The organism is Chitinophaga filiformis (assembly GCF_021646545.1).
In the GTDB taxonomy this organism is placed as follows: domain Bacteria; phylum Bacteroidota; class Bacteroidia; order Chitinophagales; family Chitinophagaceae; genus Chitinophaga; species Chitinophaga filiformis_A.
Window position 1 is genome coordinate 288,356 of the sequence record NZ_JAKIRP010000007.1, and the last position, 57,671, is coordinate 346,026.

The 57,671-nt window shown below is 47.9% G+C and carries 35 protein-coding genes (2 of these 35 running past the window's edge); 19 read left to right on the forward strand and 16 right to left on the reverse strand.

Annotation, left to right across the window (positions count from 1 at the left end):
* The 7 genes from L3C95_RS19115 to L3C95_RS19145 form a co-directional block, all read right to left on the reverse strand.
* Positions 1-1,258 carry the 5' portion of a GH92 family glycosyl hydrolase gene (locus L3C95_RS19115; protein WP_236390068.1) on the reverse strand. 1,958 nt of this gene lie to the left of the window's left edge, so the window shows 1,258 of its 3,216 coding nt (coding positions 1-1,258); its start codon is at positions 1,256-1,258; its stop codon lies beyond the left edge, outside the window.
* 66 nt (positions 1,259-1,324) lie between these two features.
* The gene (locus tag L3C95_RS19120; RefSeq protein ID WP_236390069.1) at positions 1,325-3,280 is read right to left on the reverse strand and encodes a hypothetical protein; all 1,956 of its coding nucleotides are present in this window, start codon (positions 3,278-3,280) and stop codon (positions 1,325-1,327) included.
* Positions 3,281-3,302: 22 nt separating this feature from the next.
* Positions 3,303-5,579 carry an FAD-dependent oxidoreductase gene (locus tag L3C95_RS19125; protein ID WP_236390071.1) on the reverse strand — a complete coding sequence of 759 codons (2,277 nt, stop codon included), beginning with the start codon at positions 5,577-5,579 and terminating at the stop codon, positions 3,303-3,305.
* 22 nt (positions 5,580-5,601) lie between these two features.
* Positions 5,602-7,347 (reverse strand): sodium:solute symporter family protein, encoded by a 1,746-nt coding sequence (locus L3C95_RS19130; protein ID WP_236390073.1) that lies wholly within the window; start codon positions 7,345-7,347, stop codon positions 5,602-5,604.
* Positions 7,344-9,911, reverse strand: a complete 2,568-nt coding sequence (locus L3C95_RS19135) for a glycerophosphoryl diester phosphodiesterase (protein ID WP_236390075.1) — start codon at positions 9,909-9,911, stop codon at positions 7,344-7,346. Before L3C95_RS19135 ends, L3C95_RS19130 begins: the two co-directional genes overlap by 4 nt.
* 12 nt (positions 9,912-9,923) lie before the next feature.
* The gene (locus tag L3C95_RS19140) at positions 9,924-11,423 is read right to left on the reverse strand and encodes a RagB/SusD family nutrient uptake outer membrane protein (RefSeq protein WP_236390077.1); all 1,500 of its coding nucleotides are present in this window, start codon (positions 11,421-11,423) and stop codon (positions 9,924-9,926) included.
* A gap of 26 nt (positions 11,424-11,449) precedes the next feature.
* Positions 11,450-14,470 (reverse strand): SusC/RagA family TonB-linked outer membrane protein, encoded by a 3,021-nt coding sequence (locus L3C95_RS19145; RefSeq protein WP_236390079.1) that lies wholly within the window; start codon positions 14,468-14,470, stop codon positions 11,450-11,452.
* A gap of 223 nt (positions 14,471-14,693) precedes the next feature.
* Here L3C95_RS19145 and L3C95_RS19150 point away from each other — a divergent pair, with 223 nt between their 5' ends.
* Entirely contained in the window at positions 14,694-15,731 is a 1,038-nt protein-coding gene (locus tag L3C95_RS19150) for a LacI family DNA-binding transcriptional regulator (protein WP_236390080.1), read from the forward strand.
* Here L3C95_RS19150 and L3C95_RS19155 read toward each other — a convergent pair.
* On the reverse strand, positions 15,703-16,356 hold the full coding sequence (locus L3C95_RS19155; RefSeq protein ID WP_236390082.1) for a hypothetical protein: 654 nt from the start codon (positions 16,354-16,356) through the stop codon (positions 15,703-15,705). The genes L3C95_RS19150 and L3C95_RS19155 overlap by 29 nt on opposite strands.
* Before the next feature lie 17 nt (positions 16,357-16,373).
* Positions 16,374-17,012 carry a hypothetical protein gene (locus L3C95_RS19160; protein WP_236390084.1) on the reverse strand — a complete coding sequence of 213 codons (639 nt, stop codon included), beginning with the start codon at positions 17,010-17,012 and terminating at the stop codon, positions 16,374-16,376.
* Positions 17,013-17,202: 190 nt separating this feature from the next.
* Between L3C95_RS19160 and L3C95_RS19165 the strand changes: the two genes are divergently transcribed.
* The 7 genes from L3C95_RS19165 to L3C95_RS19195 all read left to right on the forward strand — a co-directional run bounded on the left by L3C95_RS19165 (position 17,203) and on the right by L3C95_RS19195 (position 29,699).
* A complete protein-coding gene (locus L3C95_RS19165) occupies positions 17,203-17,880 on the forward strand; it encodes a hypothetical protein (RefSeq protein WP_236390086.1) in 678 nt (225 codons plus the stop codon).
* 3 nt (positions 17,881-17,883) lie between these two features.
* The gene (locus L3C95_RS19170; RefSeq protein WP_236390087.1) at positions 17,884-19,821 is read left to right on the forward strand and encodes a hypothetical protein; all 1,938 of its coding nucleotides are present in this window, start codon (positions 17,884-17,886) and stop codon (positions 19,819-19,821) included.
* A gap of 394 nt (positions 19,822-20,215) precedes the next feature.
* Positions 20,216-20,800 (forward strand): RNA polymerase sigma factor, encoded by a 585-nt coding sequence (locus tag L3C95_RS19175; RefSeq protein WP_236390088.1) that lies wholly within the window; start codon positions 20,216-20,218, stop codon positions 20,798-20,800.
* Positions 20,801-20,938: 138 nt separating this feature from the next.
* A complete protein-coding gene (locus tag L3C95_RS19180) occupies positions 20,939-22,117 on the forward strand; it encodes a FecR family protein (protein ID WP_236390089.1) in 1,179 nt (392 codons plus the stop codon).
* 257 nt (positions 22,118-22,374) lie between these two features.
* The gene (locus L3C95_RS19185) at positions 22,375-25,647 is read left to right on the forward strand and encodes a TonB-dependent receptor (protein ID WP_236390090.1); all 3,273 of its coding nucleotides are present in this window, start codon (positions 22,375-22,377) and stop codon (positions 25,645-25,647) included.
* Between the two features lie 45 nt (positions 25,648-25,692).
* Positions 25,693-27,156 (forward strand): RagB/SusD family nutrient uptake outer membrane protein, encoded by a 1,464-nt coding sequence (locus L3C95_RS19190; protein WP_236390091.1) that lies wholly within the window; start codon positions 25,693-25,695, stop codon positions 27,154-27,156.
* A 29-nt stretch (positions 27,157-27,185) separates the two neighbouring features.
* The gene (locus L3C95_RS19195; protein WP_236390092.1) at positions 27,186-29,699 is read left to right on the forward strand and encodes a family 16 glycosylhydrolase; all 2,514 of its coding nucleotides are present in this window, start codon (positions 27,186-27,188) and stop codon (positions 29,697-29,699) included.
* A gap of 1,159 nt (positions 29,700-30,858) precedes the next feature.
* Here the strand turns inward: L3C95_RS19195 and L3C95_RS19200 are convergent.
* The 4 genes from L3C95_RS19200 to L3C95_RS19215 form a co-directional block, all read right to left on the reverse strand.
* The gene (locus L3C95_RS19200) at positions 30,859-32,109 is read right to left on the reverse strand and encodes a PQQ-dependent sugar dehydrogenase (RefSeq protein ID WP_236390094.1); all 1,251 of its coding nucleotides are present in this window, start codon (positions 32,107-32,109) and stop codon (positions 30,859-30,861) included.
* Between the two features lie 79 nt (positions 32,110-32,188).
* The gene (locus L3C95_RS19205; protein WP_236390097.1) at positions 32,189-34,366 is read right to left on the reverse strand and encodes a PAS domain-containing sensor histidine kinase; all 2,178 of its coding nucleotides are present in this window, start codon (positions 34,364-34,366) and stop codon (positions 32,189-32,191) included.
* 47 nt (positions 34,367-34,413) lie between these two features.
* Complete coding sequence (locus L3C95_RS19210) at positions 34,414-34,821, reverse strand: response regulator (RefSeq protein WP_236390099.1); 408 nt, start codon at positions 34,819-34,821, stop codon at positions 34,414-34,416.
* Between the two features lie 11 nt (positions 34,822-34,832).
* Positions 34,833-37,013, reverse strand: a complete 2,181-nt coding sequence (locus L3C95_RS19215) for a PAS domain-containing protein (protein WP_236390102.1) — start codon at positions 37,011-37,013, stop codon at positions 34,833-34,835.
* Positions 37,014-37,309: 296 nt separating this feature from the next.
* On the opposite strand from L3C95_RS19215, the gene zwf reads away from it, so the two are divergent.
* On the forward strand, positions 37,310-38,845 hold the full coding sequence (zwf, locus tag L3C95_RS19220; RefSeq protein WP_236390103.1) for a glucose-6-phosphate dehydrogenase: 1,536 nt from the start codon (positions 37,310-37,312) through the stop codon (positions 38,843-38,845).
* Between the two features lie 17 nt (positions 38,846-38,862).
* On the opposite strand, the gene L3C95_RS19225 is transcribed toward zwf, so the two are convergent.
* Complete coding sequence (locus tag L3C95_RS19225) at positions 38,863-40,056, reverse strand: acyltransferase family protein (RefSeq protein WP_236390104.1); 1,194 nt, start codon at positions 40,054-40,056, stop codon at positions 38,863-38,865.
* 620 nt (positions 40,057-40,676) lie between these two features.
* Between L3C95_RS19225 and L3C95_RS19230 the strand changes: the two genes are divergently transcribed.
* From L3C95_RS19230 to L3C95_RS19265, 8 genes are all read left to right on the forward strand, one after another.
* Entirely contained in the window at positions 40,677-41,249 is a 573-nt protein-coding gene (locus tag L3C95_RS19230; protein ID WP_236390105.1) for an RNA polymerase sigma-70 factor, read from the forward strand.
* A 127-nt stretch (positions 41,250-41,376) separates the two neighbouring features.
* Positions 41,377-42,342 carry a FecR family protein gene (locus tag L3C95_RS19235; RefSeq protein WP_236390106.1) on the forward strand — a complete coding sequence of 322 codons (966 nt, stop codon included), beginning with the start codon at positions 41,377-41,379 and terminating at the stop codon, positions 42,340-42,342.
* Between the two features lie 234 nt (positions 42,343-42,576).
* A complete protein-coding gene (locus L3C95_RS19240) occupies positions 42,577-45,879 on the forward strand; it encodes a TonB-dependent receptor (RefSeq protein WP_236390110.1) in 3,303 nt (1,100 codons plus the stop codon).
* A gap of 31 nt (positions 45,880-45,910) precedes the next feature.
* Positions 45,911-47,272, forward strand: coding sequence for a RagB/SusD family nutrient uptake outer membrane protein (locus L3C95_RS19245; RefSeq protein ID WP_236390112.1), 1,362 nt, complete (start codon positions 45,911-45,913; stop codon positions 47,270-47,272).
* Between the two features lie 27 nt (positions 47,273-47,299).
* On the forward strand, positions 47,300-48,646 hold the full coding sequence (locus L3C95_RS19250; protein ID WP_236390113.1) for a redoxin domain-containing protein: 1,347 nt from the start codon (positions 47,300-47,302) through the stop codon (positions 48,644-48,646).
* Positions 48,647-48,795: 149 nt separating this feature from the next.
* Complete coding sequence (locus L3C95_RS19255) at positions 48,796-49,683, forward strand: alpha/beta fold hydrolase (protein ID WP_236390114.1); 888 nt, start codon at positions 48,796-48,798, stop codon at positions 49,681-49,683.
* A gap of 111 nt (positions 49,684-49,794) precedes the next feature.
* A complete protein-coding gene (locus L3C95_RS19260; protein WP_236390116.1) occupies positions 49,795-50,613 on the forward strand; it encodes a helix-turn-helix domain-containing protein in 819 nt (272 codons plus the stop codon).
* Between the two features lie 66 nt (positions 50,614-50,679).
* Positions 50,680-51,135, forward strand: a complete 456-nt coding sequence (locus L3C95_RS19265; RefSeq protein ID WP_236390118.1) for a VOC family protein — start codon at positions 50,680-50,682, stop codon at positions 51,133-51,135.
* A gap of 87 nt (positions 51,136-51,222) precedes the next feature.
* Here the strand turns inward: L3C95_RS19265 and L3C95_RS19270 are convergent, their stop codons facing one another.
* Positions 51,223-52,320, reverse strand: coding sequence for an acyltransferase family protein (locus L3C95_RS19270; protein WP_236390119.1), 1,098 nt, complete (start codon positions 52,318-52,320; stop codon positions 51,223-51,225).
* A 258-nt stretch (positions 52,321-52,578) separates the two neighbouring features.
* Between L3C95_RS19270 and L3C95_RS19275 the strand changes: the two genes are divergently transcribed.
* Positions 52,579-53,253 carry a dihydrofolate reductase family protein gene (locus tag L3C95_RS19275; RefSeq protein WP_236390120.1) on the forward strand — a complete coding sequence of 225 codons (675 nt, stop codon included), beginning with the start codon at positions 52,579-52,581 and terminating at the stop codon, positions 53,251-53,253.
* Between the two features lie 23 nt (positions 53,254-53,276).
* On the opposite strand, the gene L3C95_RS19280 is transcribed toward L3C95_RS19275, so the two are convergent.
* Complete coding sequence (locus L3C95_RS19280) at positions 53,277-54,197, reverse strand: exopolyphosphatase (RefSeq protein WP_236390121.1); 921 nt, start codon at positions 54,195-54,197, stop codon at positions 53,277-53,279.
* 455 nt (positions 54,198-54,652) lie between these two features.
* Here L3C95_RS19280 and L3C95_RS19285 point away from each other — a divergent pair, with 455 nt between their 5' ends.
* A protein-coding gene (locus tag L3C95_RS19285; RefSeq protein ID WP_236390123.1) for a hypothetical protein crosses the window boundary here: on the forward strand, positions 54,653-57,671 show its 5' portion. The gene runs 2,768 nt beyond the window's last position; the window shows 3,019 of its 5,787 coding nt (coding positions 1-3,019); it begins with the start codon at positions 54,653-54,655; its stop codon lies off the right edge, out of view.

Sequence of the window (57,671 nt, forward strand, 5' to 3'; positions counted from 1 at the left end):
ATTCAGGATAAGAGAAAGGGATATATCCTTTTTGCTGGAATACCGACAGATCGTCTTGTAGAAATGGTGTATCCACAATGCTCTTTTTCATAGCGGTATATGCCACTGCACTGTCAATACCCGGTACTCCCTTAAGATATGAATCCACGATAATAGGCACAGAATGATTACCTGTCATACTCTCGATTGGCAGATGGCCTGTCTGTTGATAAATATCCAGCATAGACAACACCATATCCCGCTGCCTCTCCGGATACAATAGACTCAACAAAGGATGCAGGGAACGGAAGGTATCCCATGGAGAGAAACCACCATATGCAGCGCGGCCGCTCACCCTGTGCACCTTTCTATCCCGTCCGCGGTAATTACCGTCTACATCAGAGATGATCCAGGGCATTAACATCGCGTGATATAAAGCTGTGTAAAAGATGGTCTTATTGGCTTCGTTCTTATCAGATATATCAACCACTGACAGCACCTTTGCCCACTGCTGCCGGGTGTCCTGCCTTAGTTTATCAAAACCCACCGCTCCTTCAACAGCAAGGTTCCTTTCAGCACTTTCTTTACTTACGTCTGAAACACTTATGCTCAGGATAATTTGCTTAGGCCTCTCCCCCGCTGCAAATTTCACCAGGTATCCGCCCTTTACAGGCTGCTTCTCTGTAACAGATTCACTAAAATGGATGGCTGTATTGAATGGCTCACTATTACCTATGAATATCTGTGGTACACTATGTGCAGGAAACGTAAAACGGAACATACCTACGCGCTCACTGGCCGTAGCTTCCACAAGTGTATTATTATCTCTGAACAGCACACTGTAATATCCCGGAGAAGCTTTTTCATCAGCATGCGAAAATGCCCGTTGATAGTCCATCGGATTGAATGCATTACCACTCGCCACCGGCATCACCTGCAGCGCTCCGGTAGACCCGCTGGGGAAACCACTGTTATGCAGTATGCAGGTGAAAAAGCCAATCGTCTTTTTACTGTAATCGTATCCCCTCACATTTCCACTTCCCATTTCCGGCGTGAGTTGCATAAATCCCCAGGGCGCTACAGCACCGGGATAGGTTCCCCCCTCACTTCCCCATTTGGTGAACACACTGCTTTTGGCAGTGCCGATAAAAGGATCTACATAATCAACAGGCCCCTTTTTCTGCGCTGACAGCTGACTGCCTGCAAAAAAGCACGATACGATTGTCCACCCGATAAATACACTGATACGCCTGACGTTGGCAGAGAAGATTACATTCACAGTTATATGACTTGCTTCTCTTAAAAGTAGACATATTTTCTTGTTAAAGAAATATATTTATCCCTGTCACCACTTCAGTGCCAGCTGCCGTTCCAGGAAACCATAGCCATAACCAACCGTAATGCGGTCATTTTTGCTGACAGGCACGGCGCCGCTATCCAGTACTAATCCCTCACCATTCGTTCGCAGTTTCGCTTTGAAGGTCATACTGTTTTTTTCCGCTACCGCGGATGCTATGCCTTTCTTTACACCATTCACATAGACGGTAAGCGGCAAGGTATTACTGTTCGTCACCGGCGCCTGCCAGCTGACATACAAGCCGTCATTTTTCTTCTCCAGGGCCTGCGGACGGTTGTCATACCAACTCAATACGGCAAGACTCATATTCCAGGCCGTATTATGATTCACCCATCCTTCCAGGTGCCTGTCTTTTCCCAGCGGATTGAAAGGATACATTTCCGTTCCCGGCAGGCAGCTGATGGAACCACGGGATAGTTCCAGCCTGGCACATACATCCTCCTGGTAGCCTTTCGGATACCCTTTGGATATGCCGTTGAAGCCCCTTTCCGGGTGATGGGCCGCATGTACGTTCAGCGGATTGCGGCCATACAGGTTATCGAAATGCGCGAAGCCGATCTGTTCCAGCCGCTGTTTCTTTGGGGCATCTTTTATAACGGATGCAGCCAGCAATGCGGATGCAGGAAAACCGGCCACATTGCCCACCTCATTGAACTCTGGCACCGTCCAGTTATTGCCCATGTCATATCTCCTGAAATCCCAGGCATTATCAGATCTGCTGATCACAATGTCCGTCCATTCAGCAATTTTCTTCTTCAGTCCAGCAGGCGCCTGATCGCCGTACTGTAACTGGTACATGGCCATTCCTGTCATCAGCATATGCTCACTCATCCGCTGACCCTTTGTTACCATCGGGTCTGCCATTGAAAGAGAATCGATCATCCAGGTAACCTGTTTGCTGGCAGCCTTCATATAATCAGCCGCTTCCGGCCATTGTTCCCGTTTTGCTACCTCGTACATCAGCAGATTAGGCAACACAGAGAAACCCGGTGCATGCCGTCCCTTGGAAGTGCCTATCTCCCGCTGAATATCCAGCAGTCCCACCTTTGCCCAATGCTGCCGTGTAAACTGTAACACGTTCTCATAAAAGTTATGGGAGAACCATTTATCGAGATAAGGGTAGGCATACAGGAAGAAAGCCAGCTGCGCCAGCGTTTGCGGATGTAACTGCCGTGGCAGCGGATCCTTACTGGGATCCCTTGTTTCAGGATTCACCATGTAATAACCCACTCCCCAGTGCAGGTCCATGATCACATCTGGTATGCGATTGCCAACAGGTTTTTCAATAGTGGTAAAATACTTCCTGGCCGCCTCCATGGCTGTTTCATCGTTGGGCGATTTCACCAGTTTATAGTCAGGACTTAACACGATTGCCTTCAGGCTATCATAGGAAATGGTGGCAGGCATCGCGTCATATACTGCCGGATTGGAGAGATACATCCAGATCAGGGAAGGGATCTCATAAGAATAATAAGTACCATCCCTCCACGGACAACCACCATACGCGGAATGATGTGTTCCCGTCACACTCCGGGTATCGTTCATAAACCATACGGAGGGATTCAATCCCTCTTTCTCTATCAGGTAAGGCGCTACCCGGAAAGGATAGGATACTCCTTCCGGCAACGTTCCGCCTTTTACATGCACTACATATAACTGTTGATTGGCGGCCGGCCTGAAAGCGCTAAAATCGCCCACTCCCCTCACGGTTTTCCCCTTGTACACCGGCGTGCTGCTACCTGCGGCGGTGATGTAAAAATCAGCCGTTCCTTCCATAGCTGTTGGCGCCGTAAATCTTTTAGGGGCATCACTGTTGTAGCCGGTCTGGCTCACACATACCCAATGCTTATCAGGATGAAAAGTAGTATCCTGTGAATAGACAACTGTTGCTGTCAGCAGCTGTATGCTCATTATTCCAAAAACTGATCTGAGTTGCTGTAACATAAATATTGGTTAACATGATTCGTTAATAACATCTTATTGCAAACATACCCGGCGGCGTACCACCATGCGTGCTTTTTAAATGCACCGTCAGACTATCCGTTTCCAGCGGCGCTTTCAATACAATACGCTGTAATGACTGATGATTGTCCGTCACTTTTATCACCGGCTCCTTCTTATCATTACAGACCACAAAGGTGTCCACACAAAAGGGCATCGCCCTTTCAGGATGATGATAGATGACGTTCTCCATGGGATGATCAAAGTCGGTATCAAACACCAGTTCTATCTCACGGATCGTCTTCTTTTCAGGCCAGCTGAGGGTTAGCTTAGGATCGGCATCTGCTTTGTCCGCCAGCCAGATATTCGGCTGATGCGTAGGGCGGTTCACACCGTTCCTGACATGTTCAGCGCCAAACAAAGCAATACCTGCAGGAATATCCATCGCCAGGTTCTTACCTGCAGGACGCCGTTCGGGGCACCAGAATTCAAATGCTTCCACACCGATATCTTCAGTAGGGGTCTGTGCGCCGTAGTTGGATACCGCAGGATTGGTTTTATTAAACACGGCGATAATACCACTGATCCGCTCACTGCTGCTACGCAGGCTTACCACCTCATTCTTCATAAAGCAGAGGAAGATATAATTGTCATCCGGTAATACTGCATCAAAAGACAATGTCACTGCCTGTGCCCCTTTCTTCAGCTGGATCACCAGTTCCTGGAGGATGACATCCGGTGTATGATGCACCTGCCTGCTGCTGGTGCGGAGAGACACCTCCAATGCCGTATCTTCTTTCGCATCCGCATACACCGTCACAGATGGTATACTACCCGCCTTTAAAGGCAGCATCTGCCCCATGGCGGCATTCAGGTGAATGCTGCTGCCATCAGAAGGCAGCTCACGTAATACATATTCACTGCTGGCTGTTATAACAGCGTCCCTTACCAGATCACGCTTGTCAGTGGGAGCTACCAGCGGGATATGTTGTCCTGCCCTGATCAGTCTTGACTGCAGTTCAAGCAGCCATTCTTCCTTCAACAGCTGCCGCGGATGTACATCATATTGCCGGCACAACACCGCGGCCATTCCCACCGCCTGTGCGCCGCAGGCGCCTGTACCCATTACCCGGCTGGACCCAAAGGCCACATGTGAAGCGCTGATGATACGTCCGGCCAGGAACAGGTTGCTGATATTATGACTATAAAAACAGCGGTAAGGTATCTGGTAGATACCTTTGCTGTGCCACTGATTACAGGAAGGTTTTTCACTGAACACGCCATCCGCAGGATGCAGGTCTATAGACCAGCCCCCATAGGCCACGGCGTCATGATGCGTACGCTGTTCGATGATGTCCTGCTGCCGCAGCATATAATCACCTTCAAAACGGCGGCTTTCCCGCTTGCCCGGTATCTGCCCTACCCATTCCAGCGTCATGGTCTCCGCTTCCGGAAAATGCCCGGAGTTCTTGATATAATTCCAGATGCCATACACTACCTTCCACAGCTCCCATTTGATGGTCTCCGTTTCATGCACCGTATCCAGTCTTCCGCCATATTCTATCCACCACAACTGACAACCATGGTCCTGGCTGTTGATGCGTTTGTACCTGGGAATGGCGGTAATATCTTTCAATGCATAGGCGGGTGGAACAAAGACGGTAGGACGTCCGGTATCTTTTGTATAAAAATACAGGGAATGCCCCAGCAGCTCTCCATATTCAGCAGTAGGCGCGAATTTCTCTCCAAACTCCTTCTCACTTTCTGCGCCCATTCTGAAGGCTGCTCCCGCCAGAAAACCGATAATACCATCGCCGGAAGCATCACAGAAGAGCGGCGCTTTCAGCTCATATAATGTGCTGTTCTGACTACAGAATGCTTTTACATGATCGATGATATCAGCATTCTTTTTCGTCACTTCAAATACGGCTGTATTCAGCAATAACCTGATATTGGGTTCACTGCTTACTTTCTCCAGCAGGATGGTATCGTAGATCAGCGGATTGCCATCAGGGTTCCGCCACATATTCTCCGTCATGATCTCGTCTGCCACACCACCTTCTCTGGCCCAGCGGTTATTGTTGCCCATATGTGAAGTAGCGCCCAATACCCACAGTCTTACTTCGCTGGAAGAGTTGCCTCCCAGCACAGGCCTGTCCTGTACCAGCACTACTCGAATGCCTTCCCTGGCGGCGGTAATAGCACAGCATACACCGGCCAGTCCGCCCCCTGTGACTATCAGATCTGCATCATACTGATATGTCCTTAAATGCCTGCCTTCGCTGGCTTGTTCTTTCATCATACATTTCTTTTTTGACTCCCGGTTAACAGGATGACGCCACATCATTATTTTCTATCGCGTGCGTCCTTTTGAGGATATGTTTTTCTCGGTTATTGAGCCTTCGTATAGCAATTAGCGGGACCACAGCCGTGATCAATACCACAGTTGCAATGCTTCCCACCAGCATTTTCCCGCTTGCCGCCAGTATACACAGGATGTACAACAGTAAAGCTGTAAATGCCAGCGCAAAAGCGATCACCCGCAATCCAAATAAGTTCTGCCTGCGGATAGCGCCTGCTTCCTCCGCCGACTGTTCTGCTGCTTCTTTCCGCTGCTGCTGGCGGAATAAGCGGTACTGTAAATAATCATTAGCAGGCGCTTTCCCAACACTCAGTATAAATTCATGCACCACCAGCATAACAACAGGCAGCACAACACCCAGCAGCATTTCCTGCGAGCGGCTTAGCTTCAGTGTTGTTATAAACGGTACTACAAACTTGAAGAGCAGGTTCACTGCCAGACAAATGCCGGAGATGATAAATGCTGCCTTCCCTGTCAGTTTTTTAGACATCAAAGCCCACAGTGTCGGCAGTAATGTTGGTCCGCCAGTAATCGCAGCAATACTCAGCACTACTTCTATCATGCCGCCCACCGCAGGCACCAGCAATGCAATGCCAATCATGCCAAGGCCCAGCAGCAGGCCTGACATACGTGCCATCCTGATCAGCTGCTTATCAGAAGCATGCGGATTGATCACGCCCTTATAGATGTCATTGGTGATGACGGCAGAGGTAACATTCAATGTTGTATTCGCAGTAGCGGAAGTAGAAAAATACATTCCTGTCAGCATTAGTCCCATCAGTCCCGGGGGTAATACCAACCGGCATACTTCCAGGTAGGCATTCTCTGTATTCAGGCCACTTAGCGCCGGGTTAATGCTTTTGTAGATCATGGGCGGCAGCATCCATATCACAGGACTCACCAGGTAAAGCGCAGCGAACAGGAATGCCACCTTCTTCGCAGCCGTAGGCGATTCCACGCTGGTATACCGTTGTACAAACGTCCAGTTCCCGCCGATATAGCTGATATGATACAATGCAAAAGCTGCAATGAACCCAATGGTATATTCACCGTTGATGATGGAGAAGAAATCAGCCGGTACATTCTGCGTAAACCGCTCCCAGCCGCCTGCCGCATCCAGCGATAAAGGCAATACGATCAGCACAGCGGCGGTCAGTATCACAAACTGCAGGATGTCTGTCACCATTACCGCCCATAATCCGCCAATAGCAGTATAGGCAATCATCATCAGCCCCAGTACAATTGTGCAGGCAGTTAAAGGAAAGCCCAGCGATACACTCACCAGCTTTGCCACCGGGTACAACACAGCTCCCTTATTGACCAGCGATACGATCAGGAAAGTATACACATAGAATTTCTGCACCGGCGCACCTAATCGCTGGCGGATAAACTCGGCAGCAGTCAGCGCCCCTGTCCTTTTCCACCGCGGCGCCAGCAGGAAAGCCGTGATAATTCCTCCCAGGCACATCGTCCACTGGATGGTAACAGACACAAACCCGTATTTATAAGCAATGCTTCCCCATGCCACAAAGGTGCCGGCAGAAAAGAAACTCATAAAGAGGGACAGTCCCCCGATGAACCAGGGCACTGCTTCCCCTCCTGCAAAGAAGGATTTCATGTTCCTTCCCGTACGGGCAAACAACAATCCGATGAACAGCACAAAGGCCGAAAAAACGAATATGACAGTAGTATCTATGGTCGACTTCATAATAAACTGATCTCAAGTATTTTCAAGCCAAATGCAGGAAGCTGCACCTGCCATTCCGGGCCGGTAAGCTCCGTTCCTTCTTTCTCACCTGCTTCATCCAGGATGCTGGCAGTAAGGCCTTGCCCCCTCTTCACTTTAGCAGCGTCAAACTGTACCGACGTTTGCTGCGCCTCATCATCATCATTCAGCAGCAGAATATATATTTTGTCATTTGTTGTACTCATTGTAGTGATATAGTCTACCTGCGGATTATTCACCTTGAGCATACCGTCCGGCATATACAGGCGGACGCCTTTACCGAATATCTTTCCCGGCGCAAATCCGTAACAGGTATGCGGCCCTACTTTGGGTGTAATAAAACCCCTGGGAAAACTGATAGCACCTTTACTGCGGAGGTTTATCTCCGATACCAGGTAATCCGTCAGCAATCCTACCTGCCACCAGGCATGATGGGGATAAGGACCAGCGCCTGCATTCATGGTCTTCCAGTAATAAGATGCCACACTGGTTTTCTTATCTATAAAAGCATCGCGCCCCCAGATGGCCGCGCGGGCCATGTTGATGAACAGGGAATCTTGCGTGAGGGCAAAAAGACGTACAAACATACCTGCATGACTCGCCAGCATAATGGGCCCGTGCAAATTAGCTGACCCCAGACTGCCACCATGTTCAAAACTCAGACCCGCCTGGCTGATCTGCCAGTCTTCCCATTGCTGTCCCCTAACTATCTTTTTAGCTGTTGAAGGGATAGGGTGCGTGTACACAGACGCAGTATATATCCGCGCAGCGGCAATAGCGGCATTTTTATACCGTTCTTCGCCGCAAAGGTCATAGAGATCGAGAAGAGCTTGTACGGTCTGTCCGGTGGCAAAATCGGCCACAAAACGGGCATCTCCGCATACTCCGAGGAAGGCTCCCTTGTCAACGCCGGCACGTACCAGCCAGTCTGCACCTTTACGCGCTGCTGCCAGGTACTTTTCATCCTTCAATATCCGATAGGCCACCAGCAGCCCATAGAACGTCGGCCTCAGATCGGGAATATCCGTAAACACAGCCTTTGTCGTAGCGCCATCATACCCTACTTCCCAATGACCATCCTCATGCTGCCATTGCAGCAACTTATCCGCCCCCAGGCGCAGCCGTTCCCGCAACAACTTATTGTCAGGCTCAAACAGCAGTATATTGCCCATGTCCAGCATAGTATAGTAGGTCAGGGCGATAGGCTCTACATAAGTGCCCCATTCTTCCGTAAAACGCTGTCTCTTCCACAGGTAGTACTGCCCCACAGCAGCCCCCTGGAAAAAGCCAGGTTCTGCCTGTTGCTGCGCCAGTTTAAAATTCAGGGCTGCCGGCAAACGCTTTTGCAGCAGCACACTGTCGCCCGTGATAGTTGCCAGCATCCACATAGCGCCATAGTCGGAATTCTTCATAGCATCCCCGCCGGAACCAACTACACCGCCGAGATAAGCCTGAGCGCCGATCTCCAGCCCTTTATAGTTGAAAGTATGCCACATAGAAGTACTGTCATTGTCCAGGTAATGCAGCATAGCCATGATCCTGTCAGATACAGACTGCTTCGTTGTTTTTAGCTTCAGCTGATCCGGGAAACGGTATACATCATTCACAGCATGATTGTACACTGTGTACCAGTCTGCCGGCTGTATGGTATACCTGAAAGAGAAAGTACGTTGCTCTCCCGCGTTCATGTATGAACCGGTTTGTCCCAGCACAGGATGATAAGCCACCGGCGTATACTCGCCCGCCCTGTTCATCACCGACAGGCCAAGCTTCCAGAGATTGTGTGTATTCTCCTCTTTCTCCCAGGGGTCGCGCCCTGTTCCCGGATCAGGTATGACAGCCATCGTGATACCGTCTTTCGTCACCAGCGGACTTAAAGTACTGGCGGTACGTTCCCGGAAAATGACCGGTTTATCAGGAATCCCCTGTCCATAACCATAACTCAGCACGAGATCAGTTTGTACCGTATTACTTTGAAAATACCCTGGTATCATGGCAAAATCAGGCCGCTTGTCTTTCACCGTTGCCAGTGTAGGCGTTGCGATCGAATAGTAGCCCGAACGCTTTGCTGTAAGCGTGATATCGACCAGTATATCATGATGAAATTGCTTATCCAGCTGCCATTGGGCGCTCAGCTCCCAGTCTTTGGAGCTGGTAGAAAATACCAACCCATCTGCCCTCTTCTCAACTTTATCCGGATAAAAACGGATAGGTGTACCAGCGGTGTTCATAGCCACCGGTCTTAAATTACTCTCCCAGTTACGCACCAGGTAATTGTATTCCTTCAGGGAAAAACCACCGGGATGGGTATCTGCATAACGCAGGTCAGGTGTACTGTCGGGCTTACCCGCACTGTATAACAACAGGTATTCGCCCGACAGATTGGTAAGCCCCCTGCCTTCTATGTTAAGACCATTCAGCCGGTATCCGTTTTTTGTATGTATCCATTCCAGCGATAGCTTATCGTTCTGCAGCCGTTGTTGTGCGTAAATACGCTGTCCGCCGCAGACGATGATCGCACTATAAAACATTACTATCCATCTCATGCCTGTTTCATTTTATTGCCATGCGGGATTCTGTTCCAGCAGATTGTTAGCATTTACTTCCGTTTGAGGAATAGGAAAATATTGGTTCCTCGTCTGCGGATTTCTTACACGATATACATCATTGACAGCAGTGGGAATAAGCTGCCGGAAGGTATTGGTCCGCGAAAGATCATACCAGCGGTCGCCTTCTGCAAACAGCTCCCAGCTGCGCTCCTGCAATACCGCGGCGACGAACGCATCACGGTCCAGTCCTTCCGTCAGTCCATCCAGTCCTGCACGGGCTCTTACCCTGTTGATATACTGGTAGGCATTGGCATTAACGCCATTCTGCCTTGCCTCCGCTTCCGCAGCAATGAGATATACATCCGCCACTCTTAAGATGGGGATGTTGGTGCTATGCAGACCACCAACAGAATTGCGGTCAGCATATTTCTTCACCAGCACACCATGTGTTGTAATAGGTGTAATGTTCGCCTGACGCACTGTCACTCCCTGTTTGTTGACATAGTTGGTATCCAGCAGCCCTCTCCGTTTATCTCTGGGATCAAATGAATCGAAGAAAGCCTGGTAAGCAAACGCCGATCCGTAAGAAGTAGCGCCATACGCCGGACCGGCACTTCCCGGCGGACCATACAAACTCATGATCTGTGAGCTGCGGCCATTGGTAACAGACTCCGCCTCGAATGCCCACAGGTTTTCCTTCCGCGCGGCATCTTCACGGGTAGCGTCATATACATCCATCACATTATCCATCAACCCTATGCCTGTAGTACTATTCAATACCTTCTGTGCTTCACGCAGTGACAACGCCCAGTCCTCAGCATAAAGCGCCGCCTTGGCATATAAAGCCGCAGCGGCTTCCTTACAGGGACGGCCTTTTATCAGCGATCCACTATATTCAGGCAGATTCGCTTCAGCAGAATCAAGGTCCTGGAAGATCTGTTTGTATACATCTGCCTTAGGACTTTTAGCAACATAAGCATCATCTATTGACTGACTGGCCTTGATACGGATCACAACGTCGCCAAAGTTCTTAGCCAGAAACCAATGGAAGAACGCCCGCAAAAAGTAAGCCTCTCCCAATATGGCTTTCTTGCGCGCTTCATTGCTCATCTTAGTATTAGGCACTTTAAGTAATACCCAGTTGGCATTTTCAATACCTGTATAACAGTTGTTCCATATATCAATAGGCGATTCGTTGGCTCGGCTGTAGCTCACGACCGCACTATACTGCGGATCAAAACTGAAAAGCGTGTAAGTATCCCTGCCCACCACCGGACGCGGATATACCTGGTCTGCACTGAAATCGGGAACAAGCAACGCCGAAGGACCAGCATACAGATCGGCCAGTTCATTATATACTGCTGCCAGCGCCGCTTCTGCATCTTCTGCCGTCTGATAAAAATTCTCTGTATAAATCGATGAATAAGGTGTCTCTTCCAACTTGCTGCAGGAAAAACAAGAGAAGGAGAATAGAGAGACCACGCTATATCGTAAAAGTATATTTCGCATGTTGAAGCTTTTTAAAGAATGAAATATCAGAAACCCACCTGTAGTCCCAGCAGGAAAGACCGCGCAGTAGGATATACCAGGTTGTCCACGCCTATCTGTTTATTCGAGTTGCCGAATGTGTTCACCTCCGGATCAAAGCCGGTATAATCAGTAATAGTGAACAGGTTGTTGGCACTTACATATACCCTTGCTGAACTGATATTTTTGATCTTCGGTAAACGGTACCCTAAGGTGATGTTCTTGCAACGCAGGAAGGAACCATCTTCCATGAAACGGTCTGTCAGCGGGATACGCCCACCCTGGAAGCCACTTACATATTCATTACTGGGATTAGTGGGCGACCAGCGGTTCACGAGTGCCTTATACATGTTCCTGCTGCCTAGCGGGTTTTCGAAGGAATAACGTATAAGATTGTACACCTTATTTCCCTGTGTACCGGCAAAGAAAGCACTGAAATCAAAACGTTTAAAACTCAGGTTAGTAGAGAATCCATAGATGAAAGAAGGATTGGCATTGCCTACAATCTCCTGATCGCTGGCGCTGATCACCTTATCGTTGTTGAGATCTCTTACCTTCACTCCGCCAATACGGCTACCAGAGCCTTCCAGCACAGTTTCATTCTGCTGATAGATGCCATCAAATACATAAGTCTTGAACAGGCCCAAAGGTTCTCCTACTCTCATTACCTGGTAATTGCTTACCGCATATTCTGTTAGTCCGCCGTCAAGTCCCGTCAGTTTATTCCTGTTCAGGGAAATGTTACCCGCCACAGACCATCTTACCGTTTTATCAAGAATGATAGCGTCCATTGACAGCTCTATGCCCCTGTTTTCCAGGCTTGCAAAATTGCCCGTCACTTCGCTGTACCCTGAAGAACCTGGTAATGTCTTCACAAAAAGCAGGTCGTCAGTTTTCTTATGATAGATATCTGCAGTAACGTTTACACGGTCATTCCATAATCCCAGGTCAAAACCGAAATCAGCCTGCAGAGAACGTTCCCATTTCAGGTCTTCATTGGCAATACCAGTGGGTCTGATACCGGTTATCGGCGAGTGATTAAAGTAATACATACCGGTAGTGCCCTGTAGGGAGAGCGATTTATACGCTTCAATAGCACCGGCATTTCCTGTAAGACCATAACTAAACCTGAATTTCAGATTGCTGATGGTATTGCTGCCCTTCATAAAAGGCTCTTCTGAAGCGCGCCATGCAATGGCAGCTGCAGGAAAGAAACCGTATTTATTGTTCTTACCAAACTTTGTAGAACCATCTATACGGGCGATCAGGTCCAGCAGGTATTTATCGCGGAAACCATAGTTGATACGTCCCATATAAGAGTCCAGCCTGTCCCTTGAACGGCTGCTGCTCACAGTCCTTTCAGTGGCCAGCTGCAGGGCTTCATTGACGGTGGCATCATTGGGAAATTTACTGGCATTGATGGTATTGGTATTGCTGCTGTTAGCCTGTGTGGCAAACAGACCTGTCACTTTCAGTGAATGATCTTTTGCAATACGCGTTTCATATGTAATGATGCTTTCATGCAATAAAACAATCGTGTTTGCATTTGTCTTCGCCGCAGAACCGCCACCCGCAGCCAGATCACTGCTGTTCATAATGGCACGTGGAGAATAAAAATCGTTCAGCGACCCTGACAACACCGGGTTAAAGTTAGCACGGTAGGTCAAGCCCTTCAAAGGACTGATCTCTGCATAGATATTTCCCAGTGTCCTGTTGATCTTATCCCTGTTGAGGATCATGGACGAGCCGATGGGATTTGCGACTTCCCGGTAACGGCCATTCTCCTGATCACCGAAAGGCCATATTCTGCCGTCTTCCCGGTAGGGCTTTAATGTAGGCGGAGCACCCATGGCCGCACCCAGAATGCTCTGGGTAACGGCTCCTGCATCGATACTGGTAGCCCCCGTAGGGATGACGTTATTCACAACATAACTGGTCAGGATACTGGCGCCCACCCTCAGCAGGTCATTCACCCTGTGATCAAAATTCAGGCGGAAAGAATAACGGGTAAAGTCGGAATTGATCACGACACCATCCTGCTTGAAATAGTTGCCTGACAAGGCAAACTGTGTTTTCTCAGAACCGCCTGCCACTGTCACCTGGTGGTTCTGCATAGGCGCCTCACGGAAAATGAGGTCCTGCCAGTCTATGCCCTCTCCCAGTGCAGCGGGATTATCGTAGATATTTGTTTTGAACACTTCATTTTCCAACGCAGCAAATTCGGCGGCGTTCATCATCTTCATCTTCCGCGTGGTCTTCTGCACCCCGTAATACCCATCGTAGGTCACCGATGTCTTACCTGCCTTACCACGTTTAGTCGTGATCAATACCACACCGTTCGCCGCTCTCGCGCCATAAATAGCGGTAGCCGAAGCATCTTTCAGCACTGCGACAGATTCTATATCATTGGGGTTGATGATAGACAGGGAACTGATATCGTTCACACCACCGGAATTGGACAGCTGTACACCATCCACTACATACAAGGGCTCAGAAGTACCATTGATAGAATTCACGCCCCTGATGCGCATACTGATGTTGCCCCCCGGCGCGGCGGAGTTCTGGGTGATCTGCACGCCCGATACACGGCCCTGTAAGCCCTGTACCACATTGGAGATAGGCGTTTGCTTCAGATCAGCTGTTTTGACAGAAGCGATCGCACCTGCCACATTTGCCTTCTGCTGCGTACCATAGCCTACTACCACTACTTCATCCAGGTCCTTTTTACTGGCCTGCAGCACAACATCCAGCTGACTATTGCCGGCAACAGGTATTTCCTGCGTGACGTATCCTGTAAATGTGAAGACCAGTGAAACATCCGATTGTTTAAGCGGCAGCGAATAAGCGCCATCAGGACCGGAAAGTGTGCCGGTGCTTGTCCCCTTTACCCTGACAGTAACCCCTGGCAGGGCCTCCCCGTTTTCTGCGGCCGTTACCCTCCCTTTCACAGTCAACTGCTGCGAAAAGGCAATTATTGGGAGCAGTAAGATTGGGAAAATTCCCATGAAGTGAATAACATGTTTTTTCATAACTGTGGTTCTAGGTGTTAAGCCGGCATGAAATGAATAGTACCAGAATGCTGTATTTTACCGGCATTGCTACGTAACATGGAATTAATTAGTTCAAATTTTCACAAACAATTTGATGGATCAAAATATTTTCAGCAGTTTTTTCTATGGGAACGGTTCCATTTTTTTGGGATAGTTCCCAAAGTCTTATTTTTATGTCCCCATTCATTAAAATCGTCCACGTATGAAGTCGAAGTACACGACCATAATAGACATTGCACGCCAGTTGAACATCTCCAAATCCACCGTTTCCCGTGCGCTTACGGGTCATCCGAACGTAAAGGAGCATACCCGCAAGGCGGTGCTTGAACTGGCCAACTCTATGGAATACCAGCGTAACTCACTGGCCCTTGGCTTCAGCAAACACACGACTAATACCATCGGCATCATGGTGCCGGAGTTTATGTCTACATATTTCCCGTCTGTAATTGTGGGCGTACAGGATGTAATGCAGGCAGCAGGTTACAATGTGGTGATCTGTCAGCAGAATGAATCGTATGAGTCAGAAGTGTCCAATATGAAGCTCTTGCTATCTTATCGTGTGGATGGCATCATCGTGTCCCATACCAAGGAAACCCGAAATTTTGATCACTTTACATTAGCGCAGCGGAGGGGTGTACCACTGGTTTTCTTCAACCGTGTACCGGACGATATGAATGTTCCGAATGTGGTGGTCAACGACTATGAAGCGGCCTTCCAGGCAGTAGAACACCTCATTGCCATCGGGCGTAAGCGTATTGCACATCTCGCAGGACCAGAATCGCTGGTGAACACACGCCTGCGCAGACAAGGTTATCTTGATGCATTGAAGAAACATGACATCCCTTATAATCCTGATCTTGTGCTGTCGTACGACCTGACCACAGAAAAGGTCAAGATCTATATGAAACACTTCCTCGACCTGGAAACACCACCGGATGCGCTGTTTGCCATCAACGATCCTACCGCCATTGCGGCTATGGAAGTGGTAAAAGCAAAAGGACTAAGGATTCCTGAAGATATTGCCATTGTGGGTTTCAGTAATGACTTCTCTGCACAGCTGGTATATCCCGGCCTTACAACAGTAGCACAACCCACCGCCGACATCGGCCGTACTGCGGCCGAGATGTTGCTGCAGGAATTAAAAGCGAAAGTTAAAAATGATTATACTATCAAGAAGGCCCCTACGGTGCAATTACCAACGAAGCTGATCATCAGGGAGTCGACTCAATGCCGTATTTAATTCCTACTTTTTTGAATAGCGCTTTCAGCATATCCAGCTTCCATTGGCAGTGCTCGCCTAAAGAAATATTTTCGCTGCTTAACCTTGTATTCCGGCATTCAAAACATATTTCAATGAACGCTATTACTTTGCCATTGTTGTCACGAAATAATATTGCATTCCGGGGTATGTAACAACCTGTTTTACTTATGACCTGGATATCTCCCGCATATCCGTAATTGTATAAAATATCCGTTAAAGTATCTATCTGGGCAAGCGTCATTGTCCTGATCTCCCTCATTCCCACAGGGATAGGGATAGGCTTAATCGTATCATTGTCATCCGATAACAGGCCACCATCGCCGATCTGCTCCGGGTTCAGGCGGAAGGTAAATTCACCATCGTCGGTAATCTTCACTAACCCATCGAAGGATATAAGCTGGACCTGAGCAGACAGGTTAAAAGGATAATGCTTTATTCTTGATGCAAATGAAAAATGGGTTTTCTTCGCGCAACCCTCTATATAGACCTTCCTGGGAGGGAGAGGCAGGAGTTTTTTTTGCGCAGAGAGCGATTGTGCGATAAAAAGGAACGCAACGAATAGCCGCATTTTTAATACGCTTAAACGGGGTCTTATACTACTCATGGCTTTTATTTTGATGGTTAACTGTTATCTGTTTCGGGCTCAGTCTCTGCTCTGGGGGCTCTAACTGTTCCATACTCAATCCCCACCTGCCTGAACAGTGCTTTCAGCAAGTCGAACTTCTGTTCGCATAGCTCACCTAATGATATCTTGTTACTGCTTTCTCTTGAATTCTGGCATTCGAAACATAGCTCAATGAATGCGATTACCTTGCCATTGGTATCCCGGAATAATATTGCATTCCTTGGCGAGTAACATTGCGTTACACGCGACACCTTAGGCTTTCCTGCAAAACCGTAGTTGTATAATATATCCGTCAGGCTATCAATCTGTTTAAGTGTCAGCGTCCTGATTTCCTTTATTCCTGTAGAAAAGGTGGTGGTGTCGTCGGTTAACACCGGATCAAGACTAAAGAAGCTGAACTCCCCATCACCGGATAGCTTCACCAGCCCGTCGAAGGAAATAAACTGCACCTGCGCAGACAGGTTAAAAGGATAATGCTTTATTCTTGAAGCAAATGAAAAATGGGTTTTCTTCACACAAGGCACCGTATAAACGCCTGAAGTACTGCCCTCCTCGGGGCCAAAAGGTGATATAGGTTGCTGCGCAAACAAAGATTGTGCGACGAAAAGAAAAAAAAATAAAGCAGGTACTTTCATATATCAGGGACAAATTAGGCCGGAACCTTCCGATTATTAACGCGATATTCAAATATAATCAATAAAACGCAGTAAGTTCCTTGAGAAGCCATGTGTTTGTAGCGTGGGTGAAACCCCGGGACTGCAAAAAACGTAAAAAATACCCAAATACCAGTATATTAATTCTCCCGGCATTAGTTAACTTTGCCATATGTTTAAGAACGTGCGTTTTATTATCCCCTTGTTTATTATCTCCGTTTTATTGTCATCATGTTTCGAGATCGTTGAAGATGTAACAGTGAAAAAAGACGGTAGTGGCAGTATGAAGTTGACCCTGAATTTAAGTCAAAGCAAAACAAAGATCGGGGCAATTATGCTGATGGACAGCATTAACGGTTATAAGGTTCCCAGCCGCAATGAAATAGAGGACCAGTTAGAGCAGGCGGCTGCAAGGCTAAAGACCATCAGGGGCATCTCTAACGTAAACCATACTGTCGACTTCACGAATTTCATTGCCAGCATCAACTTTTCTTTTAAAAATGTAGCAGATGTGAACAATCTTGTAAAAGAACTCCTGGCTGAAGCGGACGTAAAGACCAAAATTCCCGTTTCTTACCGGTACGACCGGGAAGAGGCCCGGTTTTCGAAGGAGTATACTTACTCTCCTGATGTCAAAGAACAGTTTAACAGCCTCAAGGAACGGGACAAAGAGGTTTTCCGGACAGCCTCCTATATCAGCATCTTACGTTTCGAAAACACCATCAGCAGCTTTAGTAATCAGGGGGCAAAGATGTCTAAAAATCAGCAGGCTATTATGCAACGACTTCCGGTATCAGACCTGGTGAGTGGCAAAGCCAATATATCTAATCAAATCCAATTATCACGATAGAACATGAAACGATTATTACAATTGGTAACCCTGGTAACCTGTGCCAGTTATACCGCCACAGCACAGGATCTTGCCTATAAGATCCCTGAAAAAGCATTCAGTGTATTTTCTGTAAAAAGCGATCAGCTGTTTAAACTCTACCCCACCGCCGAATTCAATAACAGTACGCTGGGAAAGAAGCTGCTGACCCAATTATCGAAAACCACCGATAAAGATTATAAAAGCATAGAGGACCTCGGCATGAACCTGTCAGCCAACGTCTACTATTATTACCAGTTCACAGACAGTATCAAATATCACGGTGTACTTATACCCCTTGCAGACAGCAAAAAGATAGACGTACTGTTCGCCAAGCAGGCTGACAGCATCCAGAAAGTAAATGGTGTGAATATCCTGCCTCGTCCCAAAGACAAAACAGTGATTGCATGGAATGAGCAGTTCCTGTACCTGACGTATGGCTCTGCAGCCAATTACTTCCTTGCTGATTCTGCCAACGCCGCCAGGTATGGTATACCTGTGTTGTCAGGCGATGACTACTACTATTACGACGAAAGGGACGATGAACACGCTGACGCAGTTACCGCACCGGCAATAGATACTGTTGCTGTGGAAGATGTTCCGGTTGCAGCAGATACAATGACCTACCCGGATAGTGGTGTAATAGAAGTGCCTGCCCCTGCCCCCGTTGAAAGCGTGCCTGCTATACCAGAAGTATCTTCAGAAGAAACATCCGCAGAAGAAGCAGGTGCTGAAGATATGCAACCATACCGGGAGAGGAGGAGAATGATGGACAGCGTTGCTACCATCTGGCTCACCGCCTCCACACAGCAGATATTCGAAAAACGCAATACAGATCCTTCCATTCTGAATAATCCTGGTTATCTGCGCAGCGCGGACAATAACGCCGTTGCTACATTCTGGATGGCTGATCTGCAAGACATTTATTCTTCATTCCTCCCTTACAAGCTGTTGAAATATGGCAACATCATGCGTGGTTACGGTAACGTCAACGCCCGGCTGTATATGGGAAAAGAGAATATTCACCTCACCAGCGAACTGGGACTGGATGCAGAGAAATCAGCCATTTATCAACAGATATGCGATCGTAAGATCAACAAGAACTTCCTGAAATATATCAAGAGCGACAGCCTGATCGGATTCATGAGCTATTCTTTCAATACAGAAGCTTACATGAACGAAATGCCGAAACTGCTCCTGCAGTCTTATGGTAGTAACAGGTATTCAGAGGAAATGGCGTTCGCGGCCGATTTGGTGTCTGTCATGCTGGATGAAAAAGCGATCGCCCAGGTAGTAAAAGGGGATGCTTTGTTCCTGCTGACGAACCTCAGCCGGAAACAGGTTACCTACCAGACCTATAACTACAATGAGGAAACGTTTGAATACAAGGATACTGTCATGACCAAAACAGAAACGCTACCCGATTTCCTGTTTATGTTCTCTTCCGATGATACCCGCCTGGTGGAAAAGCTGCTGAACTATGGTATCAAAAAGGAGAAGATTCAGCTCAATAACGGCATCTATTCCATCGCCCAGATGAGAAAGAATCCGTTTACTATGCATGTGCTCATCAAAGACGGTATCGTATTCCTTGGCACCTCCCTGCAGGACCTTACCCAGATCCACGACGGCTCTTTCAAAGGCAACCTTGACAAACAGCACAAAGAGCTGCTGACAAAGAACAACATCGCCCTGTTCTTTAGTCCAAAGAGTCTCGGCGCCAAAATACCTGCTAAGGAACTCGACGAAACAAATGAAAAGATCAGTAAACTGCTGGCCGGCGCCGGAAATGTGTACCTCACTTCCGCAGGATTAAAAGATGGCTATATCTCCGGAGATCTGACCGTCGATGTGCCGAAAGGAGAGGAAAATGCACTGAAATACTTCCTTAACCTCATTGAGGAAATGGATAAGATCAAATAGTGCAACTTCGGGATTAAAGTGACCTGACCCGCCTTATTTGAATTGAGGGTCTATAAATGATAAAATTCACTCCTGAATGCCTTTGGGAAAAAGACTTTCCCAAAGGCATTTTTCTTTCTGTTCCTCCTGGACAGGACAATGTCAACTCACCTTTCATCCTGCCATTTGTAAGAAGAAATAGTACACCGTTGGTACCGAATTACATACTATAGGCTTCACCGGTCGATGGAATAACAAACGGGTTTAATCGCTGTGAATCTATAACAACCATCAGTATGAAAAAGATGATGCTATAGGGGACGCTATTTGTAAGGACCATCACATGCCGGTATCTTCTTCTCCTCAATTAAATCCAAAACTTTTGTATTTTCCCGATCCAGGGGAACTACTTAGCATGCACGCCCATTCATACAACGATAAAGAATTATTCCAGTTAATCTCGGAAGGCGACGAAAATGCCTTCCGCCAGCTATTCCATCAATACGTTCCCGAGCTGCAGCCGCTGGCCCGGCATATCACCAAAACAGATGCTGTCGCAGACGACATTATCCAGGAAACATTCCTCCGGTTATGGATCAGCCGGGATAAACTGCCCACGATAGAAAATCCCCGCTCCTGGTTACTGAAGATCGTTTTCCATCAGTCGTTCAGCTACCTCCGGCGGCAGGCAGTGCATGACAAGGCAATGAACAAACTGGAAGAAGAACAGGAACTATTCACCCCGGAAACCAATCTCGCCTACACGACCATGGTGAAGCTGATAGGGGAAGCAGTGACGCAGTTACCACCGCAGGCAAAACGAATCTACCTCCTGAGCCGCGAAAAAGGCATGAAAATTCCCGAGATCGCGGCAGCGCTGTCACTATCCCCCAATACGGTGAAAAATTCCCTTGTAAGGTCCCTGCAAACCATCAGAAAACACCTCGAACAGGCAGGGCACCTCCTCCCTTTTCTCTTGCTGTGGTTGCTGGAACTTTGACCGGTAAACTTTTTTTTACAATCGATAGGTCCTTTTTCACCACTTACGCGTCTGTTGATACGAAGGCCAGTTGTTCCGGGGGGAACATACGACCACGTTCATGAGAAAGAACCACGTTAAAAAACTGATATTCAGTACATGACCGACCGTTTAACATACCTGGTTACACAGGTGTTACAGCATGCTGCTACGGCAGATGAGCTGCAGGAGCTTTCCGATCTGCTGGAAGCTGATGGAGATGGTGTCATTTCCCGGCAAATAGAGGCATTATTAAGGCAGGATATTGGAACGGGTAATATACCATATGATCATGATCACTGGGACGATATAGCCAGCAGCATTTTGGCGGCCGACAAGCCCGCACCTGCGCCGTTAGTGCCCATCCGCGGCAATGGCAGATGGCGTTGGGGCGTGGCTGCCTGCGTGGCTTTATTATTAGCGACCGGCGGTGTCTGGTACCTCTTACAACATAAGATTGTCAGGCATATTGCCAATGTAGAGCAACAGCAACGCCACTCAGATATTCCACCCGGTGCTGACAGAGCCACCCTTACACTGGCCGATGGTACTGAAATTCCTTTGGATAGTGGCACACAACATACATTGGCAAGACAAGGCAATACTATCATCAGCAAACCCGGCAACGGCCGGCTGTCCTATCAGTCAGGGTCTGTCCTATCCCGCGAAATCCCTCCCTACAATACCCTGCGCACGCCAGCAGGAGGCCAGTTCCAGCTGCAACTACCAGATGGCAGTAAGGTATGGCTGAACGCCGCCAGCAGCCTGCGCTACCCTGTTGCTTTTACCGGCAATGCCAGAACGGTGGAACTCAACGGGGAAGCCTATTTTGAGATCGCCGCCAATGCAAAGCAGCCTTTCATTGTAAAAGCAGCCAATACCGACGTGCAAGTGCTCGGTACGCAGTTCAATGTGATGGCCTATGAAGATGAAACCAGCGTTAAAACCACCCTGCTCACCGGCGCTGTGAAAGTGAACGATAAACGGCTGCACCCCGGCCAGGGCGCAAGTATCGACAGGCGGAGCGGCGCTTTGTCTGTGCAGGAGCATGTAAATACGGAAGCAGTCATTGCGTGGAAAAATGGCCTTATACAACTTGAAGGAGAAGACATCCATGCCGTTATGCGGCTCATTGCCCGCTGGTATGATGTCCGCGTAACATACAATGCACCTGTGAATGCCCACTTCAGAGGTATCATTCCCAGGAATGTACCCTTATCGCAGGTGTTAAAAATGCTCGAAATGACAGGAGAAGTACACTTTACAGTAGCAGATAAACAGATTATTGTTTCACCATAAAATTCCACCTTATAAACAGCCTATAAATAGCATGAACACCTGATATCCTTTTACCATTGTCTGAAAACAAGGAACCGGAAGCGTCTGGATCACCTCCGGTTTGTCTGGGTTTTTAAGCACAATTATTTACAGCAATTATTCTTTACTTACCCAAACCATACAAAAGTATGCAATTGATGCCTTTCTCCGAAAGCAATATGTATTGTTTTGCCCGGAGGCGAACAATTCCACGATTACCAGTAAAACTATCACCGGCTATGAAACTAAAGCTGCTTTGCGTCATCATGATATTGTTGCACATACCGGCATGGGCCTATGCACAAACGGTCAGCCTCTCGCTACGCAATACCCCCTTGAATAAGGTTTTCGACGAAATACGAAAACAAACAGGATATACTTTTCTGTATACAGATGAGCAGTTGTTCCGGGGACGCGAAGTGACGATTAACGTGAAAAATATGCCGCTGCAACAGGCGCTGGACGCATCGTTTAAAAATCAGCCACTCTCCTATACGATCTCCGACAAGACGATCATTGTGAAGAGAAAAGCAGTACAGTCCGCGCCCGCGCCTCCCGCTCCCGACAAGGAAGTAAAAGGTACTGTCACGAATGACAAAGGAGAACAACTGCCGGGCGCTACCGTCCAGGTGAAAGGCACCGGCAAGGGAGTGATCACCAATGAACGGGGAGAGTTCAGCATCAGTATACCAGACGATAACGCCATACTGGTCATCTCCTCACTGGGTTACAACAAAATGGAAATACCCGTACAGGGGAGAACGCAATTGCCCGTTAAGCTTACTACATCCGCTTCAAGTATCAATGAGCTCGTAGTAGTAGGTTACGGCGAACAAAGAAGAGCCACACTCACGCATTCTATCACGACAGTATCAGCCGCCGCATTCCAGGACCAGCCGGTGAACAGATTAGACCAGGTATTGCAGGGAAGAGCAGCAGGCGTACAGGTAACCAACGCTGCCGGCTCTCCGGGAGGTGCAGTGAGGATACGTATCAGGGGAGCCAACTCCATCAACGGCGACAACGGTCCGCTGTATGTAGTAGACGGTTTTGTAGGTGCAGAATTCTTCGCCATCAATCCAGATGATATTGAATCTGTACAGGTATTGAAAGACGCCTCTGCAACGGCTATATTTGGTAGCAGAGGTGCTAACGGTGTCATCATCATCACCACTAAAAAGGGAAATAAAGGCGGATTGAAAGTCAATTTCACTTCCCGTTTATCTACCGCTACTGTCATCAAAAAAATGGACCTCCTGAACGCGGCCGACTTTGCAGAAACCGCCAATGCACATGCGCAGGCAGTAGGTACTGCACAGCCATTCACCGCTCAGCAGATCAGTGATTTCCGGGCCAAAGGAGGCACCGACTGGCAGGATGAAATATTCAGAAGCGCACCCGCACAGGAGTACCTGCTGAGTCTTGCAGGCGGAAGCGATAAGACCAGCTATTTCATATCGGGTAACTATCTCAACCAGGATGGTGTGATCAACAATTCATATTACAAACGCTATACCTTGCGTTCCAACATCAGCTCAACACTATCCTCCAAAGTCACTGCCTTTCTCAATATTACAGGCTCCTACAGCGAAGCGCAGAATGTAGATATTCCTGCCGATGGTCCAAGCAGTCCGCTGGCACAGGCTATCACCTGGTCGCCTACAGTACCGGTGAGGAAAGCCGATGGTAGCTTCACCATTACAGATCCCGTTGGTTCTGTTTTCTTCAACCCGCTTGCGCTCACGGTAGACAGGCTGGCAGTAACAGACAGAATGCTGGCGAATGCGATAGGCGGTTTCAAATTTGACATCCTGCGTGGACTGACCTTCAATACACAATACGGCGTCAACTATCTCGAATATGAGAACAAGAGCTTCGCAGGCAAAGCCACCAATTCCGGCAGCGCCACCAGCAGTCTTCGCTCCAACAAGGAAATAAGATTACAGAGTACCAATACGCTGAATTACCACCGCGTATTCAACAATACACACAACCTCGATATCACTGCAGTATCAGAATACCAGCAATCCACCTACAACTACCTTTCTGCCGGCGCGTCCAACCTGACATATGAATCGTTCATGTGGAATAATCTCGCTTTAGGTACACCGGGCAGTCCTGCTTCGGGATATGCAAAGTCTGCATTGTTCTCACTGGTAGGTCGTGTGAATTATGGCTATAAAGATAAATACCTCATCTCGGCAGCGCTGAGAAGGGATGGCGCATCTAAATTCCTGGGCAATAATAAGTACAGTTATTTTCCTTCTGTATCTGTCGGATGGGTGATCACCAATGAGCCCTTTATGCAGCAGGCACGTTTCATCAGTAACCTGAAATTGCGTGGCAGCTGGGGTTCTACCGGTAGTCAGAGCGTTAACGCCTATAGCACCTTTTCTTCTTATTCCAGGATGATCGCATCGTTTACCAATTCCACTTTCCTCAACGGAATTGTATTAGGTAATATCGGCAACCCTGATCTGAAATGGGAAACTACTGAACAAAAGAACATCGGTATAGATGCCGGCATCCTGAACGACAGGGTCAATATTACTGCTGATTATTTTGTAAAAGATACCCGCGACCTGCTGTTGAACGAAAGCCTGCCTATGTATCTTGGCGGCAATACCATTACCAGGAATGTGGGCGCTGTACAGAATAAAGGCTTCGAATTTTCAATAGAAGGAGCAGTCATCACCAAAGGTCCCCTCACCTGGAATACCAGCCTGAATGCATCCTTCATCAAAAACAGGATACAGACGCTCGGTGCAGGCAAAAAACTGATCTTCGACCCGACCGACAGGAAGATCGGGGGCGGTATGTCTCCTCAGTCGGAATTTGTCATCATGCCAGGACAACCGCTGGGCGCTATCTGGGGTTTGACCTACCTGGGCACCTGGAAACCCGGCGATAGTAAAGCGCAGGAATTTGGCGCGGTGCCCGGCGATGCCAGATACCTGGACAAGGATAACAACAATGTGATAGATGCCAACGATTATGGTGTGATCGGTACAGGTATTCCACGCATATCCGCCGGATGGAACAATACCATCACTTACAGATCATTCACCTTAAACCTGTTCTGGCAGGGCCTCTTCGGATTCGATAAGCTGAATTACAACAAAGCGGCCGCCATGTACTACGGTGGCGATGCAAGGGAAGCTACCTCTGTCGATATTAAAAACCGCTACATACCTGGTGTAAACGAGACCTCAGACATTCCCGGCTTCAGCAGCACCAACAGGAACTTTACGCAAAGCACCCGCTTCCTGGAAAAAGCAGACTTCGTGCGACTGAAGAACGTCAGCCTCTCTTATGACATCAAAAAACAGCAACTAAAGAACATGGTGGCGGTAAAGCTGTTCCTGAGCGCCACCAATCTTTTCACCATTACCAGTTACAGCGGTATAGATCCCGAAGCCAATTCCTCTGCCGGCGATATCCGGCAGGGTATTGATTTCGGCTCCTATCCTAACGCAAAGACGATCACCGGAGGTGTTACACTGAGCTTTTAAAGACTATCACCGAAGGTATGACACTAAGCCTTTAAAGATTTGTTTATGAAAAGAATCATCCACATGAAAAATATATACATTATCCTTTGCCTGCTGTTAACAGCGGGATGCGGCAAACAGCTGACAGAAGATCCCAGGGGACTCGTAGGTGGATCTGCTGCTTTAAGCAGCGTAGCGGGGCTGGAATCGGCGCTTACAGGTGCTTATGGCAGCCTGATGGTACCCTGGAACAGTGGCTTCACTACCGTGTCACAGATCGCGATGACGATGGGTGCAGATGACCTGACCACGCATCCTGGCTCCAACAAGGAAGAATTCAGGGAATTTGACCGCTTCAATGTATCCTCGCTCAACAGCAGGATGAATCCTATCTGGCTGGGATGTTACAAGACCATCCAATCCACCACCAATATCATCAACAACTATCAGCAGGTACAGGATGGCACCACCGCTACCGTAAATGCCATTGTCGGTGAAGCCAGTTTCCTGCGGGCTTTGTGTTATTACTGGCTGACAAGACTCTGGGGAGAAGTACCTGTTATTCCCACAGAACAATATTCGCCCGATCTGTTGCACCTGACTAAAAGCACGCCTGCTGTTATTTATAAGCTGATAGAGGAAGATCTGGCCCGTGCAGAGGAAATGGTGCCTGAAAAAAAACGCGACCCGGGAAGGCCCAATAAAGGCGCCGTAAAGGCATTGCTGGCGGATGTATACCTGACAGAAGCAGGCTGGCCCCTGAAGGACCAGTCAAAATATGCACTGGCAGCTGCAAAAGCGAAGGAAGTGATAGATAACAAAGCGGTGTACAATTTTGACCTGTTCCAGGATGGTTATCTGAAGATCTTTGCAGGCGGTACTACGGAAGATGTTTTCACTTTATTCACCCGCGGACAATGGTCTACTTACAACTCCTTCTATGGCTTGTCCACCATGCCTGAAAACGAAGGCGGCTGGAGTGACTTCTTCCCCGAGCTGAAATTCTTCCGGGAGTTCCCTGCCGGCAGCAGGAAAGACGCCACCTTCTCCACTGAGTTCGTTGTAAGCGGCGATACAATTCCCTGGCAGGAAACCACCACCAAACATCCTTATTACAAAAAGTTCACGATACAATCAGGCGCTAAAAATGTATACATGTCCAACAACCCTGTGATCATGATCCGTTATGCCCATTTACTGTTGATCTATGCTGAAGCACAGGCCCGCGCTACCGGTAGTCCTGATGCACAAGCCTATGCCGCGGTGAACGCCGTACGGCAGAGGGCCGGCCTTTCTCCATTGCCCGAAGGTTTGACCGGATCTGATTTTGCAGCTGCTGTAGTACAGGAACGCGCCTGGGAATTTGCCGGCGAATGGAACCGCTGGTTTGACCTCGTAAGACTGGAACAGGTTGCAGCCGCTAATGCTGATAAAGACCCTGGCGACCTGGCGCCTGCGGGAACAATCACCCAGCAACAATACTGGATGCCTGTACCAGGTGCAGACGCCATCATTAATCCGAATTTATAGATATATAACCCACACTTAAAATTTCCGTTATGAAAAACATCTCAACACTTCTCGTGTTGCTGGGGCTACTGCTATGCCATAAGCTCAGCGCACAATTTATGTTACTCGACGACATGGAGGGTAATGGTCCATGCTCCGGACGATGGACCTACTACGCCGGCAACACTACCACCGGAAAGGTGCAGTTCGGCGTACCTAATCCAGCGCCCTCCACCCTCAATCCCAGTCCCCTGGTGGCAAAATTCATCAAAGACACCAGCTGCTTTGAGTACATGACCGCCGGTGTATCGCTCACCGATTCCTTTGATCTCAGCACCAACAGCGTGTTTAAAATGCTGGTATACGCCAACACCAAAGACGAGATCATGTTCAAACTGCAACCCGGCAGTAACTACGGAAAAGCAGTGTATTTCACGTACAAAGTGAGTCAGATCAATCACTGGGAAGAAGCCACCTTCAACTTCCAGAGCGTGAAGAACAGAACAGACCTGAACCGCGTGGAAGTACATTTCATCGATGGTAAAAAAGCGAATGGCATTCTGTATTTCGACCTTGTACAGGCACCCAACCCGACGAATATCACGATCTCGGGCCCCAACATACCCATGGGCCAGGAAGATGGTAAAGTGATCAACGCAAAACTGAACGGCACCACTTTCAAACCTGCACTGACGCTCAGCAACTGGACCTCTTCCAATCTGCCGGCCGGTGTATCCATTGGTAGTGTACAACGCCTCAGCGACTCCACCGCTGCTATTACACTGAGTGGTAATTCGCCCGACAACTATTCCACCAAAACCTTAAAGCTGACCGTCTCAGGACAGGAACTCACTACCGCCAATGCTGCCACCTATCCCGCGAAAGGCAATGTCATATTTGACGGTAATCCCAACTGGACCATGATCTATGGCGATGAATTCAATGTGCCCGGTAAACCCGATCGCACTAAATGGACAGTGGACCCAAAGCCTAAAGGATGGATCAACGGAGAACAACAGGTGTATACCGATACCACACGCGACAATGCGAAGGTCAGAAACGGAGAACTTACCATCACCGCAAAAAGAGACTATCCTACCGGCGACAGTACAGCACCCTGGTCTTCTGCACGCCTGATCACACAAAACAAATTGGACTTCAAATATGGTAAAGTGGAAGTAAGGGCTAAACTCCCACGTGCCCGTGGCTCCTGGCCTGCCATATGGCTCATGCCGACCAGCAGCGCCTATGGTGCATGGCCTAGAAGCGGTGAGCTGGACATCATGGAGCACGTAGGAAATAATTTCGGTACTGTCCTCTCAACAGTACATACGCAGAACAACAACTGGACTAACGGCGGTCACCTTTCTGCTACGAAAAAGATCATGGATGCAGATACCGTATTCCATGTCTATGCCATGGAATGGACGCCCGACTCAATACGCTTTACCTACGACGACGTCAAGTGTTATACGTATGTCAATCCGCATACTGACTGGAAAGACTGGCCCTTCGATCAGAAGTTTCACATCATACTCAACGTCGCCGTTGGCGGCGGCATGGGTGGCGCCATCACAGCCACCGACTTTCCGGACAGCATGACAGTAGATTATGTACGCGTCTACCAGAAAGGGCTTGGCACCCCTATACTGGATACCATCATGCTCAGTCCTGCCGACATAAGATTCATTGCCGGTAAACAACAACTGTACGTCGCAAAAGCCTACGATCAGAACGGGCAGCCAATGACCATCACTCCTACCTGGAGCATCACTGGCAATGGCAACACCATTACTTCCGGAGGCTTAGCCACACTGGATACTTCGGGTATCGTTACAGTGGCGGCAACGGTCAATGGTGTTACCAAATCGACCAGCACCTATGCTAATCTTCGTATACCGAACTACAAACCCATCCCTGTAAAAATAGAAGCAGAGCGCTTTGACAACTCCAACTCCTGCTGTACCGAGCCTACCTCCGACACCGGCGGCGGCCAGAATATCAGCTTCATTGGCGCGGGCACATGGTTTGAATATGACATTGCAGTACCGGCAGACACCGTTGACTACAAAATACAATTCAGAGTAGCGGTCAGCACTGCATGCAGTCTGAAGATACAGATCAACGACAGCACCCTCCAAACAGTCAACCTGCCTGTCAGCGGTGGCTGGCAGAACTGGAGTACTGTTACTTCCGCGCCAATCACGCTCACTCCCGGTAATCAGACCATCCGTATTTATTCCAATGCTTCCGGCTGGAACTTTAACTGGCTGAACATAGTACGGGACAGTTCTGCAGCGCGTATCGCGTACGCGGCTCCTGTTATTCTCCAGGATGAAAGGCTGCGCGTCTATCCGAATCCTACTCCTGGTCAGCTGACAATAGATTTGCAGGGTAAGGCTTATAAAACTCTCACGCTGCTGGATATACAGGGTAACGTGATCAGGCAATGGGGCATAAGAGCAGGTGAAAAACAGATCACCCGTGATCTTGGCTTCCTGCCGGCAGGTACTTACTTCCTTCGCTTCGATAGGCAGAAGGCGTTTAAGTTCCTGAAGCTTTGATGAGTTGCGGTTTTCAGGTTGGAATCACTGGCTGCGTTCTAAGGCGCCAGTGATTCTCCATTTGAAACCGTTATACTTAACTTTCGCTTGTATTTGAGAGCGCCGCAGACTTTGGCTGGAGGTGATACCGCGGTTTTCAGGCTGGGATCACTGGCTGTGTTCTTTGAAGCTGCGTGCTATTGAGCATTTGGAATCGTGTAGGCTTTTGGATAGGTATTAAACCCCTGTCAATCGTACGGACCGCTTCAAACAACATAGGCCAGGATTCCCACCTGAAACCGCTTTGCTTAGTGACTTTCGCTTGTATTTGAGAGCGCCGCAGACTTTGGCTGGAGGTGATACCGCGGTCTTCAGGCTGGGATCACTGGCTGTGTTCTTTGAAGCTGCGTGCTATTAAGCATTTGGAATCGTGTAAGCTTGGGCATGGTTATTAAACCCCTGTCAATCGTGTGAGCTGCTTCAAACAACATAGGCCAGTGATTCCCACCTGAAACCGCTTTGCTTTTTGACTTTCGCTTGTATTTGAGAGCGCCGCAGACTTTGGCTGGGGGTGATACCGCGGTCTTCAGGCTGGGATCACTGGCTGCGTTCTTTGAAGCTGCGTGCTATTAGGCATTTGGAATCGTGTAGGCTTTTGGATAGGTATTAAACCCCTGTCAATCGTACGGACCGCTTCAAACAACATAGGCCAGTGATTCCCACCTGAAACCGCTTTACTTATGGACCTGCGCTTATAGATTGAGGCCAGTGTACGCATCATTGTCCTGATAAGTAGTACCCTGTATATTATCATAGGGAGAGCGAAAGTAGCACCCGGTTTCAGATGGGAATGTCGGGCCTTCGGCTCTCTGGGGTACGACTGATGCAGTTAAATCGATTCCCATCGCCCACCCGATTGACAAAGCCAAATAGTACTCCGCTGCCAGAGAGGCGCCGACCGACATCCCATACTGGAACCGGAGCTACTTAGCGTGAATAATAAAGATATCCCCACCGATTGACAAAGTTTAATAGCTCTCCACTGCCAGAGAGGCGCCGACCGACATCCCATACTGGAACCGGAGCTACTTAGCGTGAATAATAAGAGACCATTCGCATAACAAAACAGGGTGTGTCAGAACTAACCGACACACCCTGTCTTATAAAAAAGAATGGCGTACTACTTCTTATGAATACTATACAACCTGCCGTTATCAGTAACAGCATACAAAGCACCATCATTCCCTTCAGTGATATCCCTGAACCGCTGCTCTTCTTTTTCCAGCAGCCTTTCCTCACCCACTACTTTGTTATTCTCAATCACCAGGCGCGCTATATGAATACTGCTCAAACCACCGATGAACAGATTGTTCTTCCATTCAGGAATACCCTTACCGGAGTAGAATGTGATACCACTCGGAGATAATACAGGATCCCAGTAATAAACAGGCTGTTCAAGCCCTTCTTTCTGCTGGATGCCGTCACCTACTTTAACGCCTTTATACTCGATGCCGTAAGTGATGGTCGGCCATCCATAGTTCTTACCAGGTTGGATGCGGTTCAACTCATCACCACCTCTTGGTCCGAACTCAGTTTCCCAGAGGTCACCAGTTTCAGGATGGAATGCCAGACCCTGTACATTGCGGTGACCATAGCTGTAAATTTCAGGACGTTTATCAGCCTGTCCTTCAAACGGATTGCCGGCAGCTGGTTTACCGTCTTTTGTAATGCGTATTACCTTGCCGAGGCCAGAATTCAGTTGTTGCGCCTGAGGCCTGGTTTCGAGGTCAGAACGTTCACCTGTGCTGATGACGAGATTACCTTCCTTATCGAAGATGATCCTTCCGCCATAATGCAATGTTCCTTTATATGCAGGCGTAGCGCGGTAAATAACCGTTGCGCCTTCTATTTTTTTCTCATCTGCGGATAGTTTCCCTTTCGCTACAGCAGTTACATTACCTTCACGAAGTGGTTCGGAGAAAAGCCAGTACACGATCCTGTTACTGCTGAAGTCAGGATCTACACGTAAGCCCAGCAAACCACCCTGTCCATCAGGATTCACTTTCGGAAGCCCTGTAATAGGTTCACTCACTTGACCGGTGGTGGTGGCGATACGCATCACACCCCTCTTCTCTGTAATGAGCAGCCTTCCGTCAGGGAGATTGGTAACACCCCAGGGACTTTCCAGTTTATCAGTCAATACAGTAGCCTCATAGGGTGTTTTTGTCTTCACACCTGCAATACGTGTTTGTCCCGGGAATGCCGGTTTGTAGCTCGTGTTGGGCGCTTTTGTCTCCACCGGAGCACTTGAACTGTCGGGAGCCGCTGCTGTAGAATCTGTTCCATTGTCCTTTGGTTGACCGGATGGCGCACCACAGGACGCGAGGGCTAATGTAGCCCCTGTGATAATAGCCTGAATGTATGTTCTCATACGTTCAATTTAAGGCAAAAAATTGATTTGTCTGTCAGTGATATGTTGGATGGTCCCTACAGGGAATTGACGGCAGCTATCAGGGATTGGGGAGGTATATCTTGAACTCTGTTCCCACTCCCGGCGTGGACGTGAACTGTATGTCCCCGTTCAGTTTTTCTACCGTCTCTTTCACCAGGTAAAGACCTAAGCCGGAGCCTTTGGATTTTTCTGATACCCTGTAAAACATATTGAAAATATACGGGTGATAGTCTTTGTGAATACCGATGCCGTTATCTTTAACACCTATCAATGCGACATCGGCCCTCGCTACAACTGTCACTTCCACATAGGGAGACGTTTTAGCGGGATCGTAGTAACGCACAGCATTAGATATAAGATTATTGAGGATAATGGATATCCGGCTTCTGTCAGAACAGAAAGTACCGTCTTCGTCTATATTGATCCTGATCTCCACGTTGGAGTTGCCGGTACTGATAAATTTCAGGCTGTTCCTGATATCAATCAGCAGGCCGGAAAAATCAATGGGCGTTCTTTTTACTTCCAGCCTTGCATTCCTGGAGTAGTCGAGAATATCAAGGATAAAAACATCCAGCTTTTTGATACTTTCTTCCATCATGGACAAGTTCTGCTTTATGTCCTCCTCGTTCGTCTCTGAAGCGGTATATTCTATGAGTCCAAGTATAGAAGCCAGCGGCGCCCTGAGGTCGTGGGATACGCTGTAAACAAACCTGTCAAGTTCAGTATTCGTTCTTTTCAGCTTATCGTTGGCATCTTCCAGTTCCCTGCGATACCTGATCTCCTCGGTTACGTCCCTGAAATTGACGATATATCCCCTTATTACCTCCTCTCTTATATGATTGGTAGCCACGCCTTCCAGCCATACCCAATGCCCGTCTTTCGCGCGGAAGCGCACTTCAAAGGGGAGCGGCTCTTCCGGTTTTGTGTTGAGCGATAACAGCGAATGGGCAATAAAGCCCTGGTCTTCCTCGTGGATGTAATCGAGCATGGAAGTGCCTATAAATTCCGCTGTGGAGTATCCTATGATACGCCCGATAGATTCTGTGGCAAAAGTATAGTCAAGGCGTTCGTTGATGATAACGATGGCATCGTTGGAGTTCTCGAGCAGGGTACGCAATTTCAATTCACTGTTCGCCAGCGCCAGTTCAGCTTCTTTTCTTTCCGTGATATCAGAACTGATACCGTCAATACGGATAAGCTTACCTGCTACATTCAATGTTGGCCGCATGCGGGTTAGCAGCCATTTGATCTGGCCATTCTTATGACGGACCCTGTACTCTACCTGGCTGTTCGCTCCCTGGCTAAGACGCAGGTTACTTTCATGTACACTTTTTTTGTCTTCATCGACAATTAAACTGAACCAGAGGAAGGGATCTTTCATAAAAGCTTCAGGAGCATAACCGTATAAGCGCGTACATGCCGGCGATATCTGCAGCAGCTTGTCCTGTTCCACATTGACAGAAAAGAACACCTCATTCATGGTGTTGAATAAAGTACGCAATTCTGTGTTGGCATCGACAATAGCCCGCTCCGCCAGCTTGATCTCGGTAATATCCATCGTGACGCCCATCAGGCTTACCGGTTCCCCGGTAAGTTCATCTTTGATCACCTCAGCTATCTCCCGCACTATCCGTGGATTATTCGGGTCTCCACCGGGCAGGATGCGATACTCTGTATCATATCGTCCGGTCTCCATATAGGCCCTGTTCACCTCTTCCAGCATAAATCCCCTGTCGTCAGGATGTACCAGGCTGAGATAATGTTCATACGTTATTTTCGTCGCAGATGGATCTATTCCCAGCAGATGGAACAATTCATCAGACCAGTAATTTTGTACAGTCGAAAGATCGCGCGATACCGGTATATCCCAGCTGCCCGCCTTGGCCACACTCTGTATTGTTTTCAGGTGTACCGTTTCCCTGAGTGTATGCTGCTCATTCTGAACAATATTCTTACACTCAGTATGTAACATGTCGGCCGCATGTAAGATGGATGGCATAGTTTCGCCATCGCTGATCACCGGAGATGTTTCGGCGCCAAGTAAATTCAGGGTCTCCCATAAAATATGATAGAGTTCTTCCAGCGCTCCTGTTTCCTGACTATGCTTGCTTGTCTCTGGCTGCGCTGCTGATGCTCCGTTCAGTAAGATGTCCAGCTCATGCACCAGATCAGGATTGAGAGGAACATCGCCGCCGGCAAAATGTTTATGTAACAGCTCTTCTAGTATAACATTCATATGACGCAGTTGTACCGGGTAGAAATATGTTGTTCCGGGGATGCCTGTCAGGGGTTACCAACGTCCTTCAGCTTGTCTCCTGTCAACGGTTTGTTGAGGAACTGGCACACATAAGGATTGTTCATTGCCAGCTCCCTGTCTTCCGGAAGCAGGGATGATGAAAGCATCACGATGATACACTTCTTTTTTACCGCTTCCGGCAGTTTTTTATATTCCTCCAGGAAATCAAAACCATTCATCTTTGGCATATTGATGTCCAGAAATATCAGGTCAGGCAGTGCATCCTTGTTCTCCTGGTTCTCTTCCAGGTAACTGAGCGCGTCCGTTGCCGAGTCGAGCGGCAGTACCTCCCTGGCAAAGGCATGTTTAGTGAGCACCTTTTTTGCAAGAAAACGGTCTATCTCCGCATCATCTACCACCATCACCTTCTCGAAATTAAAGTTGTTACTATCCATTAGCATACGATTTAAAATAAGCTGGGTAAAAATATGTTGAATGTCGTCCCCTCGCCGGGCGCTGACTGAAGGCGAATCTGGCCTTTCAGTTTATCTACGGTCTCTTTCACAAGGTACAAGCCCAGACCGGAGCCGGTTGATTTTTCGGATACCCGGAAGAACATGTCGAATATCCGTTCATGATATTCCTTCGCAATGCCGATCCCGTTGTCGCGGACGATGATATTTGCCCCTTCGGGGCCAGCTACGATCTTCACCTCTACAAAAGGGACTGCCTTCTCCGCATCAGCATACCGTATAGCGTTTGATACCAGGTTATTCAGCAGGATAGAGATCCTGCTGACATCCGATCCGAATGTGCCATTCTCCTGTACATTTATGTCAAAGCGCATAGCCGACCTGCCAGTACGCAGGAATTTAAGATTCTCTTTTATCTCTGCCAGTAAGTGATGAAAATCTACTGCCTGTACCTTAATTTCCAGGCGTGCATTCCGGGAATAGTCGAGAATATCAAGGATAAACCTGTCCAGCTTTTCTATACTGACTTTCATCATTCCCAGGTCCTGCAATACTTCTTCATCCGCCGTTTCAGACATGGTATATTCGAGCAATCCTAATACCGATGCAAGTGGCGCCCTCAGGTCGTGCGATACGCTGTATACAAAGCGGTCAAGTTCATTGTTGGTTTTCTTCAACCTGTTATTGGATGCCTCCAATGCCTTTCTATACCTGATCTTATAAGTAACGTCCCTGAAATTACCAATGTACCCTCTTACAATATCTCCATTTAAGTGGTTGGTGGCCGATCCTTCACACCATATCCAGCCATTATCCTTCACCCGGAACCTTATCTCGAAATGGACTGGCGCCTCAGGATCTTTCTCCATGATGCCCACAAGGCCGTTTACAGTAACATGATCGTCCGGATGAATAAAATCAAATACCGAAGTGCCGGTAATTTCTTCTACGCTGTAACCGATCATGCGGCTCAATGATTGGGTGACAAATAAGAACCGGAGTTCCTCACTTGTGACAGTGATCGCATCATTTGAGTTTTCGAGCAGCGATCTGAACTTCAGTTCGCTGTTCTCAACCGCCAGTTCGGCTTCTTTTCTTCTTGTGACATCAGTCACGATCCCATCTAACCTTACGAGCTGCCCTTCGTGCCCTAATGTTGGCGTGATCCTCGATTCTACCCAACGTAACTCCCCGTCTTTACGGCGGATCCTGTATTCCACCTGGCTGCTTTCTCCCTTGCCCAGGCGTTTATTGTTCTCCAGCACCGCTTCCTTATCATCTTCATAGATAACGCTGAACCACAGGTCCGGATCGTTGAAAAACTCACCCGTACTGTAACCATACAATTGCACACAGGAGGGAGACATCTGCAATATTCGCTGCTGCTGCTGCTCCATATTGACGGAGAAGAACACATCCTCCATCACATCAAATAGTTTTCTTAGTTCCACATTCGCCTTAAACAAAGCCCGCTCCGTATTCCTGATATCACTGATATCAAAGGTAACACCTATCAGACTGATACTTTTTCCGCTAGCCTCATCTCTGACCAGTTCGCCTACTTCCCTTACCGTGCGTTCCTGCGCCCGGTCTCCTCCCCGCCTTATCCGGAATTCGATATCGTATCGTCCTGTCTCTCTGATCGCCTTGTCCACCTCGCTGATCAGGTACTCACGGTCGTCAGGATGTACATAATTTTTATACGCCTGGGAAGTCGGTTCTACAGTACCCGGCGTTGCGCCTAATACCGCAAAGAGCTCGTCTGACCAGTACCCCGGCAATAACAGCTGATCGTTCGTTACCGGCAACTCCCAGCTACCGGCGCTGGCGAGCGACTGTATCGTTTTCAGGTGTTTCATTTCACGTAGCTGCTTCTGCTGCCGGATGATCCTGTCAGCACATTCCTTCTTCAGCCTTTTGGCAAGCTGTATCAGGGAAGAGATAACCGGTCTATGCTCAGCAGCATGCTGACCACTCCCAAAAACTGTCAGGCTTTCCTGTAGCCTGCGTAAAACAGCCTGCAGGTCTGCATTTGTCACAGGATCTGACGGGGTTTTTAGTGCTGCTCGTCCTTCAAGTAACTGGCTGATCTCGTCAAATAATGCGATATATGCCGGAGGGAGGCGGTCTTCATCGAAATATTTGCCGATCAGATGCTTAACTTCCTTATTCATGCTCAATAGAGTCTTAATACTGGATGATGCTACGCACGATGGATCATTCTCAAAACGCGGAAAATATGTAATATATCAAAGCAAATCTTACGCCGGAAAAACTACTATTGCGTTTTATTTTTTTCTGATATTATCACTATTACGGCTACATGCAAAGCAGCAAACAGATAGGTTAAATGAATATCCCGAATATTCCATTATCATATTTAACCATAAAATGTCCAAAAGAAACCGTAAAATTGGAACCTGACGAATGACTTTTTTTCCTAAATTAACGCCTTAAAGCTCAGCAATATATGAAACAAGTAAAAAAGTACCCCGAGGCTGCTGCCATTACCATCTTCGGGGCGAAAGGCGACCTGACGAAACGTAAGCTCATACCGGCACTGTATAATCTTTTCACCGACAACCACCTGCCCCCTGCATTCTCCATCTATTGTGTGGATTTCCTTGAAGTAGACCAGGACGAATTCAGACAGGATATGTTATCGGGAGTCAATGAATTCAGCCGGAACGGTATTGCTGAAACAGCAAGATGGAATGAATTTGCCGCCAGACTTTTCTACTTACAGGGCGATTTCCTTAAAAAGGAAACTTACATCAATCTGAGCGAAAAAATAAAAACTTTTGAGAAAGGGGCCGCTCAGACCATGTCAAGAGTGTACTATTTTGCCGTTGCTCCCCGCTTCATTGAGACTATTTCAGACGCATTATACCAGCACGACCTGTGCAACAAGGAGAACCTGGACCGTATCGTGGTAGAAAAACCATTTGGTACCGATCTGGACTCTGCAAAGAAGCTGAACCGCTTCCTGGCAAAACGATTTTCTGAAAAACAGATCTACCGTATAGATCACTACCTGGGTAAAGAAGCCGTACAGAATATCATGGCCTTCCGCTTCGCTAACTATGTGTTCGAACCTTTGTGGAACAACAAGTATATCGATCATATACAGATCAGCGTTTCTGAACAGGTAGGAGTGGGCAAGCGCGGCGGTTATTACGATAGCAGCGGCGCATTGCGCGATATGATCCAGAACCACCTGCTGCAGTTGCTGTGTATTGTGGGTATGGAATGCCCCGGCGCTTATAAGTCAGAACAGATCAGGGATGCGAAGACCAAAGTGATGAAGAGTGTAAGAGCATACACAAATGCAGAAGTCTTTAAGAATGTGGTACGCGGCCAGTATACTGCCGGTATGATCAACGAAGATCCACGGCCGGCTTACCGTAAAGAAGAGCATGTGGCAGCTGCCTCTCTCACCGAAACCTTTGTAGCGGCTAAATTATTCATCGATAACAAACGCTGGCAGGGAGTACCCTTTTTCCTGCGTACCGGTAAGTCCATGCCTGCACAATCATCTGTGGTGGTTGTACAGTTCAAAGACAGCCCGCATAAAATATTCCGGGACGATATCGTTCCCAACCGTCTGATCATCAGTATTCAGCCAGAACTGGAAATTAGCCTGCTGTTCGAAAGTAAGGTACCTGGCCTGCAGATGAAACTGAAACCGGTGGAAATGGACTTTACGTATAAGGAATCATATACAGAAACGATCCCTGAAGCGTATGAAGCATTGCTGCTGGATGTGTTACACGGCGACGCCACCCTGTTCATGCGTGCCGACCAGATAGAGGCGGCCTGGAAGGTAGTGATGCCAATTATCGACGCATGGAAGAAATACCCGGCCAGGGACCTGCATATGTACAAATCAGGCAGTTGCGGGCCGGAAGCTGCTCAGAAGCTGCTGAAGCCCTTTGCAAAACAATGGTATGAATTGCCTTTCAGCAAGACGGTTAAGGCATTACCCGATCTGAAAAGCGTACAATAAGCATAAACCGGGGATGCCTACACATGTGCAGGCATCCTCGGTTTATTTTCAGTAGCTTTCACCGCTTTTTTAAGCAGGAACGGACGTTCAAATAACAAGAAGAACAGATAAGCAATACCAACTGTCAGAGCTGTTCCTCCCAGTATCAAAAGTACAGTCGCTGCAAAGGTTGATAAGTGAAGCGGAGCAATTACATACAGCGCAATCATATGCAGTAAGGGAGCATGAATAAGATAGATGCTATACGCGAATATCCCCACAGATGCAAGCGGCTTGAATGAAAACACCTTCCCTACAAAAGCCAGTCGCGAATGTTTATATTTTTCCCTGGAACAAATAACCAGCAGGCAAAAGCAGATCAGCCCAAACAACACATCCACAATCTCATTCTCGATATTACCATTCACATCTGAGTGAAAAGTGATCCTGCTTTTATAAAAGACAAAGGCGATAGCAGCCACGATCAGCAATACGCCCCACGGCAGCCGGTCGGCAAACTTTGAAAGCCTGGAATCGCCAAAGGAAATATCCGCAGCAAGCATACCCAGCGTAAACAATATAATGTAAGGGTTTACACCCGCCGTTGCCATATCAATATCAGGATAGACTGTTCTGAGCATTCTCAGTGTTATGAACAGTACAACAGAGATCCCTATGGATGTGAGGAAGGAAGCCCCGGGACCAAACTTTCTCCATAAGAACAGTAAAAAAGGGAAAAAGATGTAGATCCTGCACTCCACCGGAATAGACCAGAACGCGTGATTGATCTTATATACCTCAGAAATAAATAAGTCATTTATTAAAAAGATATGGGTGATAATGCTGTTTGAAGTAACCGGAATACAATTATCCCATATAGAACCTGTCTTCGCATCCAGCAGAAAATAGATCGCTACCAGCGAGAAGGCCATCGCAATATAGTAAGGAGGTAGGATCCTGACGATACGTCTCTTATAAAACTCCCATACACCTGCCACCTGGTAACTACGCCTGATAGCGGGTAGCATCAGCGAAAATCCGGAAATAACGATAAACAGGTTCACAGCATAATGCCCCGATTTGAATAAGGCAAGGAATATTTTCTGTACAGCGCCGGCGGGGATTACCTTATATTCCAGCATGGCATGATGCATTACAACGTATAAGGCAGCAACAGCCCTTAGCCCATCGATATGCAGCAGATGGGTTTTGTTTTGTGTTTTGTTCTCCATTAAGATCGTATTAAACCAGGAAGACGTTATTACTGTCCGGATGCCACATTGCACCATTTTCCTTCCCCCGAATATTCACAATAGTGATGCCTTGGCGCCGGGCGCCCGGTTTAGCATAGGTATCTGGTTTTTCAGCTTAAAAATATTAGCAAATCAAAGATAAACGGAAACTTTTATATTTCATATAAATATCATGTATAGGAATCAAACATCGCATTACCCTCGTCGGGTGCCGTGTGTTTTTAGCCCGGGTTTGTTGCCCGGTTTTGTTGCCCGGTTTTATGGCCGCCCGGGGTTGAAAACCCCGCGCTACAAACACACGGCACCTACGGAGCAGATTGACCATTTGTTGCCCGGTTTTGTTGCCACCGGGTGACAAATGTCCAAACACAATAGAACCCCGTCAGTAGTCCCATGTTTGTCCCCCCGGCACCCGATTAAATAAACACTTGCTTTAATCTTCCTGCTTAACTAACTTTAAACCGCAGCACAATACTCTACAACTTTAGTAGATTTTATGTAATATTGCGCTCCAATTCAGGTCAGGGAACAGGGACAATACGGTATAAATGCCATGCCGGCATACTGATTTGGTCATTTATTATTTTATCAATCAAAGGATGGACAGGAGTTATTTCAGTGATGATGAGTTACTTATCTCTATGGCAACAGGAGATGAGGCGGCATTTACTGAGATATACCACCGCTACTGGCGCCGGCTGCTGGCCATTGCCTACCATCATACACAGGATGAATCAGCTGCCAAGGAAATTGTACAGGAGGTACTGATCAACCTCTGGGACCGCAGGGCGGAACTGGAGATCAGGCAGCTGTCACAATATCTTGCCACCGCCATCAAATTCTCCGTATTTAAATCTATTACCCGCGAGAAACGCAGGAATAGCATAGCAGCAGACGTTTTTGGAGAAAGGACCTCCCAGGACGATGAACGCATCTATGCCCGCTTCCTCCACGACTATATCAACGGCATTGTAGAGCAGCTGCCGGAGAAATGCAGACAGGTGTTTAAAAGCAGCCGCATGGAAGGTAAAGGCACCGCACAGATAGCCCGCGAGCTCAATATTTCGGAAAAAACAGTAGAATCACACATCACCAAGGCATTGAAACACATCCGGTACGGCATCCGGAATGCAGGCCTTTTTTTAGTCACGCTCCTCGCCTTCTTCAGGTAATCTTCCCCTCTTTCAGAAATTTTTTCCATCCGGCTAAGGGGTACCCCCTATGTTATGGTACTTACTATTATAGCGGCTGAAAAGATCTGCTTATACCAGGTCGCCACCATTCAGCACTATCCGGCATATGGACAAAAACAGGTTACATACACTTATTCAGAAATATATTGATCAAACGGCCACTCCTGCCGAGCAGGAAGAGCTGAACAACTGGTACCGGCAGCACAACGAGGATGCTGAATGGGAATATCTGTCTGCCGAAGCCGAAGAGCGGGCAGGCAAAGACATCCTGCAGCACCTGAACCGGCATATCGGCCAAACGGCGCAACCGCCTGTACGCCGAATGCGTCTTTATGCCGGATTAGCGGCCGCCTGTATCACAGCACTGGCTATCACTGCCTGGTGGCTCACCTCCGGAGACAGCCATATCGGCCAGCCGGTAGCAGACCTGAATATCGCCACGGCTGCACAGACAGATGAGAACAAATTTGTGGTATTACCAGACAGCAGCACAGTGATCCTGCGGCCGGGTAGCCACATTGCCTATCACGATACCCATAAAACACGGGAACTGACGCTGGAGGGAGAAGCCTATTTTGACATCCGGCACCGGGCAGAACAACCCTTTGTCATCCATACCGGCAAGGTGAAAACCACCGTAATGGGTACGACATTTAACATCAAGGCGTATTCCCGCGACAGTGTTACTGTATCGGTGATCACCGGTAGTGTAAAGGTAAGCGACGCACAAAATCATACTGCCATCCTGCATTCCAGGCAGGAAGCAGTTTACGATATTACAACCAACCTTAAAAAACAGGAACAGCCGCTGGCAGAAGGTACAATTGCCTGGACAAAAGCCGACATGCAATTCCAGGACATGCCCTATGCACAACTGGCAGAGCGTTTAAGCAGACGATATGATGTAAACATTTCATTTAAGAATCCGGCGCTCGAAAAATGTCCTATCACGGGAAGGTTCAGCGGCACAGAAACGCTGAAAGAGGTACTGGATGTTTTATCACAAACAATGGGTACTACCTACACCATGCAGGGCCATCAGGTAGAACTGGATGGCAGTGGCTGTTTCTAAACACAACATTTATCAATTTAAATCAGGTACATGGCCAACAAGCAATAACAATCAACCAAAAACAGTGCAGTAAACTGCAAAAAAAACTCCCCAGGCCCTGGTAAGCAATGAGGAGTTTCCGAGTAAAAACTTTTATCATTTTTAAACGTCTGTAAAGTTATGCCAAAAGTCCTGCTTTTGCAAAAGGGGACGCATTGTCCCATTCGTAAACAAAGAGTCCAACTATTGTTTCTTATGCGTTTAAGTCTGTGTGTATGTGCATTGTTCGCTTTGAGTCTGAACTTATTTGCAACAGGTCTTGTTTCCGGACAGAGTATTACCAGCACTATCATCAATTTTGAGGTGCATAATGAAAATCTGAAAGCGTCTATCGACAAGCTGCAGCAGGAATCCGGCTTCAGTATCTTCTATTCCTCTACCCTGCTTAATGCCGACAGGAAAATCAACCTCGACAAGGCCTCCCGGACCGTTGCGCGTACCCTGGACCTGCTGTTACAGGGCACTAATCTGACCTACATAGAGAAAGGCAACAAAGTGATCCTTCAGGAGAAAAAACAGTCTGCTCCCGTTCTGGCGCCTGTTGCTGCTGATGATAAAAAGCTGTCCGGTATGGTTACTGATGAACAGGGCAACCCTATTCCCGGAGTAACCGTACGCTTAAAAGATAACAGCCGGCATACTGCCACTGATCAGAACGGGCACTATTCCATTGATGTGGCAGAAAATGATGTCGTCCTGTTCAGCTATATAGGTTATACCACTGCAGAAATTCCAGTGGGAGATAAATCCTCTCTCGTAGTAAGGTTAAAGCCAGCTCCCAGCGACCTGAATGAAGTACAGGTGATCGGCTATGGCAGCACCACCAAAAGAAATAATACAGGAGCGGTAAGCTCCATTACCGCACAGGAGATCTCCAGGCAGACGGTTACTAACCCTTTAACAGCCCTTCAGGGCCGTATTGCAGGCATGCAGATCACCCAGGACAATGGTTTGCCCGGCGGTGGTATCAGGGTGCAAATACGCGGCTTAAACACCGCTTCTGCAGGTTTCGTTCCATTATACGTAGTGGACGGTGTTCCCTTCACACTCTTCAATGGCGGCCAGCCCACTTCCGATGCGCTGAACGCATACGGTATCTCCGGCGCCAGTGGTAATATCAGCCCTTTCAGCGTGATCAATCCTGAAGATATAGAACGTATTGATGTACTCAAAGATGCAGATGCCACAGCCATTTACGGCTCAAGGGGCTCCAATGGCGTGGTGCTGATCACCACTAAAAAAGGCAGTCAGCGTAAAACACAGGTAAATGCCAATGTCTATCACAGTCTGGGAACTGTGAACCACTATATCCCTATGATGAACACACAGGAGTACCTGCAGATGCGCCGGGACGCTTTCGCTAATTCCGGCGCGACTCCGACTACCAGCAATGCCAAAGACCTGACCGTATGGGATCAGAATGCCTATACCGACTGGCAGAAATGGGCACTGGGCGGTACCGCACATACAACTAACGCAACAGCCAGCATTTCCGGCGGTAATGCGCAGAACAGCTTCCTGTTCAGCTCTACCTACCGTAAAGAAGGTACCGTGTTCCCCGGCGATTTCAGTGCGAACAATTACTCCGGAAGACTGAACGCTAACCATAGCAGTATGAATGGTAAGTTCAACATCAGCTTCTCAGGCAACTACGCCTATATGGGCAGCAATATGCCGGTGGTGGATATCTCCGGCATCTACAATCTCCCGACCAACTTCCCGCTGTATAACAGCGACGGTAAACTGAACTGGGATATCGGCAGCAATCCGCTGGCCTACCTGATGCAGCAGTACAACGCGCAGACCACCAATTTCCTCACCAACCTGAACCTGGGTTATAAAGTGACTAAGGAACTGACGCTGAAAGCTAACCTGGGGTATAGCCTCACGAGACTGTCACAGACCAATGCCATACCTGCGAGGTCGGTCAACTCTACAAGAACGACCGACAACAGGCTTAATTATGCCGACAACCAGAATGGTAACTACATCATAGAGCCATTTGCGGAGTATAACAGGATGATCAGCAAGGGCAAGCTGCTGGTAGTGGCAGGGGCTACTTTCCAGCAGAATAAATCCACCGGTATTTCCCTTGCCGGCAGCAACTACAGTAACGAGTCGCTGTTAAATTCTATCAGCAGTGCAGGAACGGTAACGGTACAGAGTAACAACTATTCGCTGTATAAATACTCCGCCTTATTCGCCAGGGTGAATTACAACTGGCACGATAAATACCTGCTGGATGGTACTTTCAGAAGAGATGGCTCCTCCCGTTTTGGCCCCTCCCACCGCTTCGGTAACTTCGGCGCCATCGGTGCGGCCTGGGTCTTTACGCAGGAAGATTTTATGGGCTCACTTCCGGTGCTCAGCTTTGGTAAACTACGCGCCAGCTATGGTGTGACGGGTAATGACCAGATCAGCAATTATCAGTACAGCGCATTATATGGCAGCGCCGGTTCTTTTTACACTTACATGGGCACATCTGCCCTGGTACCCAGTACCATTGCCAATCCGAACCTGCACTGGGAAAGTACCCGTAAAACAGACATCGCGCTGGAACTGGGTTTCTTCAAAGACAGGATACTGCTGAAAACGGATTTCTATAACAACCGTTCTACCGACCTGCTGGTGTTCATAGGAACAGCCGGCCAGACGGGTATCACGTCCTACACCGGTAACCTGCCTGCCGTAGTACAGAACAGGGGCTGGGAGTTTGAACTGAACACCACCAATATCAGCACCCGCGATTTCCGCTGGACCACCGCGTTCAACCTGACCCTGAACAAAAACAGGCTGAAATCATTCCCTGATCTGGCTTCTTCCTCCTATGCTTCCTCTTACGTGATCGGTCACCCGATAGACGTGGTAAAGCGTTATCATTTCCAGGGAGTAGATCCGGCAACGGGATTACCGCTGATCCAGGACCAGGACAAGGATGGCGCTATTTCCTTCTCAACAGATATGATACCAATGAAAACAGGTACGCCTTATTATGGCGGCTTGTCGAACAGTCTGACCTATAAAGGCTTCAGCCTGGATTTCACCTTCCAGTTCAATCATCGTTATGGTTATGTCAACAATACCTTAACATCTGTTTACAGTCCATATGGTTCCGCCTACGCTAACCAGAGCAAAGCGATACTGGACCGCTGGAAGAAGGCGGGTGATAATGCACCGTTCCCGGCAGCAGCTACTACGAATAACTCCGCTTATTCTTACCTGGCTTCATCTGATTACAACTGGGGAAATGCTTCCTTCATCAAGTTCAAGACTTTGAGTCTTACCTATGCATTGCCCGCCGACTGGCTGAAACACGCCCGGCTTTCTTCTGCTTCGGTATATGCCAGGGCGCAGAACCTGTTCACATGGGCGAAACAGAAGTATACGCTCGATCCGGAAACAACTGTACCCGGCACAGGCTCCAACCTTGGAACAGGCCAGTATATTGCTTTCCCGCAGTTACGCACCATTGCAGTCGGACTTAATTTAACACTCTAAAAGCACGGACATGAGAGGTAAAACAAACACTTTGAAATATATAACACTGGCATTGCTACTGATCAATAGCCTGTTGTTTTCATCCTGCGAAAAATTTGTGGACATAGGCAAGGCGCCTAACCAGCTGCCTGTTGCTGACGTTTTTAAAGAAGACGGTACCGCCACCGCCGCTGTACTGGCTATGTATTCCTATTACACTACAAGCGGCAGCCTGCCTTACATAACGTTTGCAGGCGGCATAGAGGCTGATGATATACAGTATACTTATGCCACCAGCACGCCTGCCATGAATGAATTTCAGCAGTCGGCGGTCAATCCTAACAATGGTACCGTTTCCAGCTATCTCTGGATATACCCATATGCCGTGATCAGGCAGGCCAATCTGGCCATTGAAGGCCTGAAAGCCAGCACTACGCTCACCAGTTCCGTGCAGGCACAGTTACTGGGCGAGGCTTATTTCTTCCGCGCATTTAACTATTTCTACCTGGTGAATTACTTCGGCGCTGTACCATTGGTATTAAGTGCTGATGTAATGGAAACGGGCACCCAGCCACGTACCGGTACAGATTCAGTATGGGCACAGATCATCAGCGACCTGAAAGCGGCAGTAACATCGCTTCCTTCCGCCTATACCGGCACTTTAAGGACAAGGGTGAACAAGTATGCTGCCAGTGCCCTGTTGGCCCGCGCTTACCTGTATACGAAAGACTGGGAGAATGCCATTACCTACAGCACAGCGGTGATCGGGGCGACAGATGTTACTTATAATCTGCCGGTGCCTGACAGTGCCTTTGTAAACGTCAGCAATGAAGTGATCTTACAATACGGCACCAACAATGGCTACTCATTCATGGGTAATAACTACCGCACCAGCAGCTCTGCCGGTATTCCTAATTATTACCTGTACCCTGCTACCGCCAACGCCTTTGAGAGCGGCGATAAAAGGAGAACGGCCTGGGTGGACAGTGTGATATCCGGCGGCACTACTACCTATCGCATCAACAAGTATAAACTCGCTACCGCTACTGCCGGTAATGAATACAATGTGATATTACGCCTTGCAGAACAATACCTGATCCGTGCAGAAGCCAATGCACAGCTGGAGCGGATCGAAACAGCTGCGGCCGACCTGAATGCAGTACGTACACGCGCGGGACTGGACAACACTGCCGCTGCTACCAAAGATGATCTGCTGGCGGCTATTGCGCAGGAAAGAAAGCTGGAGCTGTTCGGAGAATTTGCCCATCGCTGGTTTGATCTTAAACGCACGAACAAGGTAAATGAGGTGATCGGTGCGATCAAATCCAACTGGGTAGCTACCGCAGCGCTGTTACCCATACCTGCTGCTGAAATCGCTAAAAACAAGACCCTCAAACAAAATGATGGTTACTAATCTATTCACTTTCATCTAAACTGTTTTATGCACATAACTCACAAACTACTATTTACAGGCGCATTGTCACTGTCAGCAATACTTGCAGTGGCGCAGGAGAAAAATACATTGCAAACGGAAAAGGACTACCAGGAAGCTGTCAGGGCTGCTTATAAAAGCAATAATTCCAAGGCAGGCGATTCATTGGTAGAAGTGGCGATTGCCCGTTTTCCTAAAGGCGCCTTTGCCCGTAACGACTTTTACAATAAGCAGGTCAACAAACAGATGCCTTCTGCAGAAAAGCTGAAAGCCTACAACAAGTGGATCAAGGCATTTCCGGAACCAAAAGACAGCGCTGATATCGTATACGATTATGCCCGTTCAGGCATCTCCTGGTCCTATGCAGAAGAGAATAATCCGAAGCAGAACCAGGCATGGCTTAAAAAGATCAGGTCACAGGAGTACCGCGCTATGATAGAAGTACATGATGGCACACGATTCCTGAGCCATAAGGATACTGTTACTGCCGAAAAACTGATACGTGCAGGCGTGGCAGATGCTGAGCAGTCTTATCCTGTCAGCAAGAATCCGATGGCGAAGAGCGATTACTATCATGCACTGAATACTTTGTCCTCGCTTTTATATCGACAGGGCAAATATGCAGAAGCACTGCAATACGCCAATATCATCTATAACGGTGGAGGCAACAGGGACAACGCCGATATTAAAAAGAACTATGCACTGCTTCTGGCGGCCAATGGCAAAGCGGACAGCGCATTGATACTGTTGTCAGAGCTGATCAGCAGTGGTAAGGCAGATCACGAGGTAAAAACAAAACTACCTGCTGTCTATACATCCGCTAAAGGCAGTGATGCAGGTTATGCTACTTTTGCAGCTGAACTGGAAACTGCGATGCGCAAGCATATACAAGAGCAGGTAAAAAAACAGCTGATCTCTGAAACAGCGCCCCTATTTACGCTGAAAGACCTGGACGGCAACACCGTATCGACGGCAGAGCTGAAAGGAAAGATCCTTGTGCTGGACTTCTGGGCTACCTGGTGCGGTCCCTGCAAACGCTCCTTTCCTGCTATGCAGAAAACAGTGAACAAGTATAAGAACGATCCCAATGTAAAGTTCCTGTTCATTGATACATGGGAAAGAGTACCCGACGCGTCAACAGGTGTGAGAAAGTTCATCCAGGACAACAACTATACCTTCCAGGTATTGCTGGATGATAAAACCACCGGTGTTGTAAGCAAGTTTGACGTACGTGGTATCCCCGCGAAATTTATCATTGACGGCACAGGCAATACCCGCTTTAAACTGACCGGTTTCAGCGGTGGAGATGACGCAGCAGTGGAAGAGTTATCTGCTATGATAGAGATGATCAGGTAAACAACATTAAACCTACAATTCATATCAGCAACAGGCTATCTGGAGTATACCGGATAGCCTGTTGTCATAATCCCCCCCTTGTTAGTCTAATTCCCCCACCTTGTCCTTTTATATCATGGACTATGTTTGCAATATCAAAAGATATACAAATGAAAACAATACACCTCGCCAGAACCATTTTGACGACCTTATTTATTCTCAATACATTCGTTATGGAAGCAACTGCACAACAAGCAAAGGCAACAAATCCGGCAACACTCAAATCGTCCGGTTATGCACCCGTTAATGGCCTAAAACTCTATTATGAGATACATGGAGAAGGACAGCCGCTGGTGCTGCTGCACGGAGCCTACATGACCATAGATCTTAACTGGTCACAACTCCTACCGGAACTGGCAAAAACACACAAAGTAATTGCACTCGAAATGCAGGGACATGGTCGCACTGCCGATATTGACCGTCCTGTTAGCCGCCAGGCCCTCGCAGATGATGTAGCGGGTCTTTTACAATACCTGAAGATAGACAGCGCCGACATATTGGGCTACAGCATGGGTGGAACGGTTGCCTATGCGTTTGCCATACAGCATCCTGCTATGGTGAAAAAGCTGATACTCGTGTCTACTGTATACAAATTTCATGGCTGGCAAAAGGAAGTAACAGATATTTTCCAGACTTTCAAACCAGAATTCTTTGATCAGACACCATTGAAAGCTGCTTATGAAAAAGTGGCGCCTGATCCCGGGCACTGGAGAGCCTTCCTGACCAAATATATGGAGTATGGTAAACAGGACTTTGACTTTGGTGCAGATAAAGTGAAGGCGATCAAATCCCCTATCCTGTTCATTATGGGAGATAACGACGGCGTAACGCTTGAGCATAAGGCGGAAATGTACCGCGCAGCTGGGGGTGGTGTTCCCGGAGATATGGCAGGGCTTCCAAAGTCGCAGCTGGCTATTTTCCCGGGTACCACGCATGTCAGCCTGATGGCGGATACCTCCAGACTGCTTTCGGTCATCAACCCTTTTCTGGATAAATAAAATTACAGCCTGCATAATATTAGCAAAGTCCATCCTTCTTACATCAAAACGTAAGGAGGATGGACTTTGTAACATTATTTGCAAATCACTACTTTTGTTCTAAAACAAACCTTGGGCATTCCCGCCAACATACAACTGCTGTACACACCGGTACAACCATCCATCAGGAATGCTGATGACAACGTCCTGTATCGGGAATATGCCCCGCATGCACAATTAACGAATATTGTCTACTGTTACTGGCAACTGAAAACCACACAGCCGCTCAACAGTGAGTTCATTTACCGCGTAGTGGCTGATGGCTGCATAGATGTGTATTTTGAACCCGGCAATCCGCCGGAAAACTATGTGATGGGCTTTAGCAGTAAGTATACAGAATTCTCCCTGGGAAACAGTTTTCACTATGTAGGCATCCGTTTCCTGCCTACCATGTTCCCCCAGCTGTTCCGTATCAACGCGGCTGAACTAAGCAACCGCTATGAGGCTTTAAACGCTGTAGTACCGGGCATGTCGCGCTTCATACAGGAACATCTCCACGATCAGCTGGCTATAAGTGATATGGTACGCATGCTGGACGGCTGGTTGCTGCAATTAGCCGGAATGGTGGATTTCAATGCCGACAACAGGCTCTATGAGGCCATGGATATCATTTTAAAGAAGGCCGGGATGGTACATCTTGAACATGATATTGATACCGGCATCAGCCCCCGCCAACTGCGCAGGTTATTTGAATATTATATCGGCGATACGCCTAAAACTTTCAGCAAGATCGTACGCTTTCAGCAGATACTCCGCGCAAAGCCTTCCGTACAGAGCCTCCGGCAGAATAAACTGTTCTTCGATGCCGGTTACCACGACCAGGCACACTTTATAAAGGAATTCAGGCACCTGTATGGCATCACGCCAACCCGGGCATTTGACAGGGAATAATTTGTCCGTTTTTTACAATGTTCCGCATATTGCATACCTGAACTTTGTGGTACAAAATACCAACAAATGAATAGGCTATTATTGCTGATCACAGCCATGCTGTTTGTGACCGGCACACAGGCGCAAAACAACAAAAAACTGAATAAGATGAAACTGAACGCAGGTATCGTTACCACAAAACTCGCGGAGAGCAAAGCTTTTTATACTGATGTACTGGGATTTGGCATTACATTCGAGAATGATTTCTACCTGCTCCTGCACACGCCCAACCATGAAGCTGAGATCAGCTTTTTACTGCCCGAACATCCCTCCCAGCAAGCGTTGTTTCATAAAGGCTTTACTGGCGCAGGTGTTTACCTCACCATTGAAGTAGAAGACGTAGATAAAATGTACCGGGAGTTAAAACAAAAAGGAATCGACATAAAGATAGATATCCGGAATGAGCCCTGGGGCGACCGCCATTTTGCCATCACAGATCCTAACGGCGTAAACATAGATATTGTTCATTACCAGGCACAATAGACTATCCTATTGGCCATTGTTACCTATCCGGATATACCCGGTAAGAGAACAAACTCCCTGAAGATAGCCCACATGCAGTCCGGTGGGCTATTTGCTTTTTTCTGATAAGTACTTCCTTACCGGCGTATCAAACCACACCATGACAACATACGCAAAAGCGATCAGCACAATGACCCCACAACTTACAATCCAGGCAACAGTACCCGTATCCGGTTTATTCTGCTGGTTATAATTTGCAAATGCCCACATCACCATGTAGTGTGTCATGTACAGCGGGTAAGAGATCTTACCTGAGAAATTGCAGATCCCTTCCATCCGCGAACGAAGCGTTGAACCGGCTCCCAGTGCTATCAGCAGGGGAAAGTAAAGCACCACAACGAGTACTTCTGCCAGCCAGTTCAGCTTAAACCAGGGCATCAGTAATGCAGCCACCAGCAGGACTGTAAGTCCTGTAAAACCCAGCTTATTTTTAATAATGAAATTGTAACGATACACCAACATGCCCGCCAGGAAAGAGAATGAAATACGTGCGGCGCCATCCCGGAAATTGTCCTTTCCCCAGCCTCCCATCACATTGCCGGCCTTGTGACCAACATAGGTAAGCCATGCAGCAGCTATTACAGCCATCACCAGCAGGATGCGTTTATCCAGCTTCCATAATATAAAACCATAAACAATATTGGCTACATATTCCCAAAACAGGCTCCAGGCCGGCGCGTTTAAGCCGAACAGATTAAAGAACCTGTCTGCCATCACGGGAAAAGGTATCACCAGTACAGACATGAGAAATATCAACGCTATTTTACCGGCGGAATAGGCAGGAGCTGCCGTCGCAAAAGGATCAAAAAAGAGCGCCAGCAATCCGAGAACAGATCCCAGGATCACCAACGGATGTAAGCGGATCAGTCTTGCTTTGAGGAACTTCCCCAGTCCCATCTTTTCGATGCGATCATCATAAGCATAGGCGATCACAAAACCACTCAGGCAAAAGAAGAAGTCGACCGCCAGGAATCCATGGCCGGCAAAGTTCTTACTATAGTCTGTATAAACGATCTCAAGAAAGTGGAATATTACGACCACGATAGCTGCAATACCTCTCAAACCATCCAGTATCTCAAAATGTTGTCTTGCCGTTCTTAATGGCGCTGCCCCAATTGCTGGCGCCTCAACTGTTGCCGTTTGCATATAGTGAAATTGTGATCGGGTAAAATAGTCATCAGAAATTATATATGCAAGGCATTTGTGCCGATTGGTGAGATATGCGGATAACACCCATTCCCAACTGGCGAACGCTACCATTAACGCCACCATCTCAACAAGCCAGGCCTGCATTCCTTAACCTGTCAACCTTTGTCGGAAAAAGCCTGCTTGTTGTCTTAATCACCCCGTCCCCTAAACACCCTTATCTTTTAGCTTTGTAGTACAACAACAAACACACATGCCATGAGAAAGATTATTGTTGCCACATTTACAAGTATGGACGGGGTATTACAGGCACCCGGCGGGCCGCATGAAGACACTTCCGGCGGATTTAAATATGGGGGCTGGATGTTTCACTACACCGACGATCAGACAGACAATAAGCTGGGGCAGATCATGTCTGAGCCATTTGATCTGTTGCTGGGCAGGCGTACTTATGAAATATTCTCCGCGTACTGGCCGTACCAGCCCAGTGACAATCCGATAGCGACTTTATTCAACCGTATCAACAAGTATGTGGTAGCCTCTACCCCGGTCGATCTCTCCTGGGAACATTCAACACTGATCACCGGTGATACGATCAGTGAATTAAAAAAACTGAAGGAACAGGATGGTCCTGATCTACTGGTACATGGTAGTAGTGTACTTATACAATCTCTGCTGGCCAACAAGCTAATAGACGAATTACATATCTGGACATTCCCTGTTACACTGGGTGAAGGCAGAAAGCTTTTTCAGGACGGCACCCAGGCAGCCCAATGGAAAGTAACGGATGTAGTGATCGGTGCCAACGGTGGTATTGTTGCCAGTTACATACCTGATGGAGATATCAGATTGGGTTCATTTGAAACGGCTGGAGTAAGTGCAAGTAAAGCCGAGCTGGCGAGAAGGGAGAAATTCGCCAAAGAAACATATTAAATACCATCACCAGCAAAGCACTATCATGCTTTGCTGGTGATCTCATCTTTAATAGAATGTAACACTCCCATTTTAAGGTCGTACATGGATAAACTGAGTGCATTCAGCTCAATATTATCCAGGATGTAAGTGGTCAGAATGGCTGCGATCACAATCATATCAACCCGCAAAGAGATCAGTCCTTTCATCTTCGTTCTTTGATCGTGATTAGATGCTATGAGCCGGGCGGCCAGCTTTTCAAATTCCTTTATATCGAGGCGCATAGAAGCAACGTCTCCTATATCATTTCCGTTATTCAGTAGAATAGCGAATGATTCAAACGCTCCCGCAGAACCGATAAGCATCTCGGGCTTATAACGCAGACAGGCCGCCTCCAGGCCGCTCAGGGCTTTATCAAGCAGATCAATAATGGCGCAGCGATCAGTATTGCCGATAGGATCAGAATGGAAGAATGCCTGCATTAAGCGGGCAGCGCCGAGATCGTAACTCTTTTTCCAGATAAGACCATCTTCGTTGCAGATGATAAACTCTGTGCTGCCACCTCCTATATCCATGATCAGGGATGTTTGCTGAATGATGCCAAGTGCTTTCACCCCGTTAAAAATAAATGCGGCTTCTTCATCTCCCGTGATCACCTGGATATCGATGCCCGCAACTTTAGCCGCTTCAACAAAGTCATGCCCGTTCACTGCATTCCTGATGGCTGATGTTGCAATAGCCCTCACTACATCCACATTATGGGCGTCAATGATTCCTCTGAAGTCTTTTAGTGTACGTATTCCCCTTTCAAAGGCCTGAGGAATGATCAGATTATCATTGATGCGTGCCTGGCCAAGCAATACCGGTACCGTGGTTTTATACACGACGCGCAGGTCCTTGTCGGTAAGATCTCCTATGATCAGGTGAAATGTATTTGTACCAAGGTCAATAACAGCAGCCCTCATGAAATTAGGTATGTTTTTACAAATCTATCAAATTAGCACGTTCCTTTAGGCGGGAATACACGATAATAACAACAAATGTATTTCATACGCATTTCTTTTCTTCACTTTCTCTATATTTTTTTTGGGATTGATACAAAACAAATCGTACTATTGCAAGTGAAATCCCGGCAGTTTTTTGTTCCCGGGAGGTCCCTACACAACACTTTGCTTTTCTCCACATTTTTTAGCCAGATTCTATAGACACCGCCAACTACCTACTTGCCATCAAGAGAATGCAAGAGTACTTTACTTTATGTGATGTAAACTTCAATGTCACTAGTGACAAGTGATTGTACTCCCCGTGCCCTTTATGGCCATACTTTAGGAATCAATTGACTGCCGACTGCAATTACTATTAAGCACCAAAACACTTATTTAACACAAGGCTCATTTCATCAACCAAAATCTGAACTATTATGAATGAAGTATTTTTACTCTTTCGTAGTATTCTAAGGGCCGTTGTACGACGAACACGCGTACCTATACTACTGGCCCTGCCCTTATTATTACTACAACTAACGGCCCATGCACAGTCGGCCAACCTTGACCAGGGCGCCAACGAGAAGGCCACCGCGCCAGTAACTCCCGTAGACTGGATCAATGGGAATCTTAATGCCAATCAGGCGCATTTCCTTGAAGGCTACTCGGTCCCCTACCGGGCTATCCTGGAAGATCTGGTCGTCAACCAGACATACACGCTGGTGATTGGACTGGATGTAAGGAATAGCGGAAAACACGCGTTGGATTACATCACGCATTTTCAAAGACTGGACCCTCACAACGTGTTCAGTCATGGCCCGGAAACGGTGAACCCGTTGCTCGACGCCCCCGAACCGGCATCCTACTTTACCACTACGGATGTCTACACGATTCCGGCGCCCTCCAGTGCCGGATCGCCCAAACCTGGACAGCCTACCAACAGCTTTAACTTATTGTCTGCCGGCGAGCAGCTGTTTACAGGGTATAATGTCGATATAACAAATATAAGCTATGCCTCAGAGGGTAGTCTGACTGCCACCAATTCAGAGACCGTCATCAATATTACTTTTAAAGCGCTTAAAGCCACCGCCATACTGGCCTGGGGTGGTCATATCGCCAGCATTGTAGACTGGGGAAAAGATCCTGTTACGGGCGAACCCAATTCTGCCAGTGCGATCAATGGTTCCCCCTATCATATGCGCCTGAAGAACTGGATCATTAACGGCAATGTAGTTAGTATCGGTAACCAGGACAGATCTTTGAAGACGGATGCTGTTTTCATTCCTCCTACCTGCGACGTTACAGGACCGGTTACTGCCTGTGTAGAGACAACTAAACTGACATATGTAGCCACGGTTGACGATCCAACCGGTCTTACCTATTTATGGAGCATCATAGGAGCTAACACCGCGAATGCAAAAATCGTGAATGCCACATTGGGCACTATAGAAGTAGTACCCATCGGTGCTGCATTTACGCCCGGCTCTTTCAACCTTCAGTTGATTGTTACCCGGGAAGGACTGAAAGACACCTGTTATCTCAACAGCCATGAAAATCCTGGCGCAGCCGTCATTATCTCGCAGGTAATTGCTAATGCCGGCGCTGATCAAACTATTACCCATCTGGATGTTGCGAATTTGTCTGCCTCCGCTGCAGGAGGTGACGGTACATATACCTTCAGCTGGACACCAACTACCGGTCTGAGTGATCCTAACATCGCCAATCCGGTCTTTACTCCGCCATCCACCGGCGTGTTCGAGTTTGTTGTGAAGGCTGATGATGGCCAGTGTTCTGATGTTGATACAGTGATCATCACTGTCACTGAACATCCGAAACCGCCATGCGGTATCGATGGCCCGAGCCCTGTTTGCCCGGGTTCTCAGAATGAATATAGCGGCCCGGACCCTTCACTGGTAGGTACCTACCTCTGGTCAGTGACCGGAGATGGCGCTATCTCCGGCGTTAATAATACTCAGAAAGTGTTGATAGACGCTGCAAAGAAATGCGGTGCATTACAGCTCCGACTGATCGTTTCAACACCTGATGGAAAGCGCAAGGACACGTGCTACCTGGATGTAATCATTAAGGATAGCATCAAGCCAGTCCTCACCGGGCAGGCTTCCGATGCGAACGTCGCCTGTGCCAGGGATGTACCGGCACCTCCTGCCATCGGCGTAACTGACGATTGTACAGCCGAACTGAAAGTCGAAACGAGCAGCACTGTTTTTGACAGCACCTGTGTGAACAGGTTTAAGATCATCCGTAAGTGGTGGGCTACAGACCTCTGTGGCAATACTTCTGACACTTTAACGCAGACTATCACTATTCACGACGATGTGAAACCGGTAATAACTGCCGACTTTGACAAGACCGTCAATGTACAGTGTCTCAAAGACGTACCTGCTGCGCCTAAACCAACAGCTACAGACAACTGTAACGGTGAAGTTACACCAGTATATACCGAAACAGGTAGTGGTACTGCTTGCGACTCCACCATCACCCGCAAGTGGGTATTCACTGACGCATGTGGTAATAGTGACTCTGTCACCCAGGTAATCAATATCAAGGATGATATTAAGCCAATACTTTCAGGCTCCGCTGATGATATCAACGTAACCTGCAGTAAAGACATACCTGCTGCCGGCAACATCTCTGCTACTGACAATTGCGATGCAACACCTGCAGTAGACTTCAGCCAGACGACCATAGACAGCACCTGCGTGAACAACTTCAAGGTGATCCGCAAGTGGTGGGCTAAGGATGCTTGTGGCAATACTTCCGACACTTTAACGCAGATTATCACTGTTCACGACGACGTGAAACCGGTAATAACTGCAGACTTTGAAAAGACCGTCAATGTACAGTGTCTCAAAGACGTACCTGTTGCGCCTAAGCCAACAGCTACAGACAATTGTAACGGTGATGTTACACCAGTATATACCGAAACAGGTAGTGGTACTGCTTGCGACTCCACCATCACCCGCAAGTGGGTATTCACTGATGCATGTGGTAACAGTGACTCTGTCACCCAGGTAATCAATATCAAGGATGATATTAAGCCAATACTTTCAGGCTCCGCTGATGATATCAACGTAACCTGCAGTAAAGACATACCTGCTGCCGGCAACATCTCTGCTACTGACAATTGCGATGCAACACCTGCAGTAGACTTCAGCCAGACGACCATAGACAGCACCTGCGTGAACAACTTCAAGGTGATTCGCAAGTGGTGGGCTAAGGATGCTTGTGGTAATACTTCTGACACTTTAACGCAGATCATCACCGTTCACGACGATGTGAAACCGGTAATAACTGCCGACTTTGAAAAGACCGTCAAGGTACAGTGTCTCAAAGACGTACCTGCTGCGCCTAAACCAACAGCTACAGACAACTGTAACGGTGAAGTTACACCAGTATATACCGAAACAGGTAGTGGTACTGCTTGTGACTCTACCA

Coding starts and splice junctions, on each gene's coding strand:
- L3C95_RS19230 (WP_236390105.1), top strand. CDS start 40,677: ATGGACAGGAGTTATTTCAGTGATGATGAGTTACTTATCTCTATGGCA.
- L3C95_RS19135 (WP_236390075.1), bottom strand. CDS start 9,911: ATGAGATGGATAGTAATGTTTTATAGTGCGATCATCGTCTGCGGCGGA.
- L3C95_RS19175 (WP_236390088.1), top strand. CDS start 20,216: ATGCACGCCCATTCATACAACGATAAAGAATTATTCCAGTTAATCTCG.
- L3C95_RS19275 (WP_236390120.1), top strand. CDS start 52,579: ATGAGAAAGATTATTGTTGCCACATTTACAAGTATGGACGGGGTATTA.
- L3C95_RS19155 (WP_236390082.1), bottom strand. CDS start 16,356: ATGAGTAGTATAAGACCCCGTTTAAGCGTATTAAAAATGCGGCTATTC.
- zwf (WP_236390103.1), top strand. CDS start 37,310: ATGAAACAAGTAAAAAAGTACCCCGAGGCTGCTGCCATTACCATCTTC.
- L3C95_RS19195 (WP_236390092.1), top strand. CDS start 27,186: ATGAAAAACATCTCAACACTTCTCGTGTTGCTGGGGCTACTGCTATGC.
- L3C95_RS19190 (WP_236390091.1), top strand. CDS start 25,693: ATGAAAAGAATCATCCACATGAAAAATATATACATTATCCTTTGCCTG.
- L3C95_RS19250 (WP_236390113.1), top strand. CDS start 47,300: ATGCACATAACTCACAAACTACTATTTACAGGCGCATTGTCACTGTCA.
- L3C95_RS19200 (WP_236390094.1), bottom strand. CDS start 32,109: ATGAGAACATACATTCAGGCTATTATCACAGGGGCTACATTAGCCCTC.
- L3C95_RS19280 (WP_236390121.1), bottom strand. CDS start 54,197: ATGAGGGCTGCTGTTATTGACCTTGGTACAAATACATTTCACCTGATC.
- L3C95_RS19160 (WP_236390084.1), bottom strand. CDS start 17,012: ATGAAAGTACCTGCTTTATTTTTTTTTCTTTTCGTCGCACAATCTTTG.
- L3C95_RS19165 (WP_236390086.1), top strand. CDS start 17,203: ATGTTTAAGAACGTGCGTTTTATTATCCCCTTGTTTATTATCTCCGTT.
- L3C95_RS19205 (WP_236390097.1), bottom strand. CDS start 34,366: ATGAATGTTATACTAGAAGAGCTGTTACATAAACATTTTGCCGGCGGC.
- L3C95_RS19225 (WP_236390104.1), bottom strand. CDS start 40,056: ATGGAGAACAAAACACAAAACAAAACCCATCTGCTGCATATCGATGGG.
- L3C95_RS19185 (WP_236390090.1), top strand. CDS start 22,375: ATGAAACTAAAGCTGCTTTGCGTCATCATGATATTGTTGCACATACCG.
- L3C95_RS19125 (WP_236390071.1), bottom strand. CDS start 5,579: ATGATGAAAGAACAAGCCAGCGAAGGCAGGCATTTAAGGACATATCAG.
- L3C95_RS19265 (WP_236390118.1), top strand. CDS start 50,680: ATGAATAGGCTATTATTGCTGATCACAGCCATGCTGTTTGTGACCGGC.
- L3C95_RS19240 (WP_236390110.1), top strand. CDS start 42,577: ATGCGTTTAAGTCTGTGTGTATGTGCATTGTTCGCTTTGAGTCTGAAC.
- L3C95_RS19150 (WP_236390080.1), top strand. CDS start 14,694: ATGAAGTCGAAGTACACGACCATAATAGACATTGCACGCCAGTTGAAC.
- L3C95_RS19145 (WP_236390079.1), bottom strand. CDS start 14,470: ATGAAAAAACATGTTATTCACTTCATGGGAATTTTCCCAATCTTACTG.
- L3C95_RS19130 (WP_236390073.1), bottom strand. CDS start 7,347: ATGAAGTCGACCATAGATACTACTGTCATATTCGTTTTTTCGGCCTTT.
- L3C95_RS19140 (WP_236390077.1), bottom strand. CDS start 11,423: ATGCGAAATATACTTTTACGATATAGCGTGGTCTCTCTATTCTCCTTC.
- L3C95_RS19210 (WP_236390099.1), bottom strand. CDS start 34,821: ATGGATAGTAACAACTTTAATTTCGAGAAGGTGATGGTGGTAGATGAT.
- L3C95_RS19215 (WP_236390102.1), bottom strand. CDS start 37,013: ATGAATAAGGAAGTTAAGCATCTGATCGGCAAATATTTCGATGAAGAC.
- L3C95_RS19180 (WP_236390089.1), top strand. CDS start 20,939: ATGACCGACCGTTTAACATACCTGGTTACACAGGTGTTACAGCATGCT.
- L3C95_RS19235 (WP_236390106.1), top strand. CDS start 41,377: ATGGACAAAAACAGGTTACATACACTTATTCAGAAATATATTGATCAA.
- L3C95_RS19120 (WP_236390069.1), bottom strand. CDS start 3,280: ATGTTACAGCAACTCAGATCAGTTTTTGGAATAATGAGCATACAGCTG.
- L3C95_RS19270 (WP_236390119.1), bottom strand. CDS start 52,320: ATGCAAACGGCAACAGTTGAGGCGCCAGCAATTGGGGCAGCGCCATTA.
- L3C95_RS19170 (WP_236390087.1), top strand. CDS start 17,884: ATGAAACGATTATTACAATTGGTAACCCTGGTAACCTGTGCCAGTTAT.
- L3C95_RS19255 (WP_236390114.1), top strand. CDS start 48,796: ATGAAAACAATACACCTCGCCAGAACCATTTTGACGACCTTATTTATT.